This is a genomic window from Gemmatimonadota bacterium (genome assembly GCA_016719105.1).
In the GTDB taxonomy this organism is placed as follows: domain Bacteria; phylum Gemmatimonadota; class Gemmatimonadetes; order Gemmatimonadales; family Gemmatimonadaceae; genus SCN-70-22.
Genome location: JADKAQ010000016.1, coordinates 115,344 through 173,014 on the forward strand (window position 1 = coordinate 115,344; position 57,671 = coordinate 173,014).

Annotated in this window: 48 protein-coding genes (2 of these 48 cut by a window edge); 30 read left to right on the plus strand and 18 right to left on the minus strand. The window is 69.9% G+C overall.

Annotated features, from left to right (window positions below; genetic code table 11):
• The 6 genes from IPN47_16600 to IPN47_16625 all read right to left on the minus strand — a co-directional run.
• Positions 1-982, minus strand: the 5' portion of a protein-coding gene (locus IPN47_16600) for an ABC transporter permease (GenBank protein ID MBK9409632.1). It extends 257 nt beyond the left edge of the window; only the first 982 of its 1,239 coding nucleotides appear in the window; the start codon lies at positions 980-982; its stop codon lies off the left edge, out of view.
• A 14-nt stretch (positions 983-996) separates the two neighbouring features.
• Complete coding sequence (locus IPN47_16605) at positions 997-1,734, minus strand: ABC transporter ATP-binding protein (protein MBK9409633.1); 738 nt, start codon at positions 1,732-1,734, stop codon at positions 997-999.
• Between the two features lie 83 nt (positions 1,735-1,817).
• Positions 1,818-3,095, minus strand: coding sequence for an efflux RND transporter periplasmic adaptor subunit (locus IPN47_16610; GenBank protein MBK9409634.1), 1,278 nt, complete (start codon positions 3,093-3,095; stop codon positions 1,818-1,820).
• Between the two features lie 15 nt (positions 3,096-3,110).
• On the minus strand, positions 3,111-4,583 hold the full coding sequence (locus tag IPN47_16615; GenBank protein MBK9409635.1) for a TolC family protein: 1,473 nt from the start codon (positions 4,581-4,583) through the stop codon (positions 3,111-3,113).
• Between the two features lie 155 nt (positions 4,584-4,738).
• The gene (locus IPN47_16620; protein MBK9409636.1) at positions 4,739-5,431 is read right to left on the minus strand and encodes a hypothetical protein; all 693 of its coding nucleotides are present in this window, start codon (positions 5,429-5,431) and stop codon (positions 4,739-4,741) included.
• A gap of 96 nt (positions 5,432-5,527) precedes the next feature.
• Entirely contained in the window at positions 5,528-6,274 is a 747-nt protein-coding gene (locus IPN47_16625) for a creatininase family protein (GenBank protein ID MBK9409637.1), read from the minus strand.
• Between IPN47_16625 and IPN47_16630 the strand changes: the two genes are divergently transcribed.
• Both IPN47_16630 and IPN47_16635 read left to right on the plus strand, forming a co-directional pair.
• A complete protein-coding gene (locus IPN47_16630; GenBank protein MBK9409638.1) occupies positions 6,273-10,313 on the plus strand; it encodes a PAS domain-containing protein in 4,041 nt (1,346 codons plus the stop codon). The two genes, IPN47_16625 and IPN47_16630, sit on opposite strands and share 2 nt — an antisense overlap.
• A gap of 12 nt (positions 10,314-10,325) precedes the next feature.
• A complete protein-coding gene (locus IPN47_16635) occupies positions 10,326-12,080 on the plus strand; it encodes a protein kinase (protein MBK9409639.1) in 1,755 nt (584 codons plus the stop codon).
• 85 nt (positions 12,081-12,165) lie between these two features.
• Here the strand turns inward: IPN47_16635 and IPN47_16640 are convergent, their stop codons facing one another.
• The gene (locus IPN47_16640) at positions 12,166-13,086 is read right to left on the minus strand and encodes an MBL fold metallo-hydrolase (protein MBK9409640.1); all 921 of its coding nucleotides are present in this window, start codon (positions 13,084-13,086) and stop codon (positions 12,166-12,168) included.
• Complete coding sequence (locus tag IPN47_16645) at positions 13,086-13,877, minus strand: TIGR00266 family protein (GenBank protein ID MBK9409641.1); 792 nt, start codon at positions 13,875-13,877, stop codon at positions 13,086-13,088. The genes IPN47_16640 and IPN47_16645 overlap by 1 nt, the downstream gene beginning before the upstream one ends.
• A gap of 207 nt (positions 13,878-14,084) precedes the next feature.
• Here IPN47_16645 and IPN47_16650 point away from each other — a divergent pair, with 207 nt between their 5' ends.
• A complete protein-coding gene (locus IPN47_16650; protein MBK9409642.1) occupies positions 14,085-14,663 on the plus strand; it encodes a hypothetical protein in 579 nt (192 codons plus the stop codon).
• On the opposite strand, the gene IPN47_16655 is transcribed toward IPN47_16650, so the two are convergent.
• Together IPN47_16655 and IPN47_16660 are read right to left on the minus strand one after the other, a co-directional pair.
• Positions 14,593-15,984 (minus strand): DNA polymerase IV, encoded by a 1,392-nt coding sequence (locus tag IPN47_16655; GenBank protein MBK9409643.1) that lies wholly within the window; start codon positions 15,982-15,984, stop codon positions 14,593-14,595. The genes IPN47_16650 and IPN47_16655 overlap by 71 nt on opposite strands.
• Positions 15,985-16,095: 111 nt before the next feature.
• Entirely contained in the window at positions 16,096-17,757 is a 1,662-nt protein-coding gene (locus tag IPN47_16660; protein ID MBK9409644.1) for a long-chain fatty acid--CoA ligase, read from the minus strand.
• 229 nt (positions 17,758-17,986) lie between these two features.
• Here IPN47_16660 and IPN47_16665 point away from each other — a divergent pair, with 229 nt between their 5' ends.
• Complete coding sequence (locus IPN47_16665; protein ID MBK9409645.1) at positions 17,987-18,913, plus strand: PD40 domain-containing protein; 927 nt, start codon at positions 17,987-17,989, stop codon at positions 18,911-18,913.
• Between the two features lie 77 nt (positions 18,914-18,990).
• Here the strand turns inward: IPN47_16665 and IPN47_16670 are convergent, their stop codons facing one another.
• Both IPN47_16670 and IPN47_16675 read right to left on the minus strand, forming a co-directional pair.
• Complete coding sequence (locus IPN47_16670) at positions 18,991-19,452, minus strand: GNAT family N-acetyltransferase (protein ID MBK9409646.1); 462 nt, start codon at positions 19,450-19,452, stop codon at positions 18,991-18,993.
• A 135-nt stretch (positions 19,453-19,587) separates the two neighbouring features.
• A complete protein-coding gene (locus IPN47_16675) occupies positions 19,588-20,583 on the minus strand; it encodes an NAD(P)H-quinone oxidoreductase (GenBank protein ID MBK9409647.1) in 996 nt (331 codons plus the stop codon).
• Positions 20,584-20,725: 142 nt separating this feature from the next.
• Here IPN47_16675 and IPN47_16680 point away from each other — a divergent pair, with 142 nt between their 5' ends.
• Positions 20,726-21,007: a hypothetical protein gene (locus IPN47_16680; protein ID MBK9409648.1), complete on the plus strand. Its 282-nt coding sequence runs from the start codon at positions 20,726-20,728 to the stop codon at positions 21,005-21,007.
• 16 nt (positions 21,008-21,023) lie between these two features.
• Here the strand turns inward: IPN47_16680 and IPN47_16685 are convergent, their stop codons facing one another.
• Positions 21,024-22,730 carry an STAS domain-containing protein gene (locus tag IPN47_16685; GenBank protein ID MBK9409649.1) on the minus strand — a complete coding sequence of 569 codons (1,707 nt, stop codon included), beginning with the start codon at positions 22,728-22,730 and terminating at the stop codon, positions 21,024-21,026.
• Between the two features lie 192 nt (positions 22,731-22,922).
• Between IPN47_16685 and IPN47_16690 the strand changes: the two genes are divergently transcribed.
• Entirely contained in the window at positions 22,923-23,465 is a 543-nt protein-coding gene (locus IPN47_16690; protein MBK9409650.1) for a DinB family protein, read from the plus strand.
• Positions 23,462-23,848 carry an ACT domain-containing protein gene (locus IPN47_16695; protein ID MBK9409651.1) on the plus strand — a complete coding sequence of 129 codons (387 nt, stop codon included), beginning with the start codon at positions 23,462-23,464 and terminating at the stop codon, positions 23,846-23,848. The genes IPN47_16690 and IPN47_16695 overlap by 4 nt, the downstream gene beginning before the upstream one ends.
• A gap of 69 nt (positions 23,849-23,917) precedes the next feature.
• Here IPN47_16695 and IPN47_16700 read toward each other — a convergent pair whose 3' ends face one another.
• Positions 23,918-26,599 carry a GAF domain-containing protein gene (locus tag IPN47_16700; GenBank protein MBK9409652.1) on the minus strand — a complete coding sequence of 894 codons (2,682 nt, stop codon included), beginning with the start codon at positions 26,597-26,599 and terminating at the stop codon, positions 23,918-23,920.
• A 227-nt stretch (positions 26,600-26,826) separates the two neighbouring features.
• On the minus strand, positions 26,827-27,201 hold the full coding sequence (locus IPN47_16705; GenBank protein MBK9409653.1) for a hypothetical protein: 375 nt from the start codon (positions 27,199-27,201) through the stop codon (positions 26,827-26,829).
• 232 nt (positions 27,202-27,433) lie between these two features.
• On the opposite strand from IPN47_16705, the gene IPN47_16710 reads away from it, so the two are divergent.
• Positions 27,434-29,302, plus strand: a complete 1,869-nt coding sequence (locus IPN47_16710; protein ID MBK9409654.1) for an ABC transporter ATP-binding protein — start codon at positions 27,434-27,436, stop codon at positions 29,300-29,302.
• 128 nt (positions 29,303-29,430) lie between these two features.
• Here IPN47_16710 and IPN47_16715 read toward each other — a convergent pair whose 3' ends face one another.
• Complete coding sequence (locus tag IPN47_16715; GenBank protein MBK9409655.1) at positions 29,431-29,823, minus strand: winged helix-turn-helix transcriptional regulator; 393 nt, start codon at positions 29,821-29,823, stop codon at positions 29,431-29,433.
• 447 nt (positions 29,824-30,270) lie between these two features.
• Between IPN47_16715 and IPN47_16720 the strand changes: the two genes are divergently transcribed.
• The 3 genes from IPN47_16720 to IPN47_16730 all read left to right on the plus strand — a co-directional run bounded on the left by IPN47_16720 (position 30,271) and on the right by IPN47_16730 (position 34,814).
• The gene (locus IPN47_16720) at positions 30,271-31,416 is read left to right on the plus strand and encodes a divalent metal cation transporter (protein MBK9409656.1); all 1,146 of its coding nucleotides are present in this window, start codon (positions 30,271-30,273) and stop codon (positions 31,414-31,416) included.
• Positions 31,417-31,521: 105 nt separating this feature from the next.
• Entirely contained in the window at positions 31,522-33,618 is a 2,097-nt protein-coding gene (locus tag IPN47_16725; GenBank protein MBK9409657.1) for a hypothetical protein, read from the plus strand.
• The gene (locus tag IPN47_16730) at positions 33,615-34,814 is read left to right on the plus strand and encodes an HD domain-containing protein (GenBank protein MBK9409658.1); all 1,200 of its coding nucleotides are present in this window, start codon (positions 33,615-33,617) and stop codon (positions 34,812-34,814) included. The genes IPN47_16725 and IPN47_16730 overlap by 4 nt, the downstream gene beginning before the upstream one ends.
• A 42-nt stretch (positions 34,815-34,856) precedes the next feature.
• Here the strand turns inward: IPN47_16730 and IPN47_16735 are convergent, their stop codons facing one another.
• Positions 34,857-35,621: a hypothetical protein gene (locus tag IPN47_16735; GenBank protein ID MBK9409659.1), complete on the minus strand. Its 765-nt coding sequence runs from the start codon at positions 35,619-35,621 to the stop codon at positions 34,857-34,859.
• A 152-nt stretch (positions 35,622-35,773) separates the two neighbouring features.
• On the opposite strand from IPN47_16735, the gene IPN47_16740 reads away from it, so the two are divergent.
• The 19 genes from IPN47_16740 to IPN47_16830 all read left to right on the plus strand — a co-directional run bounded on the left by IPN47_16740 (position 35,774) and on the right by IPN47_16830 (position 57,179).
• On the plus strand, positions 35,774-37,387 hold the full coding sequence (locus IPN47_16740) for a YifB family Mg chelatase-like AAA ATPase (GenBank protein MBK9409660.1): 1,614 nt from the start codon (positions 35,774-35,776) through the stop codon (positions 37,385-37,387).
• A 9-nt stretch (positions 37,388-37,396) separates the two neighbouring features.
• Complete coding sequence (larE, locus tag IPN47_16745) at positions 37,397-38,350, plus strand: ATP-dependent sacrificial sulfur transferase LarE (GenBank protein MBK9409661.1); 954 nt, start codon at positions 37,397-37,399, stop codon at positions 38,348-38,350.
• Positions 38,347-38,640 (plus strand): hypothetical protein, encoded by a 294-nt coding sequence (locus tag IPN47_16750; GenBank protein ID MBK9409662.1) that lies wholly within the window; start codon positions 38,347-38,349, stop codon positions 38,638-38,640. The genes larE and IPN47_16750 overlap by 4 nt, the downstream gene beginning before the upstream one ends.
• Positions 38,609-39,172 (plus strand): RNA 2',3'-cyclic phosphodiesterase, encoded by a 564-nt coding sequence (thpR, locus tag IPN47_16755; GenBank protein ID MBK9409663.1) that lies wholly within the window; start codon positions 38,609-38,611, stop codon positions 39,170-39,172. Before IPN47_16750 ends, thpR begins: the two co-directional genes overlap by 32 nt.
• The gene (locus IPN47_16760) at positions 39,172-39,816 is read left to right on the plus strand and encodes a hypothetical protein (protein ID MBK9409664.1); all 645 of its coding nucleotides are present in this window, start codon (positions 39,172-39,174) and stop codon (positions 39,814-39,816) included. The genes thpR and IPN47_16760 overlap by 1 nt, the downstream gene beginning before the upstream one ends.
• A complete protein-coding gene (locus IPN47_16765) occupies positions 39,813-41,177 on the plus strand; it encodes a sigma-54-dependent Fis family transcriptional regulator (GenBank protein ID MBK9409665.1) in 1,365 nt (454 codons plus the stop codon). The genes IPN47_16760 and IPN47_16765 overlap by 4 nt, the downstream gene beginning before the upstream one ends.
• A 46-nt stretch (positions 41,178-41,223) precedes the next feature.
• Positions 41,224-41,661, plus strand: a complete 438-nt coding sequence (locus IPN47_16770; GenBank protein MBK9409666.1) for a hypothetical protein — start codon at positions 41,224-41,226, stop codon at positions 41,659-41,661.
• A 148-nt stretch (positions 41,662-41,809) separates the two neighbouring features.
• Positions 41,810-43,303, plus strand: a complete 1,494-nt coding sequence (locus tag IPN47_16775) for an aldehyde dehydrogenase family protein (GenBank protein MBK9409667.1) — start codon at positions 41,810-41,812, stop codon at positions 43,301-43,303.
• A 121-nt stretch (positions 43,304-43,424) separates the two neighbouring features.
• On the plus strand, positions 43,425-43,829 hold the full coding sequence (locus IPN47_16780; GenBank protein MBK9409668.1) for a hypothetical protein: 405 nt from the start codon (positions 43,425-43,427) through the stop codon (positions 43,827-43,829).
• The gene (lepB, locus tag IPN47_16785) at positions 43,829-44,605 is read left to right on the plus strand and encodes a signal peptidase I (GenBank protein MBK9409669.1); all 777 of its coding nucleotides are present in this window, start codon (positions 43,829-43,831) and stop codon (positions 44,603-44,605) included. Before IPN47_16780 ends, lepB begins: the two co-directional genes overlap by 1 nt.
• A 158-nt stretch (positions 44,606-44,763) precedes the next feature.
• Positions 44,764-45,627, plus strand: coding sequence for an RNA polymerase sigma factor RpoD/SigA (locus tag IPN47_16790; GenBank protein ID MBK9409670.1), 864 nt, complete (start codon positions 44,764-44,766; stop codon positions 45,625-45,627).
• A complete protein-coding gene (locus IPN47_16795; GenBank protein ID MBK9409671.1) occupies positions 45,620-46,093 on the plus strand; it encodes a DUF983 domain-containing protein in 474 nt (157 codons plus the stop codon). The genes IPN47_16790 and IPN47_16795 overlap by 8 nt, the downstream gene beginning before the upstream one ends.
• A gap of 88 nt (positions 46,094-46,181) precedes the next feature.
• Positions 46,182-46,682 carry a YajQ family cyclic di-GMP-binding protein gene (locus IPN47_16800; protein ID MBK9409672.1) on the plus strand — a complete coding sequence of 167 codons (501 nt, stop codon included), beginning with the start codon at positions 46,182-46,184 and terminating at the stop codon, positions 46,680-46,682.
• Positions 46,683-46,776: 94 nt separating this feature from the next.
• Positions 46,777-48,507: a peptide ABC transporter substrate-binding protein gene (locus tag IPN47_16805; GenBank protein MBK9409673.1), complete on the plus strand. Its 1,731-nt coding sequence runs from the start codon at positions 46,777-46,779 to the stop codon at positions 48,505-48,507.
• Between the two features lie 63 nt (positions 48,508-48,570).
• The gene (rimO, locus tag IPN47_16810; protein MBK9409674.1) at positions 48,571-50,967 is read left to right on the plus strand and encodes a 30S ribosomal protein S12 methylthiotransferase RimO; all 2,397 of its coding nucleotides are present in this window, start codon (positions 48,571-48,573) and stop codon (positions 50,965-50,967) included.
• A 126-nt stretch (positions 50,968-51,093) separates the two neighbouring features.
• Entirely contained in the window at positions 51,094-52,359 is a 1,266-nt protein-coding gene (locus IPN47_16815; GenBank protein ID MBK9409675.1) for a SpoIID/LytB domain-containing protein, read from the plus strand.
• Between the two features lie 100 nt (positions 52,360-52,459).
• Positions 52,460-53,464 (plus strand): Gfo/Idh/MocA family oxidoreductase, encoded by a 1,005-nt coding sequence (locus IPN47_16820; protein MBK9409676.1) that lies wholly within the window; start codon positions 52,460-52,462, stop codon positions 53,462-53,464.
• A complete protein-coding gene (locus IPN47_16825; GenBank protein MBK9409677.1) occupies positions 53,461-54,780 on the plus strand; it encodes a DUF4105 domain-containing protein in 1,320 nt (439 codons plus the stop codon). The genes IPN47_16820 and IPN47_16825 overlap by 4 nt, the downstream gene beginning before the upstream one ends.
• Complete coding sequence (locus tag IPN47_16830; protein ID MBK9409678.1) at positions 54,777-57,179, plus strand: carbohydrate binding family 9 domain-containing protein; 2,403 nt, start codon at positions 54,777-54,779, stop codon at positions 57,177-57,179. The genes IPN47_16825 and IPN47_16830 overlap by 4 nt, the downstream gene beginning before the upstream one ends.
• Before the next feature lie 68 nt (positions 57,180-57,247).
• On the opposite strand, the gene IPN47_16835 is transcribed toward IPN47_16830, so the two are convergent.
• Positions 57,248-57,671, minus strand: the 3' end of a protein-coding gene (locus IPN47_16835) for an MBL fold metallo-hydrolase (protein MBK9409679.1). Its footprint extends 446 nt past the window's final position; 424 of the gene's 870 nt are visible here — the last part of the coding sequence; its start codon lies beyond the right edge, outside the window — the gene reads right to left on this strand; the stop codon is at positions 57,248-57,250.

A 57,671-nucleotide genomic window follows, 5' to 3' on the forward strand; every position in this document is an offset into this window, starting at 1 on the left:
CCCCCAGCGCCTTGCGAATGCCGATCTCGCGCGTGCGCTCGGCCACTGCCACCAGCATGATGTTCATGATCACCAGGGCGCCGACAATGAGCCCGATCGCGGGAAGCGCGGTACCGAAGGCGATCAGCTTCCCCTTGAGCTCGTTGAAGAACGACATCGCCGAGGCCGATGACTCGAGGGCGAAGTTGTCCTTCTGGCTCGGCGACAGGTGGCGGATGCCGCGCATCACCGTGCGCACTTCCTCCATCGCCGCGTTCAGCAGCACCGGGTTGGGTGACTGCACCACCAGCGCGCGCACGTCGCCGCGCGGGTTGGTGATGCGGGCCAGCGGCGAGGTGTGCGGTCCGATGGCGAGGCGGTCGAGCGAGAAGCCGAAGACCGATCCCTGGGGCTCGATCACGCCGATGACGAGATACGGCGACCCCCCGATGCGCAGCTCGCGTCCCAGCGGGTCGAGCCCCGGGAAGAAGTGCGTCGCGGCCTCCGACCCGATCACCACCACCTTGCTCCCCAGCGTGACCTCCTGCGCCGTGAAGGGGCGGCCGCTCGTGAGCTTGTACTTCTTGAGCGTGAAGTACGACTCCTCCGCGCTCACCAGCTGCACCTGCTTGGGGCGGGCGAGCGGAGAACTGGCGTAGGCGAACGTCATGTTCTCGATCGACGACACCAGCCCGGGGGGAAGCGCCGTGCGGACCTGCTCGACCTCTGCCTTGTAGAGGCGCGGGCGCCGCTGGATTTCGCGCCAGTCGGCGTCGGAGCGCGGACCGAAGCCCTGATCGCCCCGCCGCAGCGTGAACGTGTTCACGCCGAGCAGGGCACCGGCGAAGTCATCCTCGACGTACCGGCTCATCCCCTCGACGATGCTGACGACGGCGATGAGGAACATCACGCCGATCATCACACCGAGGAGGGTGAAGAAACTCTTGAGCTTTTGGACGCGGATCGTCGCGAAGGCGAGCTTGACTGCTTCGAAGAACGGCACGAAGGGCTGATGCCTTACGAGATACCCATCGACTGCTTGAAGGCCGAGCGACGGTCGTCGCTGGCGATCACGCCGTCACGCAGCACCACGACGCGGCGCGCGTGCGCGGCGATGTCGGGTTCGTGCGTCACCATGATGACGGTCTGCCCGGTGTCGGCCAGGTTCTCGAAGACGCGCATGATCTCCTCCGAGGTCTTGGAGTCGAGGTTACCGGTCGGTTCGTCGGCGAGCAGGATCGAGGGGTTGTTGACCAGGGCGCGCGCGATGGCGACGCGCTGGCGCTGGCCCCCCGACAGCTCGTTGGGACGGTGGTTCATGCGGGTCTCGAGTTGCACCTGCTCGAGCGCGCGCTTGGCGCGGCGCTTCCGCTCGTCGGACGACACGCCGGCGTACACCAGCGGCAACTCGACGTTGTGCAGCGCCGTGGCGCGCGGCAGCAGGTTGAACGTCTGGAAGACGAAGCCGATCTCCTTGTTGCGCACACGCGCCAGCTCATCGTCGCTCATCTTCGAGACCAACATCCCGTTGAGCCAGTACTCGCCGGCGGTGGGGGTGTCGAGGCAGCCGATAAGGTTCATCAGCGTCGACTTCCCCGACCCCGAGGGCCCCATGATGGCGACGTACTCGTTCCGGCGAATGGCCAGGTCGACGCCGCGGAGGGCGCGGACGACCTCGCCCCCCATGTCGTACTCGCGCTTGAGCCCGCGCGTCACGATGACCCAGTCCTTTCCGGGGGCCTGGCCGGGGTCCATGACCACGGCCTTTCGTTCGGCGGTCGAGCTGAGCGGATGCTCGCCCGTCGTGCTCAGCGTTGCGTCGCCAGCCTGGTTGTCGCTCACGTCTTCGCTCCCGCGTCGGGCTTCTTTTCCGGCTTCGGTTCCTTCACCAGCGCTCCATCCTTCAACTCGCGAATGGCCTGGTAAGTGCCACCGACGATCTTCTCCCCGTCCTTCACCCCGGAGATGACCTCGAAATACTTGTCGCCGGCGATCCCCACCTTAACGGGGCGGAAGGTCACTTTGTTGTCCGCGCCGACAATGAAGACCCCCTCGACGTCCTTCTTGCCAACTTCCTTCTTCTTGGGCTGCCCGGGGGCCCCCGCCGTGTCGGCGGCGTTGAGCTCCTCGTTCTCGCGCACCGTGAGCGCGATGATCGGGATCGTCAGCACCGAGGTGCGGGTGTCGGTCACGATCTTGGCCGTCGCCGAAAAGTCGGGGCGCGTCTCGGCCGGCGGGTTCATGAGCTGGATCTTCACTTCGTAGTCGATCGCCTGCTCGGTGCTCCCGGTGCTCGCGGTCGCCTTCACCGAGGAGTTCGAGATCTCGACCACCTTGCCAACGAACGTCGTATCGGGGAAGGCGTCGATCTGGATGACCGCGGAGTCGCCGAGGGAGATGCGGGCCACGTCGGTCTCGTCGACCTTGACCTTGGTCTCGAAGACCGACAGGTCGGCGATGGTCAGGAGCGTGGCGGCGTCCTTGTTGAACGTCCCCGGGACCGCGGTCTCGCCCTGCTCGACGGCGAGGCGCGTGATCTTCCCCGACATCGGGGCGAGGATGGTCGTACGCGCCAGGTTGCTGCGCGCTTCCCGGAGCGAGGCGGCCGACTGATCGGCATTCTGGTTGGCCGACTCGAAGAGGGCGGTGTTGACCTCCACCGCGGTCTTGAGCTGCTCCAGTGACTCCGCGGAGATGAGGGCAGCGTTGGTCTTCTGGATCTCCAGCGAGCGCTCGTAGGTGCGCTGCGCCTGGAGGAGGTTGGCCTTGGCCTGGGCCGCCGACGCCTTCGCCGACGCCACGGCGGCCTCGGAGCGCTGCACCGCCGCCTGATACTGCGCCGGATCGATCTCGAGGAGGAACTGCCCCTTCTTCACGATCTCCCCTTCCTTCACCGCCAGGCGCACGATCCGCCCGCTGATGTCGGCCGCGACATCGACCTTCGTGACCGGTTGCACCTGACCGCTGGCCGTGACCGAGGCGACGAGGTCGCGCTTCTGCACGCTCTCCATGCGCACCTCGGTGGCCTTGTCACCGCCCTTGGCCTTGGCCGCCAGCGCCGCCCCGACTGCAGCGACCACCACGATCCCAAGTCCCCACTTCAGTCCTTTACTCATTGCACTCGTCCTCGGTTATCGAAGCGGGCGACCCACCGCCGATTCCAGCGCGGCGAAGGCCTTGTGATAGTCATAGATCGCGTTGATGCGGTCGGTCTCGGCGCGCTCGAAGTCGCTACGCGACTGCGTGACGTCGACGAACGTGTTGGCTCCCACGCGGAAGCGCTCCTGCGACAGCGCCAGCGCCTCGCGTGCCGCCACCGTGTTCTGCTCCTGCAGCCGCACCGTCTGGTACGCGGTCACCAGGTTGCGGTACGCCGACGTGACGTCGGCCGTGAGCTTGAGCTCCTGCTCCCGCACCCGGTAGCGGGCATCATTGCGGCTGGCGGCCGCCTCCTGGATCCGCTGCTCGCGGGTGAAGCCGTCGAAGATGGGGAGCGAGATCTGCGCCGACAGCTGGATCGGCGAGCGCGTCATCTTGAAGGGGAACTGGGCGTTGGCGTCGCGCAACGCCGACGCCTGCGCATCGGTGAAGACGATCGCGCCGCACTGCTGCAGGATGCTGGGGAGCCCGGCGCCGCGGCGGAGCGAGTCCTGCGAGATGCACGAGCGCTGCTGCGACAGCGCGCTGGCGCGGGCGTCGGAGATGCTGCCATCGATGTTGCGCAGCTGCTGCGAGAAGCCGCTGACCCCCGAGCTGAGCGACAGCGACGGGAAGTACGCCGACCGTGCACTCGAGACCTGCACGTCGCTCGCCCGTTCGCGCGAGCGCAGCGCCGCCAGCGCCGGGTTCCCCGAGCGCGCCTGCCCGAGCAACGCGTCGAGCTGCACCTTCGGCTCCTCAATGGCGAACTGGGACGAGAGCGACACGCCGGCCGGCTGCTCCACCCCGATCTGCTGGAAGAGGCGGAGCTTCTCCACCTCCACGTTGTTGCGCTCGCGAAGGACGGCGACCTGCTGCTGCCCCACCTGCACCTCGGCGCGGCGCACGTCGAGTGTCGTCGCGGCCCCCACCTGCTGGCGCGCACGGGCCAGTTCGAGCTGGGCCTGCGTCGAGCGCAGCAGGGTGTCCTGCAACGTCGCACGCGAGAGCGCCTGCAGCACGTTGAGGTACTGCGTGATCACGTTGGCGCGCAGCGTGGCCTCGGCGCTCGTCACGTCCGATTCGGCCGCGGCGAGGTTGGCCTGCTGCTGCTTGCGCGCCATCCAGGTCGCCGCGCTGATCGCGAGATCGACCCCGAGGTCGGCGCTCGACGACAGCACGTCGGAGGTCGAACCGAAGGCCTGGCCGGCGAAGAACTGCTGACGACCTTCGCGATAGCTCGACCCGAAGGAGGTGCGCACCGTGGGAAGGAGCTGCCCCTTGGAGGCGCGGAGCGCGGCGGCCGCACGCTGACGGCTCGAGCCGGTCTGGAGGTACTGCGGGTTGTTGCGGACCGCGAGCCGGATGGCCTCGTCGAGCGTGAGCACTGGCCCGCTCGCCTGGGCCGACACGTGCGCGAAAGGCGCAGCGCCGACGACGAGCAGGGTGCAAATCAAGCGTCGCATGGAATGACGGGTGCGAAGGGAGGGTGGAGTCTGCAGGCTGTACGGCGCAGGAAAATGACGGGTTTCAGTTGATCCCAACAAACCGGAAACGCTCCGCGGCGACGCGGAGCGTTGAGTCGGTCGGGGATCCACAGGGACGAACCGCGGCCGTCGCGTTATGGTGCCGGCGGATCGTCGCGCTGCGCGACGAGGTTGCGCGCCGGGATCGCGACCTTGAGGACGCGCCCCTTGGCGTCGACCCACACGTCGCGCGTCGCGCCGCTCGGTTCGGTCAGCACGATGTGTCGCGCCTCGAGGTCCTTGGTCCCGACCGTGACGCGATCGGCGCCCGCGCTCGAAACGGTCAACACCAGCTGCGCGTTGCGACGCGGAACGACGATGGCCATGCGCGCGTCGTTGGACCGGCGGGCCAGGAAGTAGTACTGGTGAAAGACGTCATCATCGAGGATGAGGGCGCCGTCGGTCACGATGTACTCCTTGGCCGATTCGCCGCGCGCGTTGTTGATGCGCGCACTGACACGCCCGCGCGTGATCTTCCCGCTCCACCGCTCGGAGCCGGTCGTCGTCCCGCGACTCTCGATCTGGTAGTCGGAGGGGGCCCCCATCGAGTCGGAGTGCAGCGCGGGCGTGAGGCGGCGATCGCCGAAGACGACGGTCGCGCGCGCCACGTACTCCAGGGCGCCGCTGGCACCCGGCGTCCCTTCGATGCGAAAGTCCTCACGCCCCGTGCGCTGGTTGGCCACGGTGATGGTGAAGCTCCCCTGATCGATGATCTGCGCGCTCTGCGCCGGCAACGCCGTCGCCGAGACGATGAGAAGGGCAGAAAGCCCGAGAAGTCGAGTGGTCATGGCAGAAAGGTAGTACCCTGACAGGCAAGACCCGTTCACCTGGTCGTCCGGTCACGCGGTTCGCCGCGCCCACGGCCCCGCGGCCCGCCCCGTCGCTCAGTCGTCGGCCGGCGCCGGCGCCAGAAAGATGCGGTCGCGGATTCGCGAGTAGATCCGAGCGTAAATCGCCTTCCCCTTTTCGGCGCTCGCCAACGACGGGCGACCGATCGAGCCGGCGCTCGCGGCGGGAACACGCAGCGAGGGGCGCCGGTATCGCCTGAGCGCCTCGGGGGTGATCATATAGTCCTGCGCCTTCTCCATCACCACGAGGGCCGGCGCGAGATGGAGCAGGAGCGAAGTGTCCACCTCGTCGCCATGCAGCGGCCCCAACCCACTCACCGTCAGGTCGGAGAGATCGATCGCCAGGATGTCGACCACCCTCACGCGCGCCCCCTTGGTGATGACTGTCGAGAGCGCTTCCTGATGCCCCTCGTGCCCGTGGGCCGTCAGGAAGACGAACTCGCGAATGCCCCCCGCCTCCCAGGCGTCGGTGAGGTCGTTGAGGGCGCGCAGGAGCGTCTTTCGGCGGAGCGTCGCGTTCCCCGGGATCGTACGCTCGTGATCCGTGTTGACCCCGTACTCCACGGTCGGGGCACGCAGCACGCGCAGTTCGGCCGACAGGTCGTCGGCGAGGCGCTCCACGATGATCGTGTCCACCCCCATCGGGAGGTGCGGCCCATGCTGCTCGCACGTGCCCACGGGGATCAGGAGTCGCGGGTCGCGGGCGATCGCCTCGGCGACCTCGCCCGGGCGGAGTTCCTTGAGGCGCAGCGGCGCGTGTTGACCGGTCGAAGCAGGGGGCATGGCGTTGTCGTCGGGTGAGCGCACCACCCTGGGGTGGCTGGCGTCGGCCGCTGGGGCGATCGTCCTCGGCGCCTGGTGGCTACGCACCTGGGGCGAACCATACCTCATCGGGACAACGGCAGCCATCGCCGTCGCCCTGACGCTCGCCCTCTTCGGGACCCGCCGACTGCCCAAGCTCGCGTCGGTCGTCGCGCTGGCATGGCTGGCCGCCGAAGGGTGGATCGCCATGGGGGTCTTCGCGCGACTCGATCGCGACTGGGCGTCGTACGAGCGCGATCGTGGGGCGCGCGCCGAACAGGCCTTCGTGGCGACGATCGCCGAGGACCTGGCGACGCTGCAGGGGGCGGCCGCCCGCGCGCTCGACGTGCCGGCCGGCGTCGACGCGCGCTTCCGTGCCCTCGAGGATGCGCTCCCGTCGGCGGTACTCGGCGAGGTCTCGGCCGTCGTCTTCGAGGGGGAGCGCCCGACCACGTGGATGGGGACGGTGCGTCTCGATGTGGATTCGCTGGTGGCCCCGGCGGGGGTCGCCTGGTCGGAGTTCTACGTGGTGGCCTTTGCCACGGCGACGCGCGAGGGGCGACGCGCGGTGATGATGCGCGTGCTGGCGGCGTCGCCGCCGGCCGATCGGCTGTCGCACAGTCTGAGCGCGACGGTCGCGGCGCGCGAGGAGATCGGGGGGCTCGAGCTCGTTCGCGGCGCGCGCCCCGGCTTCCGCCAGGCGGCGCCGTCGGTGGCCCCCGAGCTGTGGGTGCAGGCGCGCACGATGGGGGCGGGGCCGGCACGACTGCGCGTCGAGGAACGGGCGCGCTTGCGCGGAGTCCTTGCCCTGATGGTCGCACTGTTGGCCGTGCTGGCCGTCGCCTGGCGACGACCGGCTCCGGCGTGGCGTCGCTTCGCAACGTTAGGGGTGGCGCTCGTCCTGGTCTGGCGCCTTCCGCTCTCGTCGCTGTCGAACCAGCTCCCCCCGTTCGATCCGTCGTACTTCTTTGCGGCCAGCGGCGGTGCCTTCACTGCCAGCGTCGGCGCCCTCGCCCTGACGGGCGCGCTGGCGGTGCTGGCGGTCTTCGCCGTGCGTCGGTTGCGGGGGGGACGGTGGGTACGGTGGGTGGCGCCGCTGGTGGTCCTGCTGATCGCGTCGCTGGGGCCGTTCCTCATGCGCGACCTGGCGCGCGGCATCACGCCGCCGTCGCGCGGGATCCCCGCATCGCTCTGGCTGGCGTGGGAGGTGGCGCTCTTCCTGGCTGCCACGGCGTTGCTGCTGGCGATGGTGCAAGCGGGGCGGTTGACCCTGGGCGCCACACGTGGCCTGTCGGCGATGGTGGCACCCAGCATCGCCGCCGTCGCCGCCGTCATGGCGCCGCTGCTCTGGAGCGCCCCCGGGCGTTGGCCCGGCTGGTATCCGACCCTCTGGATCGCGGCGTTGGCGGCATTGGCGCTGGCGCGGCGCACCCGCGGCTCCGTATTGCACGCGTCGTTCGTCGCCGCGTGTGGCGCGGCGACGCTGGTCTGGGGAGCGGTGTCGCGCGAGCGCGTCGCGCTGGCCGAGCGGGACGTGCAGGGGCTCACCGTCCCCGATGCGGAGACGCAGCGCCTTCTCGAGCGATTTGCCGACACCCTGCACGGGAGCGCGCCACCGCGCACGCGGGTCGACCTGCTGCGGCTGTACATCGCCTCCGACCTGGCGGCGTCGGGCAACCCGATGGAGCTGGCGACGTGGGGGGCCGGTGCCACCTCTCCAGACGCCGAGTTGGTGGTCGCCGACTTCGAGCGCCGTCCCGAAGGCGAGCGTGAGGTGGTCGCCGAGGTGGCGACGTCGGGGCGAGCGGTGGTGCGCGAGATGGCGTCGGTGCAGGGGGTGCAGCTCGTCCTGGCGGCACCCGTGGACTCCGGGCGGGTGGTGACCGTGGTCGTCTCGCCGCGCACGCGCCTCATCGCCGACGACCCGTTCGCCGCCCTGCTGGGGCTCGAGGTGCCGACGATCGTCGAGCCGCCGTACCGCCTGGCGGTCGCCTCGTTAGGGCGCGACGCGTCGCTCGACGAATCGCGGCGGTGGGTGCGCCTGGGCGACGAGTTGCACGGCGACTGGCGCATCGGCGGGACGCGCGGCTTCGTGCGCGCGCACGTCGAGGTCGAGCTGCGCTCGATCGACGCGCTCGTGCAGCGCGGGGCGTTGCTCGTCCTGCTCGACCTGGGGATCGTCGTGCTGCTCTGGACGCTGGCCGCGGCCGCCGACGGCGCGCTGTGGCGCTGGGTCCGCGTGCGGGTGCGGCGCTGGCGCTCCTCGTACCGCACACGCCTGACGGCGGTGGTCTTCGCCGCCTTCATCCTCCCGGCGGGCGCCTTCGCCATCTGGACCTACCGCCGGCTGCAAGACGAAGATCAACTCTCGCGCGAGCTGCTGGTGCGCGAGACGCTGCGTGCGGTGGCCGCCACCAGCGACCTCGGTCGTCTCTCCCAGGAGGGCGATCGCCTCGACACGCCGCTCTTCCTGTACAATGGCGGACGGCTCACGCGCTCCAGCGACGAGCTGTACGACGCCCTGGTGCCGCTGGGGCGGTACCTCGACCCGGTCGCCGCGCAGGGGGTCGCGTTAGGCGAGGAGGTCGCCGCCAATCGCCGCATCACCGTGGGCGGCGTGACCACCCTCGTCGGCTATCGCGTGCTGATGGACACGCGCAGCGAGCGCATCATCCTCGCGGCGCCCGCCAGGCGCAGCGAGCAGACGCTGGAGCGGCAGCGCAGCGATCTCGGCGTCCTGGTCGCCTTCGCCACCGCGCTGGGCGCCCTGGCGGCGCTCTGGCTGAGCGGGCTGGTGGCGCGCGGCTTCGCTGCCCCCATCGGGGCGCTGCGCGATGCGGCGATCGACGTCGCCGGCGGGCGTGCGACGCTCCCCTCGCTCGGCTCGCTCCCGCCGTACGAGTTCCGCCCCGTGTATTCCGCGTTCCGCCAGATGGTCACCGACCTCGGCGCCTCGCGCACCGCGCTCGAGGAGGCACAGCGTCGCACCGAGGCGGTCCTGCGCAACGTGGCCAGCGGCGTCATCGCCTGCGACCCCGACGGGACGATCACGCTCGCCAACGCGCAGGCCGAGCGCATCCTCGGGCGCGCGATCCCACCGGGGGAGACGCTGCAGGCGCTGGGCGTCCCGGCCCTGCATGTGCAGCTGACGGCGTTCGCTGGAGGTGAGGGCGCCCGCGGTGCCGACGCCGCCTTCGCGCTGGAGCATCGCGGGCGCGACCTGCGCGTGCGCCTGACGCGGCTCTCGCGCGGCGGGGGTGGGGTCGTCCTCACGCTCGATGACGTCACCGACCTCGCACGGGCGCAGCGCGTCTTTGCCTGGGGGGAGATGGCGCGCCAGGTGGCGCACGAGATCAAGAACCCGCTCACGCCCATTCGCCTGGGGGTGCAGCACCTGCGGCGCGCCCGGGCCGACCGGCGTGAGGACTTCGACGCCATCCTCGAGCGGAACGTCACGCGCATCCTCGCGGAGATCGATCGCCTGGACGAGATCGCGCGATCCTTTTCCAAGTTTGGCACCGTCCCCGGCGAGCGGGATCCCGGGACGCCGACCGATGTCGCCGCCGTACTGCGCGACGTCGCCGCGCTCGAGCGCATGGGGGACTCGGGGGTGGAGTGGGTCGTGGAGCACGGCGACGAGGCGGCATGGGCTCTCTCGCACGCCGAGGAGCTGCGCGAGGTCCTGCTCAACCTGCTGGAGAACGCGCGCCACGCGAACGCGCGGCGCGTGGTGGCGCGCATCATCCGCACCCCGGAGCACGTGACCATCGAGGTGGAGGATGACGGCGATGGCATCGCCGCCGACGTGCTCCCGCGCGTCTTCGAACCGCACTTCTCCACGCGGACGAGTGGAAGCGGGCTGGGGTTGGCGATTTCCAAGCGCCTCGTCGACGCCTGGGGCGGCTCCATCCAGATCGGTCCGGCGACTCCGCGCGGCACGGACGCCCAGCCGACCGACCCGACCGCGCCGTCAGATGGAACAAAGGTGCGGGTGACGCTGGTACCGGCGACGTCGCCGTAACAGCTTTCGGGCATGTCATCGACCCCCTACGACGGCGTCCGTGCCGCGCGTCCGGCGGACTCCCCCGACGCGCCCAACCGTGTGTCGTATGAGCTGCCGACGCACCTGCGCAGCTGGGAGCTCCCGCCGGAATGGGCGTGGGGGAGCGAAGGGGTCTTCATGGAGTACCGCCACTACCAGGAGATTCGCGACGCCCTCGGGCGCTCGCTCTCGCTGGTGAGTGCGCCGGACCCGGCGCACGTGGGCTGGCTCGCACGCGAGGCGCGCTACCTGGCGCACCGCAATCACCCCGCGATTCCGACGACGTATCACTACTGGGCGCCGCATTCGCAGAGCAAGCGTGGCCCGGGCTACCTGCGCCGCTGGATCTCGTCGGAAACCATCGGCGGGCGCGTGCGCCGCACCGGCCCCGAGGAGATCCCCGCGGTCATGCGAATGATCCGCGCCGTCGGATCGACGCTCGCCTACCTGCACGACTCGGGGCAGACGCACGGCGGGATGTCGCCGGAGGTCGTGTGGGCGTCGCCGTCGGGGCGCTTCTGGGTCCTGGGATGGCAATGGGCGATGCTGCGACAGGAGGTGCCGGACGGCCTGCTCCCCGATCGTCGCTGGACACCGATGCCCCCAGAGTGGGAGGGCGCGGGGTGGCAGCCGTCGCTCGCCTCGGATCAATGGCAGCTGGCGGCGACCTGCTTTCTCGCCTTGACCGGGGAGATGCCCCCGTCGAGCGAAGCGCCCCCCATTCGCCTCATGCGTCCGGAGTGCCCGCAGGCGCTGGCCCACATCCTCGACCAGGCGCTCGTCCCCGATCCCACGTTGCGGCATCGGTCGGTGTCGTCGATGCTGCGCGCCCTGGAACGCGTGAGCGGGACGCGCTCGATGTTCGTCAGCGCGCCGGCCATCCCCTCGGCGCTCAGCGAAGAGGGGCGCCTTCGTTGGGCGGTGGGCGACGACTACGAGATCCTCGGCTTCCTCGGGAAGGGGACCTTCGGCAGCGTGTGGCGCGCCCGCGACCTCTCGCTCGAGCGCGAGGTCGCCTTGAAGATGTTGCACCCGGCGGTGGCCGAGGACGAGCGGGCGGTGGCGCGCTTCCGTCGTGAGGCGCGGCTGGCGGCGATGCTCGCGCACCCGGCCATCATCCCCATCTACGATTGGGATGCGCGCGGCGAGGTCACCTGGTACACGATGGAGCTGGCCGAGGGGGGCTCGGTGGCCGAACTCGTGGCTCGCGCCGGCCCGCGCCCCTTCGAGGAGGTCGCACCGCAGGTGGAGGCGATCCTCGACGCGCTCAACGCGGCGCACACCAACGGAATCGTGCACCGCGACCTCAAGCCCGAGAACGTCCTGATCGATCGCTACCGTCGCTGGCGCATCACCGACTTCGGGATCGCCAAGGGCGAAGACGAGCAGGCGGGTGCCACCGGGACCCCGGCCTTCGCCGCCCCCGAGCAGTTGCTGGGAGAGGCCCAGGGTCCCGCCGTCGACTGTTTCGGCGTGGCCGCGATCATCTACTACGTGCTCGCCGGCATGCCGCCGTTCGACGCTCGCGACACGCAGGCGCTGCTCGCCCAGCAGTTGGGGGCCCGCTACGACGAGAGCGTGCTGCCGCCGCCACTCCAGCCCTTCATCAAGCGGGGACTCTCTCCCGACCCGACGCAGCGCTTCAGCGACGCCGGGGCGATGAAGGAGGCGTGGCGCGAAGTCGTGGAGGAGATGGAGCGCGAGGCGCGCCGTGGCGACACCTGGTGGGGACGCGTGCTCGGCTAGCGCGCGACCGATCGTCGCGGTCGACGCAACGCACGACGCCCCGCTCGCGAGCGGGGCGTCGTCGTTTCCTGGCCCTGCACGCAGCCTAACGCGCGCCGGCGCGTCCCTTGAGGTCGTTGTACACGATGTCGAGAAAGACGTCGGGGGTCATGAAGCCCTTGCCCCACTTGGCGTCGAACTCGGCCGTCGGTTTGGCCGCCGCCACCTCGGTGAGCGACTTCCCTTGCGACACGAGGGTGCGGATCCGGTCGCGAATCGTCCCGATCACGCGCCGGAACTCCTGCAGGTCGGCCTTGCTGGCCACCGGACCGTGGCCGGGGATGATCTTCGTCTGGTCGTTGGCGATGGCGAGCACGCGATCGGCGGCGGCGATGATCCCGTCGATGGTACCGCCGCTCCCCGAGTCGATGAACGGGTAGCTCCCGTTGGGAAAGGCATCGCCCATGTGGATCACGTTCGCCTTCACGAAGTGGATGTACGCGTCGCCGTCCGTGTGCGCCGGCGCCAGGTGCACCACGCGCAACGAATCGCCGTTGAGGTGCAGCGAGATGTCCTCGGCGAAGGTGACGACCGGGAGCGCCGCGTAGGGCGACGGCGGCGTCGTGCGGTTGAAGCGCTGCGAGAACTGCGCGGTGCTCATGCGCTTGCGCACGTTGTCGTGCGCCACGATCACCGCTCCCGTCTTGCCGAACGCTTCGTTGCCGCCCGTGTGGTCACCGTGCAGGTGCGTGTTGATCACGAAGCGCACCGGCTTGTCGGTGAGGCGCGCAATCGCCGCCTTGATCTTGTCGCTCAGCGGCGCGTACTGGTCGTCGATGAGCACCGCGCCGTCGTCGCCGATCAGCAGCCCCATGTTGCCGCCGCTCCCGAACAGCGCGTACACGCGCGGGGCGAGCTGCTGAACGGTGACCTGCACCGAATCGAAGTTCTGTTGCGCCATCGCCGGACGTGCCACCACGATCGTCGCGGTGGCCGCCAGGAGCGCGAGGAGGGATGGGCGACGCATCAGCGGTCTCCGTCGAGCATCCCGCCCAGCACGCCGAGCACCGACCCTTCCTCGCGGCGTCCACCGCCGGCGCGTGGGGCAGCGGCGATGATGCGGTCGGCCAGGCGAGAGAAGGGGAGCGTCTGCAGCACCACCTTGCCCGGTCCCGTCAGCTGCATGAAGAACAACCCCTCGCCCCCGAAGAGCGCGGTCTTGATCCCCGGGACCATCTGGATGTCGTACGACACCGTCGGCTGCATGGCCACAAGGCACCCCGTATCGACGCGCAACCGCTCGCCCGCCGCCAGGGTGAGCTCCATCAGTGTCCCCGACGCGTGCAGGAAGACGAGCCCGTCCCCCATCAGCTTCTGCAGGATGAATCCCTCGCCGCCGAAGAAGCCGGCGCCGATGCGACGCGTGAACGCGACCGTGACATCGACCCCGCGCGCCCCGCACAGGAACGAGTCCTTCTGCGCGATGATCGTCCCGCCCCAGCTCGCCAGGTCGATCGCCTGGATCTTTCCCGGATACGGGGCGGCGAACGCCACGTCACGGCGGATCGTCGCCTCGTTCATGAACCAGGTCACGAAGAACGAGTCACCCGACAGCACTCGCTTGCCGGCAGACATGAGTTTGTCGAAGAGCCCGCCGCCACGCCCGGTCTGGTCGAGCGAGGTCGCCATGCGGATCCCGTCCTGCATGTACATCATCGCCCCCGCCTCGGCCACGACAGCCTCGCCGGGATCGAGCGTGATCACCACGCCCTGCAGGTCATCCCCAATCAACCGATAGTCGATCTCGTCTGCTCTCATGGCCTGGCCTCGCACTGGGATCGAGGCGCGCCGGGCGGCGCGCGGATGAGGTGCAAGTCGGCGCGCCACCGCGCCGCACCGACCTGGCACCGAACTCCGGGGAAATGAACGGAGGACGGGTCGGAACGGTAGGGGAGCCCGGGCACCGACGCACATCGACGTCGCGCGCGAAGTGCGGACGCCGTCGGCCGGCGCTACCTTGCCACGATGACTACACGCCTCGTGTCCCCCCGTCGTGGCCGGCGCGCCATGCGCACCGTGTACCTGTTGACCTTCGCGACGCTCATGGCCGCGTGCTCGGCGGAGACCAAGGAGAAGACGAGCACGTCGGCGGGGAACGCGGCGGCCGAGACCTCACCGTCGGCGGCGGCACCCGCCGGAGGGGCGGCGACGCCGGGCGCCACCTCGCCATGTCTGATGGAGGGGGCGTGGACCCCGTGTGCCATCGAGGATCGGCTCGTGCACGCGGGGGTGGTCCTCGATCGTCAGGCGGAGCCGGTGAGGCATCCGTTCTTCACCGTCCCCGGGACGGTGTATCACATCGGGAACCCCGAGCACGAACTGCAGGTCTTTCTCTATCCCACGGCGGCTGACCGCGAACGCGACACCGCCGCGCTGGACAGTGCGACCGCCTCGCCCAAGGGGACGCGCGTGATCTGGCGCACGCCGCCCACGCTGGTGACCTCGAATAACATGGCGGCGGTGATCCTCAGCCTCAACGACCGGACCGTCGAGCGCCTGGCGTTGGCGCTGGCGGCCGGGCTCCCCCAGCCGGAGAAGCGTTAGGCGCGGGCGGCTCGCGCGAGGGCGGTGCGCTGCGCTGACCGGACTGGTGCCCGGTCGGCTGCCCCGTCAGCTGCCCCGGAACGATCGCCCCGGCACCGAACTTCGCCCGCAGGGCATCGACCGCCGTGGCGAGCGCGCGATCGCGTGCGGTCTCCAGTGCCTCGGGGGCTGGCGCCTCGCCAAAGAGCGAAAGCTGCGCGACCTCATCCGCTCCGTCGCTCAGCCCCGACAGCCCGACGCCCAGCAGGCGGGCCGGCGTACGGCGCGCCGTGCGCAGCTTGCGCAGCAGTTCGTGCGCCACGCCGAGGATCACGCGGTCGGCCACGACCGGCGCATCGAGGGTGCGACTCGCACTTCGCAGGCGAAAATCGGCGTCCTTGAGCTTCACCGTGATGGTGCGCGCCGTGAGCGCCTTGCCGCGCAGGTCCGACGCCACACGTGTCACCAGGCGCACCAGTTCGACGTCGAGCTGCGCGTCGTCGTTCACGTCGTCGTGAAACGTGTCCTCGTGGCTGACACTCTTGGGCTGTTCGCGCGCCACCACCTCATCGCTCCCGATCCCCTGCACGCGGTCCAGGAGCCATCGGCCGGCGCGCTCCCCGAGCATGCGCTCCAGCGCCGGACGTCCGGCTGCCAGCACGTCGGGAACGGTATGGAGCCGCATGGCGGACAACCGATCGCGCAGCCGTGGCCCCACCCCGGGGATGTCGCCCAGCGGCACCTGGCGCACGAACGCTCCCTCGTCGCCGGGCGCCACGACAAAGACGCCGGTGCCGGCACTCCCCGGCTTGGGCTTCCCGAACTCGACGGCCAGCTTGGCGATGAGCTTGTTGGTGCCCCCGCCTAACGAAACGGCAAGCCCGGTCTCGCGGCGTACGGCGTCGCGAATCTCGTGCGCGACGTCGGCCAACGGGGCGCGGTGGTACAAGGTCTCGGTTCCCGACAGGTCCAGGTACCACTCGTCGATGCTCGCCCCCTGCACGATGGGGGCGAAGCGGTGCAGCACGGCCGAGATCTCGCGGCTCTTGCGCCCGCAGGCCCCGCGAGGAACCGGGACGCACATCGCCTGCGGACAGAGCCGCAGCGCGCGGGCAATCGGCATCGCCGACCGCACGCCGAACTGGCGCGCCTCGTAGGAGGCCGAGCACACGACGCCGCGCGACCCCGGCGCGCCGCCGACGATCAGGAGCGCGGCCCGACCGGCCCCCTCGGGGTCGACCATACGCGCCACCGCCACGAAGAACGCGTCCGCATCGACCAGCAGGATGCGGCGCGGCAACGGGAGGGACGGGGACGAGTCGGGGCGTGGGAGTGGCGGCATGGCTCGAGGGCGCGCCGGGAAGATACGACGACGCGCCGCCTCCCGGCTGGGGGAAGCGGCGCGTGAAACGCGGCCGGGGGGAGGGACCCCACCACGGCCGCCTCGCCAGCGTTAGGCGCTCGTCCCCGCCGAGTGCTCGGCACGCTCGAGGGCGTCGGCCTTCACGTAGTGCATCCGGTACTGGTCGCGCAGGAGCACCTTCTGCACCTTGCCCGTCCCGGTCTTGGGGAGCGTCTCCACGAAGACGATCTCGTCCGGGACCCACCACGACGCGAAACGCTCGGCGAGCCAGGCCTTGAGCGCCTGCTGCTCCACCTGCATCCCCGGCTTGCGCACGACGACGGCAAACGGACGCTCCGACCACTTGGGGTGCGGCAGGCCGATGACCGCGGCCTCGAATACCTCGGCGTGCCCCATCAGCGCCCCCTCGAGCGCCACCGAGCTCACCCACTCGCCCCCGGACTTGATCACGTCCTTCGACCGGTCGGTGATCGTCACGCAGCCGTCAGGCGCAATCGTGACGATGTCGCCGGTGCAGAACCAGCCATCGTCGGTGAACTGCGTGACCGGGTCCTCGGGGCGATAGTAGGCACTCGCGATCCACGGCCCGCGCACCTCGAGTTCGCCCATCGCCTTGCCATCCCAGGGGATGAGCCCATCCTCGCTTCGGGCGCGGATCTCCACCCCGGGGACCGGATAGCCCGCCTTGGCCAGCTGGTGGAACTGCTCGTGCTCGGCGATCCCCTCGTGCTTGCTCATGAGCTTGGAGATCGTCCCGATCGGCGACATCTCCGTCATCCCCCACCCCTGCTGCACGTGAATGCCGTGGCGCTGCTTGAAGCCGCGGATCATCGACTCCGGCGGGGCGGCGCCGCCCACCAGTGTCATGCGCATGGCGGAGAGATCCCACTTGCCCGGCGCCTGATCGAGGGCCTGCAGGATGCCTAACCAGATCGTGGGGACGCCGGCCGACATCGTCACCCGTTCGCCCGCCATGAGGTCGAGGAGCGACAGGGGATCGAGGTGCGGTCCCGGGTGCACCTGCGATGCCCCCATCAGGGCGCAGGTGTACGGGAAGCCCCAGGCGTTCACATGGAACATCGGCACCACCGGGAGCATCACGTCGCGTTCCACGATCCCCGCGCCGTCCGACGAGATCGACATCAGCGTGTGCAGGACCAGCGAGCGGTGCGAGTACAACACCCCCTTCGGCTTCCCCGTGGTCCCCGACGTGTAGCACATGGCCGCGGCCGAGCGCTCGTCCAGATCGTCGAAGGGGAAGGGCTCGTCCGACGTGTTGGCCAGGAGCGCTTCGTAGTCGAGCGCCCCGGCGGGAGTCTCGCCGCCGTCGGACATCACGATGACGTGCTTCACGGAGACGTGCGGCGCCACCTTCTCCCACAGCGGCCAGAGCACGTGGTCCACGAGGACGACCTGATCCTCCGCATGACCGATGATGTACGACAGGTCGGTCGGATGCAGGCGCAGGTTGAGCGTATGAAGGACGAACCCCGCCGAGGGGATGGCGAAGTAGGCCTCGAGATGTCGCTGGTTGTTCCACGCCAGGGTGGCCACGCGAGCGCCGGGCTCGAGCCCGAGCTCCTTGAGTGCGTGGGCGAGTCGCCCGGCACGCGCGATGACTTCCCCGTACGTCGCGCGCGAGATGGTCCGGTCGGGACGGCGCGAAATCACCTGCTTCTCGGGGTACAGATCGCGCGCTCGCCGAATGATCATCGGGATCGAGAGCGGTACTTCCTGCATCAGGCCTTGCATGGGAAAGACTCCAGGCGGGCGACGATGTTGACTGTCGGGAGGAAATCCTGACCGGTGGGCGCGAAGAAACTGCTACGCATGCGCGAACGGCACAACCCGGCCGTTGAGGAACGAACGAGACGCCGGCACCGACGCAAGCCCTCGGGCCTGCCGAAGACGGACCAACACGGCGTGCTGGCCGCGCCGCGGCGGGGGCGCTAACCTCCGGCTTCCCCGCACCCTTTTCGTCATGTCGCGTTTGCCATCCGCGCTCGCCGCTGGCCGTGTTCCGCTCGTTGCCGCCGCTGCCGCCGTTGTCGCCGTCTCGATGGCGCCCACGCCCGCGCGCGCGCAGGGCAATACCGACGTCTTCCTCGCGTCGTTAGTGCTGCGCCCCGGCGCCGTGCAGGTCACCGCGCTCCGCAACGTGACGGCCCGCGAGGGCTACGACAACCAACCCGCCTTCTCGCGCGACGGCCGCACCCTCTACTTCACGTCGACCCGCGAGGACGCGCAGGCCGATATCTACGCGTACGCACTCGCCGATGGCACGATGTCGCGCGTCACCCGCACCGCGCCGGAGAGCGAGTACTCGGCGACGGAAGTCCCGGACGGTGGCGCACTGTCCGTGATCAGGGTCGAGCGCGACTCCACGCAGCGCCTCTGGCGTGTGCCGCTCGGCACGGGGACAGAAGCGGTGATCCTCCCGTCGCTCAAACCGGTCGGCTACCACGCCTGGGCCGATCCGTTTCGCCTCGCGCTCTTCGTGCTCGGAGCCCCGCCCGTCCTTGTCCTCGCGGATGTGCGCACCGGGCGCGCCGACACCCTCATGGTCAACATCGGGCGTTCGCTGCACCGCATCCCGGGCGGATCGCACGTCTCCGTCGTGAGCAAGGCGTACGAGGAGAACTGGTACATCATGGATCTCGATGTCGACACGAGGGCGATGCGTCCCGTGGCCAAGCTCCCCAACGGAACCGAGGACTATGCCTGGCTCCCTGACGGGCGCCTGATTGCCGGGAGCGGCAGCAAGCTCTTCGTCGCCGACCCGTCCCGCGCGGCCGAGTGGGTCGAGGTGGCCGATCTCGGGTCGGGCGGGGTCACGGGCATCACGCGTCTCGCGGTCTCGCCCGCGGGAGACCGAGTCGCGATCGTCGCCATTCCGGCGACGCGGTAGTCGCGAGCACCGGTAGCCGAACGGGCCGCGCACTCGCCGTGCGCGGCCCGTCGCTCACCTCAAGTCACCGCCGGAGGTCAGCTCCAGGACGCCAGCTTCCGGAAGCACGACTTGGGGACCACCTGCACGCCGCGACGGGCCAGGGCTTCGTATCGCGCGAGCTTCTCCGGGTAGCGGGCGATCGCGCAACGTTCGTAGCCGAGCGACGAGAAGAAGCCGTCGGCGAGCGTCACGGCAAAGAGCTCGTCGATGTCGCGCCGCCTCGCGCTCGCCTCGACCCCGCGCACCACCATGCTGCCCAGCCCCTGTCCCTGTGCCTCGGGCGAGACGACGACCGAACTGACTTCCGCCAGCGACGGTGAGTACTCGAGCAGCGCGGCGCAGGCGAGCACGCGACCGTTGCGGTCGGTGACCACGACGTAGTCGTCGATGGCGGCGGCGATTTCGTCGGCGCTCCGGGGGAGAACCAGTCCGGCCTCGGCGTGATGGGCCACGAGCTCGTGAATCTCCGTGGCATCGGCATCGAGCGCGCCACGCACTACGTGCGTCGCGCTCAGGTGCGGGCGCGGCGAACGGATTGGGGGCGCGGTACGGCGGCGGGGCGCCATCTTATGCATGATCAATGCATAAATACCCATCACCTTGCGCGCAAGGCCCCGCGCGCGAACCGCGACTTACCGGGGCGGGAGTTCGATGACCAGCTTGCCGGCCGTGTCGTTCGATTCGAGGCGAGCATGCGCCTCGGCGATGCGGGCGATCGGGTAGACCTCATCGATCGTCGGAATGAGCGACCCGTTCGCCACGCGCGGGACGATCTCCGACGCGAAGACCTCGGCGACGGCGATCCGTTCGGCGAGTGATCGGGAACGCATCACCGTCCCCTGGATCGTGAGGCGCTTGAACAGCGCCTGCCGCACGTCGAATCGCGCATCGCTCCCGCCGACCGCGCCGATGAGGAGGAGGCGCGCCCGATACGCCGCGGCGTCGACGCTGGCCCCCACGTAGCTCCCCCCGACGAGGTCGACCACGACGTCGGCGCCGTGATTCTCGCTCCACGCCTTCACGGCGGCGACGAGGGGGGCGGGCCCGTCGGGAAGGGCGATCCCGTCCTCCATGCCTAACGATCGGGCGACGGTGAGCTTGTCGGCGCGTCGCGAGGTGCCGAAGGCGCGCCCCCCCCAGGCGCGCGCCACCTGCACGGCGGCGAGTCCCACGCCGCTCGCCACGGCATGCACGAGCACGCGATCGCCCGCCCGCATCGCCCCCTGCGTGATCATTGCATCGTATGCGGTGAGGAAGGCCTCGGGGATCGCGGCCGCCTCGTGCCAGGTGAGCGTGTCGGGAATCCGGGCGATGGTCGCCTCGTGCACCACCACGTACTCCGCATGCGCGCCGCCTCCCACCAGCCCGAACACACGATCGCCGGCGTGCCAGCGTCGGGCATCGCTCCCCGTCGCGGCCACCTGACCGGCGAATTCGAGTCCTGGAATGTCAGCGGGCCACCCCGGCGGGGCGGGGTAGCGGCCCAGGCGCTGCGCGAGATCTGCCCGATTGAGCGACGAGGCGTGCACGCGCACGAGCACCTCGTCGGGCCCCGGAGCCGGGGTGGGGACGTCGCGAATCTCGAGGACGTCTGGGGGGCCGAAGCGCGAAATGACGGCTGCGAGCATGAACGCTCCGCGGTACGATGGTGGGAGGACGGGGCCGCGCGAGCCCAAGCTAGCACGGTCCGTTCCCGCGTGGCGAAACTATGCGCCCTGCGCCGCGTACGATGCATCACACCAGCTTCACCGCCTCACGAGGAACTTCGCCATGTTCGGATTGCTAGCACTCGCCGCGAGCGTCGCGGTCGCCATGATCGGGTACACCCAGGCCCGTGCCTTCGTGCGCGAGCGCCTCCGCTACGTCGACCTCGCGCAATCCTCCTTTGCCCCGGTCATCGCCGGGCTCGGTGCGGCGATGCTGGCCAGTCCCATCGTCGCGCTGCTCCCCTTCATTGGTGGCGGGACCGCCCTCGGCTTCGGGATCAGCGTCGGCATGGGGGTCCTCAACGGCCAGCGCGACGTGCGCCGCGCCCTCCCGCCGGGAATCTGACCCGTGCGCGCGCCGCCTAACGGCTGCCGGTGATCGGCGTGCCGCTGGGCGGCGTCGGCGTTCGGGCCGCCAGGTGGCTGCGCGCCCGGTCCAGCGCGTCTTCGAGCGTCGTGTAGATCGACTCGGGGCCGAGTTCCTCCATCAGCGCAGACCGCTCGAGGGTCGCAAGCGGTTGCGTGTGAATCTCGGCGATCAACACGAGGCTTCGATCGACCTTGCTCCGGTGCACCACGTCGCGTAACGCCCGCAGCCCCGTGGCATCGAGCAGCGACACGTTGCGCATCCGGATGATCTGGACCTTCGGCTTGTTGGCCACCTGGTTCAGCGTGTCCTTGAAGGTCTCAGCCGCGCCAAAGAAGAACGCGCCGTTGATCTCGTACACGTCGACCCCCGCCGGGATGTCGTAGGCGCCGACCGCTCGGTCGTCGCGCTCACCCTCTCCCCCGGCCTCACGCCGCAGTTCGCGCGTCACCGCGCTCACGTTGGTGACCTCCGACATGCGGTGCATGAAGAGGAACGACGCGAGGACCATCCCGACCTCGATCGCGACCGTGAGGTCGACGACCACCGTGAGGAAGAACGACACGAGGAGGACGGCGACGTCGGCGCGAGGACCGCGCAACTCATCGAGGAAGGTCCGCCACTCGCTCATGTGGTAGGCGACGACCACGAGGATGGCGGCGAGCGTCGCCATCGGGATGAGCGCGGCGAGCTTGCCGAAGAAGAGCGTGATGAGGAGCAGGACGAGCGCGTGCACGATCCCCGCCACCGGCGTGCGTCCGCCATTCTTGACGTTGGTCGCGGTGCGGGCGATGGCCCCGGTCGCGGGGATCCCACCGAAGATGGGGGAGGCGATGTTGGCCACCCCTTGTGCGATCAACTCCACGTTGGAGCGATGGCGCGAGCCGATCATCCCGTCGGCGACCACCGCCGAGAGGAGTGACTCGATGGCGCCGAGCAAGGCAATGGTGAAAGCCGGCGAGACGAGGCTCTGGATGAGGGCGAACGAGACGTGGGGGACAACCGGACGCGGGAGCGATGCCGAGAGCTCCCCGAACCGGCTCCCCACGGTGTCCACCGGCAGGTGCAAGAAGTAGACGGCACCCGTGGTCACGAGGAGTGCCACGAACGGCGACGGGATCGTGCGATTGACCCGTGGCCACCAGAGCACGATGGCCAAGGCGGCGACCGCCACGCCGATCGAGGCCGGGTTGACGGTCTGCAGGTGCTCCGCGTACGCCGCGAGCTTCTCCACGAAGTCGGCGGGGACGGTGCCCATCTTCAGCCCCAGGAAGTCCTTCACCTGGCCCGTGAAGATGATGACGGCGATGCCGCTGGTGAAGCCGGTGATGAGGGGCTGCGGAATGAACTTGATGATGGCCCCGAGTCGCGCGAGCCCCATCGCGACGAGCATCACGCCCGCCATGATCGTCGCCACCGTCAGGCCGTCGATCCCGTACTTCTGGACGATGCCGTACACGATGACCACGAAGGCCCCGGTCGGGCCACCGATCTGGACGCGCGAGCCGCCAAGCGCCGAGATGAGGAAGCCGGCGACGATGGCGGTGTAGAGGCCGCGTTCCGGGGTCACGCCGCTGGCGATGGCAAAGGCGATCGCCAGCGGAAGTGCGACGATCCCGACGATCGTGCCGGCCGTCAGGTCGGCCACGAACTGCCGACGATCGTACTCCTTGAGCGTGGTGACGAGTTTTGGAACGAACACGGGCGGGGCGAGGGTGCTGAGGCGCGGAGGAGCGACGCGGACCGCGTTGGTCCACCTCGCATGATGTATCGGCCGTCTCGGAATGTCACCCCGATGGAGCGAGATTGCCCTCGACGCTAAGTTTTCTTGATTGCCCGCGCCGTGCTTCGGCCAGCGACGGGCGCGTGTCTCGTGCCTCTCACGCGAACCGCCATGCATCCGCGCCTTTCCGAACTCCTCGACTACGCCGACACCACGCGAAGCGACCTGCTGGCCGCCGTGTCGACCTTTCCCACCGCGCAGTGGAACGCGCCGGCGGCCGATGGCGGGTGGAGCCTGGCCCAGCAGCTGACGCACTTGTACCTGGTGGAGCATTCGTCGGTCCGCGCGATGTTTCGCGCGCTCAAGGACGCGAAGAAGGTCGGGCTCGGGCCAGAGACCGAGACGTCGTCCGTCCGTGGCGCACTCGACGCCACCGACCTCGTGATGGGGACGCAGAAGCTCGCGGCGCCGGACTTCGTCCAGCCGGCGACGTCGTTCCCGGACCTCGCGACGGCCCTGGCCAAGCTCGCCGAGTCGCGCGAGGGATTGCGCGCCTGGGCGGCGGAGGGCGATGGCTGCGCGCTCGCAACCGTCACCTTCCCGCACCCGCGCCTCGGGACGCTCAACCTGTACGAGTGGGTGCTGATGATCGCGGGGCACGAACGCCGACACCTGGCGCAGATCGAACGGTTGCGCCTGACGGTGACCGGGTGATCGTCACGCTCGACCGGCTGGCGGCGGAGTACGCCGTCGCCCGCCTCGCGCCCGGGTCGGGGTGGCCGCACTGGGCCACCTGGTCGCGCGAGTTTGTCTCCGTGAGCCGGACGCTCGCGGAGACGTCGGTCATCTGCGAGGCGCAGTACGTCCCGGCGACGGTGCCGGCCGAGCGTGGCTTCGCGGCGTATGTCGTCCGCGGCCCGCTCCCGTTCTCGCTGGTCGGGGTGATGGCGGCGATCACCGCGCCGCTCGCGGCGGCCGCGGTACCGCTCCTCGCCGTGTCGACGTACGACACCGACGTCATCCTCGTGCGCATCGCCCACGCGACCTCGGCCGAGCAGGCCTGGGACGCGAGCGGGATCGAGATCGGTACACGCTGAGACCCGCGGGCGCGCCGCCGTGCCCGACGGCCGCGGTCGACAGCCGAAGCCGACGGTCGCAGTCGGTCGTTAGGCGAACGGGACCCGGTCCGGGCCGCGGGGGAGGGTGAGGGTGAAGGTGGAGCCCTCGCCGACTTCGCTCTCGACCGTCAGTTCGCCTCCCATGCCGCGCGCGAGTTCGCGCGAGATCGCCAGGCCGAGCCCCACCCCCTCCTTGGACGAGCGCAGGGTGCGATTGGCCTGCACGAACGGCTCGAAGATCCGCTCGAACTGCTCGGCGGGGATGCCGATCCCCGTATCGCGCACGCGTAGGTGCACCAAGCGCGATTCCGCGGCGCACGACACGTCGATCTGGCCGCCGGCCGCGGTGAACTTGGCGGCGTTGCCCAGCAGGTTGAGCAGGATCTGCTGCAGCTTTTCGCTGTCGGCGCGCACCGTGACCGTGGCGTCGCACGGGGAGATCTGGTACACCAGTCGTCGCTCGCGCAGCTGCGGCTCGATGAGCGATTCGACGGCGCGAATCGACGCGGCCACCGGGACGTTGGTCAGGTCGTACATCACGCGGCCGGCGTCGAGGCGGGCGAAGTTCAGCACCGAGTTGATGAGCCCCAGCAGGTGGCGCTGGTTCTGCCGGATCTTTTGCAGGTCGACGACCTGCGCCTCGGTGACGGCGCCGCGCAGCCCGAGTTCGATGAGCTCGGCGTAGCCGGCGATGGCATTGAGCGGGGTGCGCAACTCGTGCGACATCATCGCCAGGAAGTCGCTCTTGGCGCGACTCGCCCGTTCGGCTTCGGTCCGTGCCGCTTCGGCCTCACCACGGGCGCGATGCTCGGCGGCGAGTAGGTGGGCATTGTCGAGCGCCATCGCAGCGCGTCGTGCGAGCTCTTCGGCCAGCGCCAGGTCGCCCTGGTCGAATCGCCGCCGCATGCCGCGTGTCCCCATTCCCATGGCCCCGAGGACGCGACCGCGGGTCGAGATCGGGACCATGAGGAGCGAGGTGGTCCCGGTGGCCCGCGCCAGTTCGATGACCGACTGCTCGCCGGAGAGCATGCTGGCGATGCTGGCGTCGTTGACGCTGGGGACGAGGATCGAACGCGCGTCGCGCAGGGCATGCCAGACCGGGTGGGTGGGCGTGCCGTCGACCGGGTGCTGCCGGTCGAAGGCCTGCAGCGCCTCGAACATCGACTGATCGGTCGATTCCATCGCCACCACGCCGATGCTCCCGCCATCCCGCACGACGAAGATCACGCAGACGTCGGCCAGCTCCGGCACGACGCGTTGCGCGAGCAGGGCGAACGTGCGCTGGATGTCGAGGGATCCGGCGAAGGCGGCCGACGCCTCGGCGAGGACGCGGGAGGCGATCTCGGCACGCTTGCGCGCGGTGATGTCGATGAAGGCCCCGACACTCCCGCGGACGCGATGGTCGTCATCGACGATCGGGGCGGCGCTGGCGAGCAGGGTGACGCGCGTGTGGTCCTCGAAGACCAGTTCGTGCTCGCTGTACGGGATGGACTCGCCGGAGCTCGCCGCCAGCTGCAGCGGAAGCTGGTCCGCTCGCAGCTCCGCGCCGTCGCGGAAGGCACGGAACGGGAGGGCATCGCCGTCGGGCCCCGACTTGGAGGCGTTGACCCCGGTGGGAATGCGCAGGAGGGTGGCCATGGCGGGGTTCACGGTGATGTCGGTCCCCTGCGGATCGTTGGCCAGTCCGATGCCGACTGGGATCACCTTGAGGAGCGTCTCCATCTCATCGACACGGCGCTTGAGCGCCGTGGTGAGCCGGGACACCTCTTCCTCGGCACGGCGGCGCACGGTGGTGTCGACCGCGTGCACCCCCACGCCATCGCCGAGCGGGAAGGCATTGCCTTCGTAGTAGGACTCGGCGTAGGTGCCACGCGCCGTGAAGGGGACGGTGGCGCGCGTTTGCCGCGCCTCGAGCATCGCCAGATGCAACGCCCCGCCGACGAGGCGGGGAAAGGCGTCCCAGATCACGCGCCCGACCATGTCATCAGGGTCGAAGCCATTGTCCCGCACGAACTCGCGCATGGCGCGATTCAGGTGCCGGTAGCGCCACTCGGCATCGCACACGAAGTACTGGTCGCTCATGCGATCGAGCGAGTCCGTGTGCCGTTCGATCGCGGCCTCGGCGGCGTGCCGCGCCGCTCGTTCGCGGGCGAAGAGCTGGGCGCGCTCCAGGGCGAGCGCCGACTGGTGGGCCAGCGCGTCGAGGAACTCACGCTCGTCAGGCGCAAAGTCGCGCGCGTCCGGGAACGTGATGACCAGGACACCGACGAACCGCTCGGCGGTCGCCAGCGGCAACGCGACGCGCGCGCCCGCGGGCGCGGAGAACTGCGCGATGGCCGGTGCGATCGCCTCGAGGGCGGGCTGCGAGGTGACGTAGAGCGGAATGCGATCGTGCACGAGGCGCGTGACGGCGGGAAACGCCGAGACGCGTACCTGCGAGAACCGCGACACGAGGGTATCGGGATACCCGATCCAGGCCACCACCGCGAGGGTGTCGCCATCTGCCGACAGCTCGGTCACCGCGGCCGCTGACGCCCCGATCGCCTCGAGCGAGTTGCGCAGGATGGCACTCAGCACCTGCTCGCGCTCGAGCGAGGAGGCGAGCGTGGCCGCGATCCGCTGCAGTGTGATCGCAAAGCGCGCCGCGCGTGCAAGCTCGGCCACGCTGTGCGGCCGATTCTCGAGCGCGGCAAAAGGACGATCGTCTGACGGCGGAAGCGACTCGAACACGGCGGGGGCGTCGAAGGGCAGTGTGGCGTCCCTCCAAGCTGTCACCGACAAGCGGCGCCAACAACTCGGGGAACTCCTAGCACACCCATCGATAAAACCATCCGCTGGCTCGTGCGTTCCCGGCGCCCGGCCACGCCGGACACGTCGGCCACCGTTCGGCGTGACCGCTTGGACCGGTGTGCGGCGCGGGCGGCCGGCGAGTGCGTTGCGCGGCGCGCCCGGGGTCGTTAGGCGGCGTCCGGCGTGGTGCCGTCGGCGCTCGCCTCAGGGCCGTCGCGGCGACCGAGCATCCACGTCAGCACCCAGTACGCCAGCACCAGCGGAATCGCGAGCTTGAGCGCCACCACGCCGATCGAGACGATCCACATCGTCACCGTGACGAGGAACCCGCCGACGAGGACGACCAGCAGGACGGGGAGCCCGATGACCGCCAGGACCAGCAGCAGCGGAAGCGCGAGCACGGCGAGCATGATGAGGAACGGCAAGCCAAGCGCCTTGAGGATGAAGGCGAGCGGGAGGAGCCACCCCAGGCTCCCGAAGGCCTTGAGGACGAGCTTGAGGATGGCCCACTTGGCGAGCAACGACTTGAGCACGACCCACATGAGACTCTCTCGGCGCTGAATGGTCTGGCTCCCCCTACGCGCCGTCGTCCGCCCGGTTTCGCGCCGTACGCCGGCGCGGCTGGGCGGGTGGTCGGTGAGCGGCGGATGTGGGGCCTCGGGTCCCGCGCCGCTAAGAATGCGAAGAGATCCCCCGTCGGGGGAGGGTCCCCCGATCGGCCGACCACGCGACGACCGACGGCTGGCTACCTTATGCCGTCTCCCGCATCCGACAATGGCTGAACCGAAGCTCCCCTCCACGCCCCCGAAGAAGCCGAAGGTGAACACGGCGCGCGCCTGGTCCGAGACCCGCGCGCTCATGTGGACGCACCGGCGCTCGCTGGCGATCGGCTTCCTGCTCATGCTCGTGAATCGACTCTCCGGGCTGGTCCTGCCGGCGAGTTCGAAGTACCTGATCGACAACGTCCTCTCGCAGGGGCGCGTCGACCTGCTGCTCCCGCTCGCGTTGGCCAGTGGCGGGGCAACGATCATCCAGGCGATCACGTCGTTCGCCCTCTCGCAGGTCGTGAGCATCGCGGCCCAGCGCGCCATCACCGACATGCGCATTGACGTGCAGCGGCACATCCTGCGCCTTCCGGTCTCCTTCTTCGATTCGACCAAGACCGGCGTCCTGATCTCGCGCATCATGACCGACGCCGAGGGGATCCGGAACCTCGTCGGGACCGGGATCGTGCAGCTGGTGGGGGGGCTGCTCACCGCGCTCATCGCGCTGGGCGTGCTGTTCTACACGAGCTGGAAGCTCACCTCGCTGACGCTGGTGGTGCTGGCGGCGTTCGGGGTGATGATGGCGATCGCCTTCAAGCGCCTGCGCCCGATCTTCCGGGAGCGGAGCGTGATCAACGCCGAGGTCACCGGGCGCCTCACGGAGACGGTCGGCGGCGTCCGCATCGTGAAGGTCTACACGGCGGAGGATCGCGAGGAGCGCGTCTTTGCCGGGGGGGCGGAGCGCCTCTTTGCCAACGTGCGCTCGACCATCACCGGGACGAGCGCGGTGGGGGCGGCGACGACGGCGATCGTCGGCGTGATCGGCGTGCTGCTCACGATCATGGGGGGACAGGCCATCATCGCCGGCGAGATGTCGTTAGGCGACTTCGTGCGCTACATCTTCTTCATCGGCCTGGTGGCGGCGCCGCTGGTGTCGATCGCGTCGATCGGGACGCAGATCTCCGAGGCGTTCGCCGGCCTCGATCGCATCCGCGAGATCCGCGACATGGCGACCGAGGACGCGCTCGATGCGTCCAAGGCCTCCGTCCCCACGCTCGACGGGGCCATCGAGTTCCGCCACGTCGACTTCGAGTACACCGAGGGGGTCCCCGTCCTCAAGGACATCTCGTTCCAGGCGCCGGCGGGGTCGACGACCGCACTCGTGGGATCGAGCGGGGCCGGGAAGAGCACGCTGATCGGGCTGGTGATGGCCTTCAATCGCGCCAAGTCGGGGCAGGTCATCGTCGATGGGCACGACCTCGAGTCGCTCAAGCTGCACGAGTATCGCAGCCACCTGGGCGTCGTTATGCAGGACAACTTCCTCTTCGACGGTTCGATCCGCGACAACATCGCCTACGCCCGTCCCGATGCCACGGACGAAGAGGTCCGGCAGGTGGCGCGCATCGCGCACGTCGACGAGTTCGTCGAGACGTGGGAGAAGCGCTACGACACGGTCGTCGGGGAGCGCGGCGTGAAGCTGTCCGGCGGCCAGCGCCAGCGGGTGGCGATTGCGCGGGCGATCCTGGCCGATCCGCGCATCCTCATCCTGGACGAGGCGACCTCGTCGCTCGACAGCGAGAGCGAGGCGCTCATCCGCGACGGGCTGCAGCGGCTGCGCACGGGGCGCACGACCTTCGTGATCGCCCACCGCCTGTCGACGATCGAGAGTGCCGACCAGATCCTGGTGATCGAGGACGGGCGCATCATCGAGCGCGGAACGCACGCCGAGCTGATGGCGCTGCGCGGACGGTACAAGGAGCTGCACGATCGCCAGTACGGGATCGAGACCGACCGGTTCATCAATCCCGGCGAGGACTTCACGCCGGAGCCCGACGCGGCGGATGCGATCGCCCCCTCGCGCGGGCGGGGCGCCCCGTGATGCGGGCTCGTTAGGAACGCTCGATCACGGACATGGGGTGCCGCCGGCGCGGGGTGTCCCGTTAGGCCGGCGGCGCCGATCCCACCCACGCGCCGCGCGGCCCCGATGCCGCTCGGCGCGCGCGGCCGTCAGTCTTCGGGATGGCTCCCGTTGCCGTTCTCGTGCTCGCCGTGCGTCCCCGTGCCATTGCCGTTTGACGAGTGTGGCACGCCGAGGACCATCTGCACGAGGGCGCTCAGCGTGCGATGCGACTCCATCGGATGCCGCAACGAGACGTCGGCGTTCACTTCGTAGTGATTGCGCCGCCCGTCACGTGACTTGGTGAGCGCACCCGACTCTTCGAGCTCGGCGATGATCTTCTGGACCGCGCGCTCGGTGATCCCGACCTGCGAGGCGATCTCGCGCAGCCGTACGTCGTGGTCGCGGGCGATCGCCAACAGGACGTGGGCGTGGTTCGTGAGGAAGGTCCACTGCGTGGAACCAGTGGCGGCGGCACGCGTTTCGGGTGTGGTCGACGTCATTGGGCTACGGCTGGGTGCGGCGCGGACGGTCTGGTCGGTAAGGCGTACGGCGCTTCGGGTATTCGAGGCCGCGCCTATATAGCAGAAACCGGTCGACGTCGCCATCGGAACGAGAGTCTAATCCAAGTAGTCCTAATGGCTTACGGCTCCCGCCCGTCTGGGTGGGATGAATCCCGGCGCCCGTCCCAGCGCGCCGCGACGTCCCCCGCGCGCCCCGGCGCGCGACGGCTCGAGTCGGCACAATTCGGCGCCCGAAGACCGGGAGATTTGCGGGAGGCGTGGTAGCCGCGGCTGCCCCTGCGGTAAGTTCCCGCCGCCCGTTTCCCCGCCGACTTGCCAGACTCCTCGAAATCCGCCTCGCCCGACCGTCCCGCTGTGCCCGCGCCTGCCGCGCCCGCCGCGCCATCGGGAAGTCGAAAGAGCGCCCTGATCGGCGCCGCCTTCCTCATGGCGACGTCGGCCATCGGCCCGGGCTTCCTGACGCAGACGGCGGTCTTCACCGAGCGGCTCGGGGCGAGCTTCGGCTTCGTCATCCTGATGAGCATCCTGCTCGACCTCGGGGCACAGCTCACCACCTGGCGGGTCATCGCCGCGGCCAACCGGCGGGCGCAGGACGTGGCCAACCTCGTCCTGCCGGGGCTGGGGACCTTCCTCGTCGCCCTCGTGGCGATCGGAGGGCTGGCCTTCAACATCGGGAACGTCGCGGGAGCGGGACTCGGCCTCAACGTCCTGCTGGGGGTCCCGGTGACGACCGGGGCCGTGGTGAGCGCCGCGATCGCCATCGCCCTCTTCCTGGTGAAGGAGGCCGGTCGGGCGATGGATCGGTTTGCGCAGTTCCTCGGCTTCGTGATGGTCGGCCTCACGGTGTACGTGGCCATTGCGTCCACCCCGCCGATCGGCGAGGCGGTGGTGCGCACCATTGTCCCCGAGCGCGTCGACGTGTTCGCGATCGTGACGCTCGTGGGGGGGACGGTGGGCGGCTACATCACCTTCGCTGGCGCGCATCGCCTGCTCGATGCCGGGATCGGCGGCGCGGCCTCGATCCCGGCCGTCACGCGCTCGGCGGGACGGGCCATCGGCATCGCGTCGTTGATGCGCGTCCTGCTCTTCCTCGCCGCGTTAGGCGTGGTGTCGAAGGGGGGAGTCCTCGACGCGGCCAATCCCCCCGCCTCCGTCTTCAAGCTGGCCACCGGCGCCGTGGGCTATCGCCTGTTCGGGATCGTGATGTGGGCGGCGGCGATCACGTCGGTGGTGGGGGCGGCCTACACCTCGGTCTCGTTCCTCCGCTCGGTGAGCGGCTGGGTCGACCGCTCACCGGCCCGGGTCATCATCGCGTTCATCGTGGTGTCGACGGGGGGCTTCCTGCTGGTGGGGCGACCGGTCAAGACGCTGATACTCGTCGGGTCGCTGAACGGGTTGATCCTTCCGGTCGCCGTCGCGTCGATGTTGATGGCTGCGCGACGCCGCGACATCGTCGGCGACTACCGGCACCCGCCGCTCCTCTTCGGTGCGGGGTGGCTGGTGGCGGTCTCCATGGCTGCGATGGGGGCGTACACGCTCGTGCGGGATATCCCGGCACTTCTGACGCGGTAGGCGGGGGCGGAGATCGCGGCTGCCTGACGGCCGGGAGTTCGTAACGACGAGGCGGCGCAATCGTCTTTTGGAGGTCGCCGGATCCCTCGCCGCCGACCTCCCGCCATGCACTCTCCCACCGCCACGAGCCCGACCGGTCACACCGAGTCGATCCCGCACGAACTCCGTGAGTTCGCGCAGGACTTTGCCGTGGCCGTCCACAAGCGAGGGATCTACCCGGCGGCGCACCCCATGCAGCTCGGGGCGGTCGAGACGGTGGTCGCGCGGCTGCAGCACATCTTCGCCATGCGCCATGAACTGGCGATCGGCGTCGCCCGGACGCACCTCCTCCTCGATGGACACCCGACCGACGAGGAGCACCCGCTGCTGCGCGACCTCGCCGGCCGTATGCACGACCACCAGCTGGGTGGCGTACGCCTCATGGTCGGGATCTCGCGCGACGAACTCGACGGCTTTGTTGCGGCCCTTTCGGACTCTCCGCTGAGGGGCGGGGAACCGATTGGCAGCCGAGCCCGGGACCTCGAGCGCCAGTGGCCGCACATCCACATCTCGCCGGTGGCGTTTCACCAGCTCGCCCTCCTCTCCGATGACGCGGAGGACGGCGATGTCGGGGCTGTCGTGGCGAGTCGCGCGAGCGAGGTGTGGACCGCCCTCGCCCAGACGGCGTTGGCCGGGGGCGAAGGCGAGGGCCAAGGCTCGGGAGACGGTGAGGGGTCGGCGGTGCATCAGCCGGCGCAGCTTGCGGCGTCGATCGAGCGGCGTCTCGCCGATCCACGCTCCCGTGATCACGTGCTGACGGCGCTGCTGCGGGCCGTGGACGAACTCGAGTCGCCGGAGGTCGCGGGCGACGGCGGACTGCGCCAACGGATGACAAGCCTGGTGGAGCTCCTCAGCGAGGAGGCGATCCAGCAGCTGCTGGAGATGAACGGCGATCGCACGCGACGCGACGCCTTCCTGCACAAGGCGAGCGACGTGCTCGGAGCGCAGGCGGTGGTCGACCTGGTGCGGGTGGCGGCCGCCCAGGACGGCGCGCCAGTGTCGTCGGCGATGCTGCGGCTGCTGCAGAAGCTGGCGCGCGGCGCCTCGCGCGGGCGCAACTCCGCGCGATCGATGGACGCCGCCCTGCGCCGGGTGACGCGCCGATTGCTGCGCGACTGGACGCTGGATGATCCCAATCCCGAGGCATACTCGCTGGTGCTGGGTGACCTGGCGCAGCACGCGGGGGGGGCGGCGCGCGACCAGCACCGCGACAGCTGCGAACCCGAGCGCATCGTGGAGATGAGTCTCGACGCCGGGGTGGTGACGACGAGCACCGAGTCGGCGCTGGGGCGCCTGGTGATGCGCGAGGGGGGCGCCGCCACGCTCGAGCGGCTCATGAAGCTCCCGGAGTCGCCGGAGCGGGACCTGCTCGAAGGGCGCCTGGTGAACGACGCGATGCTGCGTGAGCAGCTGGCGGCCGAGCGTCCCGACCAGCACGTGCTCGGGCACGCGGTCGATCGGTTGCGGGCGCGAGCCATCGACCCGATCCTGCAGGCGCTGGTGCGTCGCGACGAACAGGATGCCGAGTGGGCGGTCGCGCTCATGATGCGCCTGGGGTTCGACGCCCTCGTCCCGCTCGGGCAGGCGGTCCCGACGCTCCCGCCGCGCGCGCTGCGACACGTGCTGGCGGTCTTCGACCGCCTCGACGCCTGGCCGCCGGGGGTGGAGCCGGCGGTGCTCGCGCGGCACCCCGATGCGGCCGTGCGTCGCGAGGCGATTCGATTCCTCCTCAAGCACGACGCCACGCGCGACGCGGGGACGATGCTCGGGCTGCGCGACGCCGACCTGCGCACCTTCGGGCTGGCAATGAGCGCGGTCATGCGCGCCTGTACCATCGAGGCCGCCCGCCTGCTCATGCATCGCTACGACGACCCGGACATCGGCGCCGAGCTGCGCTCGCGCATGGCCCGCGCGATCGCCAGCGTGCGCACGCCGGAGACGCTCGACTGGCTCGTGGCGCAGGTCCTGACCACGCGCTGGATCGTGGGATCGGTGCGGCTGCGCAAGTCGTCGTTGGAGGTGCGCGCGATCATCGCGGCGATCGCGCAGTTCCATCGTGGCGAACCGGCCGCCGAGCAGGTGTTGCGGCTGGCGGAGCGCAGTCGCGACGACGACCTACGCCGCGCGGCAAGCGCGCGGCTCGAACGCCTGGGAGGGCGATGACCGACGCGACGCTGTACCTCACCTCGCTGGCGCAGGCGCTGGCCAAGATGTCCCTGTATGCCGAGGGGCATCCGTCGCGCGCGCGCGCGGCCGACGCGTCGTTCGCGCGGCTGCGGACCCTGCAGCAGGTCGACGCGACGCCGACCTTCTCCTTCCTGGGGCGCGAGGTGATCTACTACGAGCGCACGTTGCGCGACCTGGCCGACTGGGACTGGGCACAGCGCTTCTCCAGCGCCGGGGTGCAGCGCATCGAGTTCGAGGCGGCCGTCGACCGGGAGAGCTACCACGCCTTCCTCGAGGAGCTGCTCACGCGTGTGGCGCTCGCCCAGGGGATGCGCGACAAGCCGCTCGCCATCGCCGCGTCGCCGCGCGCGACGCCGATCCGCTTCGGGGCCGTGGGGGTGCGCGGTGACGCGGAGAGCGACGATGAGGCAATCGACGCCGAACTGGAGGAAAGCGAGCGCCTCGACCTCTCCGAGGAGGCCGACGTCGTGACCTGGATGCACGACGAGGTCCTGGTGGCCCACCAGTTGCCCCTGGCGGAGGCCGAAGCGGTGGTCCACTCGCTCGCCCACGCGATGCAGGGCTCCTCGCGGGCGCTCATCCCGCTGCTCACGCTGAAGGAGTTCGACCAGTACACCACCACGCACGCGCTCAACGTCTCGGTGCTGGCGATGGGGCTCGCCGAGCGACTGGGGTTGTCGGCGCGCGAGGTGAAGGGTTACGGCGTCGCGGGGCTGCTCCACGACCTCGGCAAGGTGAAGATCCCGCCCGAGGTGCTCAATAAGCCGGGGGTCCTCACGCCAGAGGAGTTCGACCTCATGCGGTCGCACACGGTGGAGGGGGCCAGACTCATCCTCGAGGCGGACCGGCACCTGGACCTCAGCGCGGTCGTCGCCTTCGAGCACCACATCATGATCGACGGTGGCGGTTACCCCACGCGTTGCACCCGGCGGGACTGCCACCACGCCAGCCGCCTCGTGCACGTCTGCGACGTCTTCGATGCCCTGCGCACGCACCGCCCCTACCGCGTGGCGTGGGACACCGCGTCGATCCTCGCCTACATCGAGAAGCGCATCGGGAGCGAGTTCGACCCCGTGATCGCCGATGCTTTCCTCTCGATGATTCGCGGGTCGGAGATGCGGCTGGCACACGCGCGTTCCATCGACGAGGACGTGCTGGTCGGCGCGTTGTGACGCGCGCCGGTCGCCGGGAGGTGCGCGTCCCGGCGATCGGTGCTAGAGCCCCAGGTGCCCCAGATGATACGGGAGCATCTGGCGCCACGCCGGCCAGTCGTGGCGCACGTCGTGCCCCCACAGGTCGAGCCAGTGCGGAATCCCCTTGGCGTGCAGCGACTCCGAGAGTCGGCGCGAGGCATCGGGGGCCTCGTACGCCCCCTGGCCCGTGACGATGACGATGCGCGACTGCTGTTGGAGCAGGTGGAGCGCTCCTCCCTCGATGCCGGGGAGGTACCAGAGCGGGTTGTTGAAGAAGACGTTGTCGTCGGTGTACCCCTTGAGGTAGTTCGGCGACAGGTCGTAGAAGCCCGACATCGCGATCATCCCGCCAAAGAGATCGGGGCGCCGAAGGAAGGCGTTGGCCGCGTGAAACGCGCCGAACGACGCTCCGGTCGTGAGCGCACGCGCCCCGCCGTCGCGACAGACCGTGCGCATGTACGGCACCACCTCTTCCTCGATGTAGGACGAGTACAGCGCCTGGCGTCGCGCCCGCTCCGGGACCGGGGTGTCCCGGTCCATCCACGCGTAGGAATTGATGCTGTCGATCGAGAACAGGCGGATGCGTCCCGCCATCAGTGACTGCTCGACCGCCTTCACCAGAAAGAAGCGCTCGTTCTCGAGGAAGTCGGCGGCGGCGGTGGGGAAGAGCAGGATCGGGGCGCCGGCGTAGCCGTACGATACGATCGGCATGTGGAGTCCGAGGCGCGGGGAGCGCCACCCATCGATGACACGCGGGAGCGATGGGTCGATGTACTGGATCGACATGGCGGGATCGGAACGGAGAAGATGGGGAGTGGCGCCCCCGGTGCAGCGGCGGCGATCGAAAGGTACGAGCGCCGCCGCGCGCGGCAACGGATTGGACCGGTTCGCGTGAAAACGGTACCGCGCTCTGGCCCGAGCGCCGCGACCTTCCCGTCATGCTCGCAGCCATTCGTTCTGCCGCCGTCCTGGGGGTCGAGGCCTACGACGTCACCGTGGAGGTCGACGCCACCAAGGGGCTCCCCCAGTGGACCATCGTGGGGCTCGCCGCCGGCGCGGTGAAGGAGGCGAAGGAACGCGTGGCGTCGGCGCTCGCCAATGCCGGGTTCCTGCTCCCGCCACGGCGTTACACCATCAACCTCGCCCCGGCCGACCAACGGAAGGACGGCACCGCCTTCGACCTCCCCATCGCCCTCGGCGTCCTCGTCGCCACGGGACAGCTCGACGCGGCCGCGGTCGACGGCGTGGCCGCGTTAGGCGAGCTGGGACTCGACGGCTCGGTGCGCGGCGTGCGCGGGATCCTCCCCGTCGCGTTGCATCTGGCGACGAGTGGCGCGCGGACGCGCGACGACCGGCTCACGCTCGTCGTCCCGCCGCACAACGCCGACGAGGCGCGGGTCGTCTCGCGGCTGCACAGCGTCGCCCCCGCCACACTCGGCGCGCTCGTGGCCGCGCTGCGCGCGCGAGGCACGGGGCGGTGGGACGGCATCGCGCCGCTGCCGCGCCGCGGCGAAACAGGGGGCGACGGCGCGGACGCGGACACGCCGACGCCGGGCCTCGTCGGCGCCGACGAGCGTCTCGACCTGCGCGACGTGGTCGGGCAGGAGTCGGCCAAGCGTGCCCTCGAGATCGCCGCCGCCGGCGGGCACGCCCTGCTGCTCGTCGGCCCACCGGGGGGCGGCAAGACGATGCTGGCGCGGCGACTCGCGGGAATCCTCCCGCCGCTCAGCGAGGACGAAGCGCTCGAGGTGATGGCGATTCAGTCGGTCGCCGGCGTCCTCTCGGCGCGCGGACGCATCGTGGGGGAGCGTCCCTTCCGAGCGCCGCACCATACCCTCTCGGTGGCGGCGCTCATCGGCGGCGGGTCGCTCCCCCGTCCCGGCGAGGTGAGTCTCGCGCATCACGGCGTCCTCTTCCTCGACGAGTTGCAGGAAATCCCCCGGGCGGTCCTCGACGCCCTTCGGCAACCCATGGAGGACGGGCGCGTGGTCATCTCGCGCGCGCAGCAGTCGCTGGCCTTCCCGGCTCGATTTGCCCTCGTCGGCGCCATGAATCCGTGCCCTTGTGGTCACGCCGGGCAGGGCACGCGCCCCTGCACCTGTACGCCGACCGACGTGTCGCGCCACCGCGCACGCGTCTCGGGGCCGCTCGCCGATCGCCTGGACATGACGATCCATGTCCCCGCCGTCTCCATCGCGGCACTCGGCGAAAGGACCGAGGGAGAGGCCTCGGCGCTCGTGCGCGCACGTGTCGTGGCCGCGCGTGTAAGGCAGCACGAGCGCTACCGACGACTTCGTCGCGTCACCTGCAATGCGCACGTCGCGGGGCGGTGGCTCGACGCGCACACCCCGATCTCCACGGATGCGCGATCGCTGCTCACCACCTCTGCCGACCGCCTCGCGCTTTCGGCGCGGGGCTACCATCGCGTGCTCAAAGTCGCGCGCACCGTCGCCGACCTCGATGGGAGCGATGGCATCGAGCAGATGCACGTTGCCGAAGCGCTCTTCGTTCGAACTCCCGACAGCCTGTCAGCGCGCGCGGAGGTCGCGTAGCTTTGCCGCATGTCGTCCTCTTCACGCGCGCCAGCGCCCATCGCCGACGTCGTTCCGCGCGCGGCGGTCGGCGCCGAAGCGGAGTCGGCCACCGACCTCGACGCTGGCGTCGACGCGGATGCGGCTGTGGGCGCCGAGGCCGAAGCGCGCGAGGCGGCCCTGGCCGGCTGGCTCCTGCAACAGGGGTCGGTCCTCGTCGGCTTCAGTGGCGGGGTCGATTCCGCGTATCTCGCGACGCTCGCGCTCGAGGTACTCGGCGCCACGCGGATGCTCGCGGTCATCGGACGCTCGGCCTCGTACCCGGCGTCGCAGTGGGCGACCGCGCGTGCGGTCGCCGATCGCTTCGGTATTCCGGTCCTCGAGGTCGACACCGACGAGCTGAACGATCCGCGCTACGCGGCCAATCCCGTCAATCGCTGCTACTACTGCAAGACCGAGTTGTGGGACCGACTCGCCCCGATCGCCGAGGAACGGGGGCTCGCGGTGGTGATCGACGGAACCAACGCCGACGATCTCGGTGACTATCGCCCGGGTGCGGCGGCAGCGCGCGAGCACGGCGTTCGCTCGCCGATGGCCGACGTGGGGCTCACCAAGCGCGACATCCGCGCCCTGTCGGCGCGCCGCGGGATCCCCACGTGGTCGCAGCCATCGTCGCCCTGCCTCTCGTCTCGCCTGCCGTACGGCACGGCGGTCACCCCAGCGCGTCTGGCGCAGGTCGAGCGCGCGGAGGCGGCGCTGCGCGCGCTTGGTGTGTCCGGCGACCTGCGCGTGCGACATCATGGAGAACTCGCGCGCGTCGAACTGGGGGCCGACGAACTCGCCGTCTGGCTGGAGCCGGCGTCGGCGGCGCGCGTGGCGAGCGCGGTGCGCGGCGCGGGCTTCGCGCGCGTGGCGATCGACCTGCGCGGCTTTCGCTCGGGATCGCTCAACGTCCTCAGTGGCGTGACCGCCGACGCATCATGAGCGCGGACGCACGCGGCGCGACCGGAACAAGCGCGCCGGAATCGGCGGAGCGATCGGCCGCGCTGCAACGGCTGCAGCGCGCGCTCGATGCCGGGCCGTTCGCCGCTACCGCGGAGGAACGCGGCGCGCTCGCCCTCGTGATCCCGCGAGCGGCGGGGGCCGGCGTCGACCGCGTCACGCGGGAGTGGTTGGTACAGGTCGCGATCGCCGCAGGATTCTCGCACGTCGCGCTGGAAATCGTCCCCCGGTCCGAGGCCCATGCGGCTCTTTCTGGCGGTCACTCTGCCTGAGGAACTGCAGGACGCGATCGAACGCGCGACGGCGCCGGCGCGCGCCGCCGCCCCCCGCGTGCGCTGGGTGCGCGCCGCGCAGTTGCATCTGACGATGAAGTTCATCGGCGAGCGCCCGGCGTCCGACGTCGGGCCGATCGCCGAGGTGGTGCGCGAGGTCGTGGCGGGTCTCCCCGCGCTGCGGGTCACGCTGCGTGGGGCCGGGGCCTTTCCAAACTTCCGGCGCCCTCGTGTCGTATGGCTTGGCATGCACCCGCCGGCACCGCTCGCCACCCTCGCCCGTCACCTCGACGACGCCCTCACGCCGCTCGGCGTGGACGCCGAGTCGCGCCCGTTTCGCGCGCACGTCACGCTGGGGCGGGTTGGGGAGGCGCTCGCCGTCGACACGGCGCACACCCTCGAGCGCGCACTGCACGACGTCACCGCCAGCTGGTCGCTCGCCGTGCGCGGCGTGGCGCTGGTGCAGAGCACCCTCGGGCCGGGCGGCCCGAGCTATCGCGAACTGGACACCTTCCCCTTGGGAGCTCGCTGATGTTCGGCTGCCTTCGTTCGCTTGGCTGCCTCACGCTCATCGCGATCCTCGGCGTCGGCGGTTACGCCACGCGCGATCGCTGGCTCCCCGCCATCACGGGGACACGTCCCGCGGTGCTCGGTGACTTCGATCGGGTGACCGACGACCGGCGCGCTCGCGCCAAACGCGTCGTCGAGTCGATGGCAAAGAAGTCGGGGCCGGTCTTCGCGAATCTCACCGCGGCGGAGGCTTCGTCGCTGGTGTTGGTCGATGCGCGGCGCCGCCTCCCGGCGTTCAGCCGCGACGTCGAGGCCGCGGTCTCTGGCGACCGCCTTCTCCTGCGCACGACGCTCGACCCGGCGGAGTTGCGCGGGATTGACGCGTTGGGGCCGCTGGCGTCGCTGCTCGAGTCGCGCCAGCGGGTGACGCTGGCGGGGACGCTCGATGTGGCCGGGCCGGGACGTGGGCTGTTCATCGTGCAGGAGGTGCGCATCAACGACCTTGCCGTACCGACCCCCGCGATCGCCGCGCTGATCCGCCAGGTCGATCGCCGCGACCGCCCCGAGGGGGAGCCGGCGCGTGCGATCGCCTTCCCGCTCCCGCCGTCGGTGGGCGACGTGCGGGTGGGGAAGGGGCGCGTGACCCTCTACAAGACCGTCTCATGAGCCGTCGTATCCTCATCGTCGACGATGAACAGGGCGTGCGCGCCGCGTTAGGCCAGCTCCTCGAGTACGAGGGCTACGACGTGAAGGCCGTCTCCAACGCCGCCGACGGCATCGCGGAGTACGAGAAGTGGCGCCCGCAGCTCACCTTCCTCGACGTGAAGATGGCGGGGATGGACGGGCTCGAGGCGCTGCGCCGCATTCGCCAGTTGGACCCGGCGGCCACCATCGTCATGATCAGCGGGCACGCGACGATCCAGACGGCGGTCGAAGCGACGCAGCTCGGCGCCTACGACATCCTGGAGAAGCCGCTCGACACCGACCGCATCCTCGTCCTCCTGCGCAACACGCTGCAGCACCTTTCGCTGCAGGAGGAAAACGCGCAGCTGCGGGCGTCGATCGAATCGCGCTACGAGATCGTGGGCAAGTCGTTCGCCATCCGCACGCTGATGGGGCAGATCGAGAAGGTGGCGCCGACGCCGGCGCGTGTCCTCATCACCGGCGACAACGGGACGGGGAAGGAACTCGTCGCGCGCGCGATCCATCGCCTCTCACCCAGGCTGCAGAAGCCCTTCATCGAGGTGAACTGCGCGGCGATTCCCTCGGAGCTGATCGAGAGCGAACTGTTCGGCCACATGAAGGGGTCGTTCACCGGCGCGATCCAGGATCGCGCCGGCAAGTTCGAGCAGGCCGACAAGGGGACGCTCTTTCTCGACGAGATCGGCGACATGAGTCCGTCGGCGCAGGCCAAGGTGCTGCGCGTGTTGCAGGACGGCGAAGTGACGCGCATCGGCGGCGCCAAGCGCGTGCAGGTCGACGTGCGGGTCCTCGCGGCGACCAACAAGGACTTGCCGGAGGAGATCGCGGCGGGGCGCTTTCGCGAGGACCTGTTCTATCGCCTCAACGTCGTCCCGCTGCACGTCCCGCCGCTGCACGAGCGTCGTGAGGACATCCCGCTGCTCGCGCAGCACTTCGTCGACCAGCTTTCCCGACGGGAAGGGGCGCCGGCCCGTACCCTCGACGCGGGGGCGATCGACGCGCTCGCGCAGATGGAGTGGCCGGGGAACGTGCGCGAACTGCGCAACGCGATCGAGCGCCTCCTGATCCTCTCGTCAGGGATGCGCGTCACCGCCGCCGACGTCTCCCGCCTCACCGGGGCCCGACCGGCGGATGGCGCGAGCCTTGGCTCGCTGCTGGACATCGAGACCTTCGAGACGTTCAAGGACGCGGCGGAACGCGCCTACCTCCTGCACAAGCTTCGCGCCTTCGAGTGGAACGTCTCCGAAACCGCCCGCGCCCTCGACATGCCCCGCTCCAACCTCTACAAGAAGATCGAGCGGTACGCACTGGAACGGGAAAAGTGAGCCACTCGTCTTCCCGTCTTCTCGTCTTCCCGTCCTCCGCCCTGCGATGACTAACTGGGACGAACAACTCAAGAAGATCGACAAGCAGCTCGAGTCGATTTCCGACGAGGCGCTCCTGCCAACCAAGGCGGCGCCCACGCCGCAGGCCAAGGCCGAGGTGGTCGCCAAGCAGGCGTCGACGTCGACCCTCGGGGTCGCGTTGCGCCTGCTGCTCGCCGTGGCGCTGGGGGCGGGGATGCTGTTCTGGCCGTACAGCGCCCGCTGCGGCGTCGGGCTGTTCGGCTACCTCGCGGCGACCGGCGTCGTGGCGATCTCGGGGATCTGGACCGCCGTCTGGACCTGGCGCCACCGCAGCGCCAAGGGACACGTCCTCTCGCTCCTCCTCATCCTCTGGGGGATGATCCTGGCGGGGATGGAGGTGCTGCCGCGCGTGGGGTATGCCAAGCCGACCCCCGAACACCCCACCGTCTGGATGTGCAGCTAGCGCCGGCAACGCGGCGCCAGATCCCTCTCGAAGCGCCGCCCGCACCGGGCGGCGCACTTCGCTTGTGTCGCCTTCCGGCTAGCTTTCCCGGCGATTCTCCCCTCCCGTCCTCCCCATCGCCGTCCCCCGACGACTCGTACCGCGCGCCATGACTCCCGTCTTCAAGAACTTCATCGCCGGCCAATGGGTCGCTCCGACCACCGGCGCATACTTCGAGAACGTCAACCCCGCGGACCGCACGGATGTGATCGGCCGCTTCCCGCTGTCGGGCGTCGAAGACGTCGAGCGTGCGGTGGAGTCGGCGCAGCGCGGCTTCGAGCTCTGGCGCAAGACGCCGGCACCGCTGCGCGGCGACGTGCTGCGCCGTGTCGGCGACCTGATGGCGGCGCGGAAGGACGAGATCGCCGACCTCATGACCCGCGAGATGGGCAAGCCGCTCGCCGAAACGCGCGGCGACGTGCAGGAGGGGATCGACACCGCCTACTACGCGGCGGTCGAGGGACGCCGTCTCTTCGGCCACACGGTCCCCAGTGAGTTGCGCAACAAGTGGGCGATGAGTTTCCGTCGCCCCATCGGCGTGGCCGGGATCGTGACGCCGTTCAACTTCCCGATGGCCATCCCCACCTGGAAGATGTTCCCGGCCCTGGTGTGCGGAAACGCCTGCGTCTTCAAGCCGGCCGAGGACGTCCCGCACACGGGGGCGGTGCTGGTGGAGATCATGCTGCAGGCGGGGCTCCCTCCCGAGGTAATCCAGCTGGTGCACGGGGTCGGGGAGACGGTGGGGCCCGCGATCGTCGAGCATCCCGACGTCCCGCTCGTCTCGTTCACCGGGTCGACGGAGACCGGGGCCAAGGTGGGCGAAACGTGCGGTCGCATGCACAAGCGCCTCTCCCTGGAGATGGGGGGGAAGAACGCCCAGATCGTCCTCAACGACGCCGACCTCGACCTCGCCCTGGAAGGGGTGCTGTGGGGGGCGTTCGGGACGACGGGGCAGCGCTGCACCGCCACCTCCCGCCTCATCGTGCAGAGCGGCGTGCATGACCGATTGGTGGACATGCTCGTCGAACGGGTACGGGGACTCCGGCTTGGCGACGGACGGCAGGCCGGGACCGACGTCGGTCCGCTCATTCACGAGGAGTCGCTGAAGAAGGTCGAACGCTACGTACAGATCGGCATCGAGGAGGGGGCGCAGCTCGCGATCGGCGGAAAGCGCGCGACGGGGGCGGCGCTCGCCAAGGGGAACTTCTTCGAGCCAACGATCTTCACGCAGGTTCGCCCAGGCTCGCGCCTGGAGCAGGAAGAGATCTTCGGCCCGGTCCTCTCGGTCATCAAGGTCGAGACGGCCGACGAGGCCTTTGCCGTCAACAACGACGTGAAGTACGGACTCTCGTCGTCGCTGTACACGCGGAACGTGGAGCTGGCGTTCCGGGCGATGTCGGAGCTGGACAACGGGATCACCTACGTGAACGCCCCGACGATCGGCGCCGAGGCGCATCTCCCCTTCGGTGGGGTGAAGCAGACGGGGAACGGACACCGCGAAGGGGGGTGGGAGGTGTACGAGTTCTATTCCGAGACGAAGGTCTGCTACATCGACTATTCCGGCGCGCTGCAGAAGGCCCAGATCGACACGTACAGCGATTAGGCCTGGCCACCGGGCGGCCGGGGAGCGTCTCCCCGCCGTTCCGGTCCGGGCGAAGCGCGCGGCCCGCCCGGCCGCGTGGTTGCGGCCCCTGTGGGTCGCGGGTTAATTGCCCCAAACTCCGATGGTGCTGACCTCCTCCGAACGAGACGACCTGGTAGCGCGCGTCGAGCGAACGCTCGGACGGGCGCACGAACGCGCGCGACCACGCGCGTCGGTGAGTCGTGCGGCGATCCGCGCGGCGGTCGATCGGACGTTAGGCACCGTGCCGAGTGTGACCGATGGCGCGGCGCCGGTGGTGGCGGGGGAGGGGACGGCGGTGCTGGCGGCGATCTCGATGCCCGACCTCGCCTCGCGCACCCGCGGGGCGCTGGTGGCGTCGGGCGTCGGCATCAGTGAGTTGGGGAGTGCCACCGAGGGTCGCTACACCGTCGTAGCCGTGCGGCTGCCGCTCGCGGCCGCGGAGCAGGTGCGGGGCGCCGCCGAGTCGATCGGCGCACGATTCAGTTGGCGAGGAGAGGGGCGATGATGCACGGCACCGCTGCGCCGGACTCGCGCGCAACGATCACCGAGACGGAACGGGCCGCGGCGCTGGAGCGCGTGAACACGACGCGTCCGCGCATCCTGCACTTCCTGTGGGAATGGGCCAAGTCGTTCCAACTCGCCGTCCTGCTCTTTCTCGTCATTCGCGCCTTTGTCGTCGAGGCGTTCAAGATCCCGAGCGGCAGCATGGAGGGGACGCTGCTGGTCGGCGACTTCCTCCTGGTGAACAAGTTGGTGTACGGCGCCGAGGTCCCCTTCACCGGGAAGCGCCTGCCGGCGGTCCGCACACCGGCGCGGGGAGACGTGCTGGTCTTCCAGTGGCCGTCCGATCCCTCCAAGAACTTCGTCAAGCGCCTGGTGGGAGTTCCCGGCGACACCCTCTCGATGACCGAGGGGATCCTGTTCCGGAACGGGGTGCGCCTTCAGGAATCGTACGTGCGGCACACGGATCCGGGCGCCGACCCGGCCGGTGACGAGTTTCGGTGGCAACGCGACTACCTTGTGCGTACGGCCGAGGCCTCGACCGGCTATCACCCATCTCGCAATAATTGGGGGCCGCTGGTCGTCCCCGCGCAGCATCTCTTCGTACTCGGCGACAATCGCGACAACTCCCTCGACTCGCGCTACTGGGGCTTCGTCCCCGATTCGCTCGTTCGCGGGACGCCCATGGTGGTGTACTACAGCTACGTCCCCGATTCGTCGGCGCAGCTGGATTTCCTGACCCGGGTTCGGTGGCATCGACTCGGCGACCGCGTGCGCTAGAAGCCATCGCACCAAGGGTCGTCGGCGTGCCGGCGCACCGCGCCGGCGAGGAGCCGTCGACCATTGGTGAGATGGCCTGTAGTTTCCCTCCGTCAGTCGTCAGCACTTCTCCGGGCGACGCCCTGGCGTTCCCGGACCGCCGTTCACCAGGAGCCCACGTGGCTGCAGGACGCATCGCTTCCAAGAAGTCGTCGTACGACGAAGGCTCGCTCGACCAGTACCTGCGCGACATCAGTGCGTATCCGCTCATCACGCGGGAGGAAGAAGTCCTCCTCGCGCAGCGCATTCGTGTGGGTGACCAGGAAGCGCTCGACAAGCTGGTGCGCTCGAACCTGCGCTTCGTCGTCTCGGTCGCGAAGAAGTACCAGAACCAGGGCGTCTCGCTGTCCGACCTGATCAACGAGGGGAACCTCGGCCTCATTCGCGCGGCCCACAAGTTCGACGAGACCAAGGGGATCAAGTTCATCTCCTACGCGGTCTGGTGGATCCGCCAGGCGATCCTGCAGGCGCTGGCCGAACAATCGCGCATCGTGCGCGTCCCGCTCAACCGCGCCGGCACGCTGCACCGCATCGGCAAGCGCGCCAACGCGCTGCTGCAGGAACTCGGGCGCGAGGCGACGCACGCCGAGATCGCCGACGGGATGGACATCACCGAAGAGGAAGTCGCCAAGACGATGTCGATCTCGCAGGCGCACCTCTCGCTCGATGCGCCGCTGACGCCCGGGGAGGACAACAAGCTCCTCGACTACCTCCCGGACAACCTGAACCCGACGCCCGACGAACAGACGTTCGAAAAGGCGCTGACGGAGTCGATCGAGGAGGCGCTGTCGTCGCTCAAGGAGCGCGAGGCCAAGATCCTGCGGCTCTACTTCGGGCTCGACGGCGAGGAGCCGATGACGCTCGAGCAGATCGGGTCGTTGTTAGGCATCACGCGCGAACGCGTGCGGCAGATCAAGGAGAAGGCGCTGTCGCGGTTGCGGCACGTGTCGCGCGCGCGGGCCCTCGAGTCGTACCTTGGGTAACGGGACGGGAGACGGGCGGGGGGAGCTCGGTGGACCGTCGGCACCAGGGCCGCGCGCGCTGCGCGACGACAACGAGCACCTCGATCTCTCCCTCCCCGGCCTCGGCCGGATTCTCGTCCTCGTCGGCAGGGCACTCACGCTGCACTGCCCGCACTGTGGAAAAGGGCCGGTGCTGGTGAACTGGTTTCGGCTGCGCCCCGCCTGCGGTCACTGCACGCGAGCGCTCGAGCGCGGGGAGCCCGACTACTTCCTTGGCGGGATGATGTTCAACCTGATCCTCGCCGAGCTCCTCTTTGCCGGGATCTTCGTCGCCGTCCTGGTGTTCATGTGGCCGACCGTCCCGTGGGACGGGATCTCCATTGGCGCCCCGGTCGGGATGGCGCTCGCCCCGATCCTTCTCTATCCGATCTCCAAGCTCGTCTGGCTCGCCTTCGATCTTTCGTTCCGTCCCGAACAGGACAGCTGACCTCGGGTCAGACGCGCGAGCCGCCGCGAGTCGCACCCCTCATTCCCGACGCTGGCACCACCCGTAACGCACGCAACGCACGACTCCCATGGCCCAACAGAGTTCCTTCGACGTCACGACGGGCGTCGACCTGCAGGAAGTGGACAATGCGGTCAACCAGGCCGACAAGGAGATCGCGACCCGCTACGACTTCAAGGGGTCGAAGGCGGCCATCGAGTTCGCACGCACCGAGGGCAAGCTCGTCCTCACCGCCGAGCACGACCTCCGGATGCGCGCCCTCGTCGACATCCTGCAGAGCAAGCTGATCAAGCGCGGTGTCCCGGTGAAGAACCTCGAGGTCGGGGAGACCAAGTCGGCCGGCGGCGACACCCTGCGCAAGGAAATCGGCCTCAAGATGTCGCTCGATGGCGAGACGGCCAAGAAGGTCTCGGCCACGATCAAGGAGGCCAAGCTCAAGAAGGTGCAGGCAGCGATCCAGGGGGACCAGGTGCGGGTGAGCTCCCCGTCCAAGGACGACCTGCAGCTGGCGATCGCCCTCCTTCGCTCCACCGACTTCGGGGTCGAACTGAAGTTCGGGAACTTCCGGTAGTCGAGAAGCCGTCGTCGCGTCTCGTTAGGGGAGGTTGCCCGGCCGCGACGTGGCGCGTCTGCAGCGTATCGCCTTCACCCCAGGATCCTGTTCCATGCCGACCTCGCGTCAGGGCACTCGCCGCCCGCTCGCCCTTGCTGTGGCCGCGCTCCTTCTCGCCGCCTGCGGCGGCGAGCGTCCCGCCGGCGACGAGGGACGTGGCACCGTGATCATCGCGACCGCGGCCGACGCCGATTTCCTCTTGCCGGCGCTCGTGACGCAGCTCGTGGGCAAGCAGGTCATCGACCAGCTCTTCGAGCCGCTGGCGGCGATGCCGGCCACCATGAACACCATTGGCGATGTCGGCTTCCAGCCGCGCCTCGCGAAGTCATGGGAGTGGGGCGCCGATTCGCTCTCGATCACCTTCCACCTCGACCCGCGCGCCCGCTGGCACGATGGCCAGCCCGTGCGAGCGCGCGACGTGCGCTTCTCGCTCGAGTTCACGAAGGACCCCGTGGTGGCCTCGCGGCAGGCCGGCGGGCTCGAGTCGATCGATTCCATCTCCGTCTCCGACTCGCTCACCGCGGTCGCCTGGTTCTCGCGACGCAGCGCTGAGCAGTTCTTTTCGCTGGTATACAACCTGACGGTCATGCCCGAGCACCTGCTGGCGAGCCTTCCGCGCGACAAGGTGCGCGAGGCAGAGTTCGCCCGCGCCCCAGTCGGGAATGGGCGATTCCGCTTCCGCCGCTGGGAGAAGGGGGCGGTGATCGAACTCGTGGCCGACACCGCCAGCTTCCGCGGTCGCCCGTCGATCGATCGCGTGATGTGGAGCATTTCCCCGGACCCGACGGCGCTCTGGGGACGCGTCGTGAACGAGGAAGCGGACTTCGTCGAGATGCTGCGGGGCGAGCCGCTGGCCAAGGTCGAGGCGTCGACGACCTCGCGTGCGCTCCCCTACGAGGGGCTCGATTACGGCTTCGTCCTGTTCAACGTCCGCGCGCAAGGGAATCGCCGCCAGTCGCATCCGGTGCTGGGCGATCTGGCCACGCGGCGCGCCCTCACGCTCGCGATCGATCGGCAGGCGGTGACGCGCAACGTCTTCGACACCCTCGCCTACACCGGGCTCGGCCCGGTGGTACGCGCGCAGTGGGCGGCCGACACGACCGTCGCCATCCCCGGCCAGAACGTCGCGGCCGCCAAGGCGATGCTCGATTCGTTAGGCTGGCGCGACGCCGACGGCAATGGGATTCGCGAGAAGGGAGGGCGCCCGCTGCGCTTCTCCCTGCTCGCGCCGTCGTCGAGCTCCGCGCGGCGCCAGGCGTCGGTCATCCTCCAGGCGCAATGGAAGGAAGTCGGCGCCGACGTGACCCTGGAAGACATGGAGTTCAACGCCTTCATCGAGAGCATACAGTCGGGGAAGTTCGACGCGATGATGCACGGACTGCATGCCGACCCGAGTCCGTCGGATGCGCGCGGGACCTTCGGCTCACCCGCCAACCCGGACAGCCCAGGGAGCAACTTCGGTGGGTATTCGAACCTCGCCGTCGATGCCGCCTTCGACTCCGCGATGACCGAGTTCGATCCGGTGCGCGCCAAGGCGTTGTACCAGCGCGCCTACGCGCAGATCCAGTCAGACGCCGCGGCCATCTTCCTGTACGAGCCCAAGCCCGTGGCGGGGATCAGCCGGCGCATCGAGGGGGTCACAATGCCCGCCTCGGGCTGGTGGACGACGATCGCCGACTGGAAGATCTCCCCCGACAAGCGGATCGCCCGCGACAAGATCCCGCTGGGCGCCCCGCTCCTCCCGGTCGCCGGTGGAGATACGGCCAAGTCCGGCGCACCATAGTTAGCTTTGTCGCGCGAGGAGGGCGCTCGGCCCTCCTCGCCCGACCGCTCGACCGCCGTCCCCATGTCCTCGCCCGTCCCCGGGGCCTTCGCCCCGCGTCGCATCGTCATCGGCGCCAACGCGCACGCCGAACTCGCCCAGGCGCTTCGCGCTTCGCGCCCTGACCTGGAGATCCGCGGCAACAAGTTCACGGAGCTCACCCCGGCGGACCTGGCCTGGGGTGAGGCGTACGTGGGCTTCAAGCGTCCGCCGCTCCCCTCGATGGGGAACATCCGCTGGGTGCACTGCACGGGCGCCGGCGTCGACGCCTGGCTGTATCCCACGGAGCTACCGCGAGAGATCCTCCTCACGCGCAGCAGTGAGTCGTTCGGCCCGATGATCGCGGAGTGGGCGCTGGCGCGCGCGCTGGCGTACTCGCAGCAGCTCGTCGACCTCGCGCAGTGCCAGCGGTTGCATCGCTGGGCGCCGCGCGACCTCACGCTGCTCCGCGGTACCAAGGCCGTGGTCGTCGGCACCGGCGACGTGGGGACGAGCGTCGGTCGCCTGTTCAACGCGCTGGGATGCAAGACCTACGGCGTCTCGCGGTCGGGCGAAGCGGATGCCTCGGTCTTTGCCGCGATGGCGCAGGTGTCGGCGCTCAAGGACATGGCGGCGATCGCCGACTGGCTCATCGTCACCCTGCCGCTGACGGCCGAGACGCGCGGCCTGGTGAGCCGGGACGTGATGTCGGCGTGCCGCGGCGCGGTGCTGATCAATGCCGGTCGTGGCGCGGTGATCGACGAGTCGGCGATTCCCGCGGCGCTCGACAACGGCTGGCTCAAGGGGGGCGGCGCTCGACGTGTTCGAGGTGGAGCCGCTCCCCCTGGAGTCGCCGCTCTGGCTCGACACGCGCGTGATGATCTCGCCGCACATCTCGGGGCTGACGACGGTGGATGGGGCGGCGGCCGGCTTCCTCGAATGCCTGGCGGCGTTCGAGAAGGGCGAACGGACCCGGTGGGAGGTGGATCGTGCGCGCCAGTACTGAGCTCCCGTCCCCGATCTCCTGCCTCCCGTAGCATGCGCTTCGCCGTCCTGACGTTAGGCTGCGACAAGAACACCGTCGATTCCGAACGCTACATCGCGGAATTGGTGGCGCACGGCGCCGAGCGATCCCAGTCGATGGACGACGCCGACGTGATCGTCGTGAACACGTGCGGCTTCATCGACGCCGCCAAGCGCGAGTCGCTGGAGGCGATCCTCGAGGCGGCGCGGCACAAGGAGGACGGGCGCTGCCAGCTCGTGGCGGCCGTCGGCTGCATGGTCACGCGGCACAAGGCCGAACTCGAGGAGTCGCTCCCCGAGGTCGACCTCTTCCTGTCGACCGCCGAGAGCGACCGCCTCATTCCCGAGCTCGAGTCGCGCGGGCTGCTGGACGATGCGCCGCTGCTGCAGCACCCGGGGGTGCGCCTGTACGCCGGCGAGCTGCCGCACGTGCGCTACCTCAAGATCAGCGAGGGGTGCGACCACGGCTGTGCCTTCTGTGCCATCCCGCTCATGCGCGGCAAGCACCGCTCCTTCGCGTTAGGCGACGTGGTGCGCGAGGCGCAGCTGCTCGAGGCGCAGGGGGCGCGCGAGGTGAATCTCGTGGCGCAGGACCTGGCGCACTACGGGCGCGACGTGCGCGATGGCACCGCGCTTCCCGAGCTCTTGCAGGCGCTGCTGCTCGAGACCACGATCCCGTGGTTTCGACTGCTCTACATCTACAGTGCCGGGTTGTCGCCGGCGATGCTCGACCTCATCGCTCGCGAACCGCGCATCGTGCGCTACCTCGACATCCCGATGCAGCACGCGTCGGACTCCGTGCTGGCGCGCATGCGCCGACCCGAGCGCAAGGCGAAGCAGCGCGAGAAGCTGCGCGCGCTGCGCGAGCAGATCCCGGGCGTGGCCATTCGCACCACCGTCATCGTGGGCTTTCCTGGCGAGACCGAGGAGGAGTTCCAGGAGCTGCTCGATTTCCTGGAGGAGGCGCAGCTCGAGCGCGTGGGGGCGTTCACCTACTCGCCGCAGGAGGGGACGAAGGCCCATGAGATGGTCGATGACGTCCCCGAGCAGGTGAAGCGGGCGCGCCTCGAGCGGGTGCAGGAGCTGCAACGCCTCATCACGGCCGAGCGCTACGAGTCGTGGATCGGTCGCACGGCGCGCGTCCTCATCGACAAGGCCGCCAACGCCGAAGGGGTCGCGCAGGGGCGGCTGGAGGCCCAGGGTGACGACATCGACGGTGTGACGTGGGTCACCATGGGCGCGTTCGCCCACGTCGCTGCCGGGACGATCGTCGAGGTCCGCCTCGAGGACGTCGTCGACGACTACGACTTCCGGGCCACCGCGATCCGCGTCCTCGATGCGCCCGTGGCGGCCCCGGCGCCGTCGGCGCGGCGCGTCCTCCCGGTGGCGCCGGGGAGCGTCGGGAGCTTCGGGCGCTGAGTGTGCGGGGGCGCCCTGCCCCCGCGGGGCGGCGGCAGGGACTCGCGGCGTGACTCCCCCGGTTCTGGGGGCGTCCTTGGGGGGAGTTCGTTAGGCGCTTCCCCCCACCCGAGATTCCCCATTCTGATGCGCGCGTGGCTTGCCCTGGCCTGCTGGATCGCGCTCCCGCTGGCGGCGGTAGCGGGGCAGGGGCGTGCCGCGTCTGCGCGCGGAGGCGAGGGCGCGTCGGAAGGCGGGGGCGAGGTGCGCGTCGTCGTCGGTGCGGTGGGGAGCGAGGCGTCTGCCGGTGCCCAAGGGGGGTGGCGGCTCACGGATGCCTGGGGACGCGTGCACGCGCAGGGCAGCGGCGCGCCCGACTGGGTGATCGAGCGGCGTAACCGGCGCGTGCGCGTCGCCTTTGGTGGCGGGACGCGCGTCACCGCCTGGAGTGACGAGCCGTTCGTCCTGGAGCCGGCGGCCAGCGGGGGGGCGGTGACGTGGAACGGCAGGCGCTATCGGGGAACGCTGGCCTTCGCCGCGGTCGACACGGCGATCCTCGTGATCAACCGTGTCGACCTCGAGGGGTACCTGCGTGGGGTGCTCCCGCTCGAGCTGGGCGTACGGTCACCTAACGAATCGCCCGCACTCGAGGCGCAGGCGATCGCCGCGCGGAGCTACACGGTGGTGCGCCTGCGCGAGGGGCGGGCCGCCGCGTACGACCTCACCAGCGGCGCCTTCGATCAGGTCTACGGCGGGCTGGACGTGGAGCACCCCATCGCCGACGCGGCCGTGGCGGCGACCGAGGGGCTTGTCCTGTCGTACAACGGGGCGGTGGTGCGCGCCCCCTATCACTCCACGTGCGGCGGCCACACGGTCGCCTCGACGGAGGCGTGGAGCGGGGTGCGCGACGAGCCGTACCTGCGCGGGGTCTCGGATGCGCGCGACGGCGGGGGCGCCTGGTGCGACATCTCCCCGCGCTTTCGCTGGGAGCGCACCTTCGACCGGCGCGCGCTGGACGATGCGGTCTCGCGGTACGTGCGGGCGCATGGGGCCGGGATGCTGGCGGCGGGGGGATCGGTGCGTGAGGCTCGCATCGAGGCGCGCACGCGTTCGGGGCGGGTCGCCTCGTTGGTGCTGGAGACCGACGGCGGGGCGATGCGACTCTCCGGCACGGAGATGCGCACGACGCTGCGCACGGCACGTGGCGAGATCCTGAACTCGACCTATTTTTCGCTGGAGCCGGTGATCGGGCGTGACGGCCGGCTCATGCAGCTGACGCTTCGGGGTTCGGGCAACGGCCACGGGGTCGGGATGTGCCAGTGGGGGGCGATCGGTCGTGCCCGCGCAGGACACGACGTGCGGTCGATCCTCGCGGCCTACTATCCCGGCACGGTGCTCGTGCGCCTCCCCTGAGGCGGGGCCCCCTCACCGCCGCAGGTGCGGAGGGACGGCTCCGCCGGGGCCGCCGTTGCTGTCACGATTCGCCGCACGCCTAACGCCGTTCCCAGGTCGCATGCATCCCCCCGTTCGAATCGCGGTCGTCGGCGCTGGCGCCATCGCGCAGCTCGCCCATCTCCCGGTCCTCTCCAAGTTGCGCGGCGCACAACTCGTCGCCCTGTGCGACAACGACCGGGCCAAGGCACGGGCGCTCGCCGATCGCTTCAGCATCCCCGACGTCTTCACCGACATCGACGACCTCCTCGACTACGACGAGCTGGACGCGGTGGTCGTGGCCTCGCCGTCGCACCTCCACGAGCCGCAGGTGTTGCAGCTGCTGGCGGCCGGCGTCGACGTGATGTGCGAGCGGCCGCTCTCGCTCGCCTCCAAGGGGATCGAGCGAATCCTCGCCGCCGCGGCCCGCGGCAATCGCAAGGTGTTCGTCGCCAACAACCACCGGTTCCGCAGCGACGTCCAGGCGCTGGCCCGCTTCCTGAGCGGCGGCGAGCTGGGCAAGCTCTCCGGGGTGCGCGCCGGCGCGTACCATCCACGCGGCAAGATCGAGGGGTGGCGCCTGCGACGGCAGGAAGCGGGGGGCGGCGCGCTCTTCGAGCAGGGCTTTCCCCTCGTCGACCTCGCGATGTGGCTCGCCGACTTCCCGGTCCCCGAGCGCGTCTGGTGCCACATCGACCGTGCCCGCGGCGCCAACGCGGTCGAGGAGTCGGCGGTGCTCGCGGTCGAGTGCGCCAACAACATCTCCTTCAGCATCGACGTCTCCTGGTCGTACGTGGGGACCGACGAACGCTGGTGGTTCGAGACACTGAGCTCGCGCGGCAGCGCGCGCCTGGCCCCGCTGCGCGTGGCGAAGGAGCTCAACGGCAAGCCGGTCGACGTCTCGCCCACCGGGGCGGCGGCGCGCGAGTCGGCGTTCATCCAGTCGTATCGCGCCGAGCTCACGCACTTCGTCTCGGTGCTGCGTGGCGAGGTGGAGTACGAGGCCCCGACCGACCAGGTGATCGTGCACCGCTTGCTCGAGGCGGCCTACAAGTCCGCGGAAGAAAGGAAGGAAGTGCGCCTGTGATGCGCGTGCTGGCGTGGCTCCTTGCCGCGCTCCTGGTGCTCCCCGCGGTGGCCGTCGGTCAGGGCGCGCCATCGCCGGTCCCCGCCGCGCCATCGGCCGGCGCGACGGACGTCCCCGGCAGTGAGCTCGACGTCTACGTGATGACGATGGGGCAGGGCTCCCTGCTCTGGGAACGCTTCGGGCACAATGCGTTAGGCATCCGCGATCGCCGTACCGGGACCGACATCGTCTACAACTGGGGGACCTTCTCCTTCGAGCAGCCGGGCTTCCTCCCCCGTTTCCTGCGTGGGGAGATGCTGTACTGGATGGCGCCGTACGACGCGGTCCAGACGCTGCTCGCCTACCAGCAGTACAACCGCTCGGTCGTCGTCCAGCGCCTCAACCTCACCGCCGCGCAGAAGGACAGCATCCGGCGCTTTGTCGAGTGGAACGCGCAGGACGCCAACAAGTTCTACCGGTACGACTACTACCGCGACAACTGCTCCACCCGCGTGCGAGACGTGCTCGATATGGTCCTTGGCGGGGCCATCCGACGCGCGACCGACTCGGTCGTGACGACGATGACGTATCGCGACCATTCGCTGCGCCTGATGGATGGGATGTTCTGGAGCCGCACCGGGATCGACCTCGCCCTCGGCGGCCCCACCGACCGCCCGATCACGGGCTGGGAGGCGATGTTCATCCCGATGGAGGTGCAGCGCCGCCTGCGCGACGTCCGCATCCCCGATTCCACGGGAACCCTCGTCCCGCTCGTCACGTCCGAAGAGGTGCTGTTCACCGCGTCACGAGAGGCGGAGCGCATGGACGTGCCGGCGCTCGCCTGGGGGGGGCTGCTCGTGGGGGCGGGCGTGGCGCTGCTGCTCTACTTCGTGGGGTACCGCACCCCCGGGCGCGTCGGCGCCACGGCGGTGTCGCTCGCCTGGAGTGGCTTGGCCGGCGTCTTTGGCCTGCTCCTCTTCCTGCTGTGGACCGTCACGCAGCACGTGGCCGCCTACGGGAACCAGAACCTCTTCTTCATCCACCCGTTGTGGCTGGCGGTGGCCGCCTTGCTCCCCTTCGCGCGTTCGGGGCGGCGCTGGCGCAGCACGCTGCTGGTGCTCGTGCGGGGGTGCGCCGGGCTGACGCTCGTGGGGGCGCTGCTCGCGCTCACGCCGTGGGGACAACCGTCCGGTGCCATCGCCGCCTTCGCGACCCCGGTGAACCTGGTCGCCTACCTGCTGGTGCTGCGGGTGGTGTATTTCGCGCAGCAGGCGGCGAACCGCGAGGCGGAGCACACCGCGCGCCTGGCCTCCGCCGCCTCGACGCGGCGCAAGTGACTGAACGTCGACGCCACGCCCCGTTAGGCGCGGCGGGGGGCGCCCGCACGCTGATCCTCCTCGCGCCGACTCCGTTCCGCACTCTCCCCGTCTACATTCGCACCATGCGATCGCTCGCCCTTTCCCTGTTCGTCGCGGCCCTGCCGGTCGCGGCCAACGCCCAGTCGCCGCGCGAGTATCCCGGGCGCGGCGCCCCGACGGTCAGCACCCCGCGCACGTCGGACCTCATCACCCTCGATGCCGAGCTCTCCGAGCCCGCGTGGGAGGGGGCGGCGCGCCTCACCGGCTTCTCGCAGTACCAGCCGGTCGACCAGCGCCCCGCCGTCGAGCCGACGGAGATCCGCGTCCTCTACTCGGCGCAGGCGATCTACTTCGCGATCATCGCCACGGCCAGCGATCCCGGCTCGGTGCGCGCGACGCTCTCCAAGCGTGACAACATCAGCAACGACGATCGGGTCACGATCTATCTCGATACGTTCAACGATCGGCGCCGTGCGTTCTTCTTCGGCGCCAACCCGTTGGGGGTGCAGCTGGACGGCGTGCGTACCGAAGGGGCGGCGAGCGCCGGCAACATGTTTGGCGGGAGCGTCGACCTCAATCCTGATTTCCGGTTCGAGACCAAGGGGCGCCTGACGCCCACGGGCTACCTCATCGAGATGCGCATCCCCTTCAAGAGCCTGCGCTTCCCGAACGGGGCGCAGAAATGGGGGATCCAGGTGGTGCGCAACATCCCGGGGCGCGCGGCCGAGGACACGTGGACCGACGCGCAGCGCGGGGCGTCGTCGATGCTGGCGCAATCGGGGCTGCTCGCCGGCATCGAAGACGTGGAACGGGGCGTGGTGACCGACCTGCAGCCGTTCATTACCGAGGCGGTGTCGGGGCGGCGTGCAACTGACGGCTCCTTCGGACGCGACAACGGGACCTTCGACGCGGGGCTCAACGTTCGTTTCGGCTTTCCGTCGTTTGCCGCCGAGGGGACGGTCAATCCCGACTTTTCGCAGGTGGAGTCCGATGCCGGGCTGGTGACGGTCAACGAACGCTTCACCCTCTTCCTCCCCGAGCGGCGTCCGTTCTTCCTGGAGGGGATCGAGCTCTTCGCCACCCCCGGGCAGCTCGTGTACTCGCGCCAGATTGCCAACCCCGTCGCCGGGGGGAAGCTCACCGGCAAGCTGGGGCGCGCCGGGGTCGCACTCCTCTCCGCGCTGGATGAGGTTCCCGGGCAGGACGCGCTGTTCAACATCGCCCGCCTGCGCGCCGACTACGCGGCCAACTCCATCGTCGGCCTCACGCTCACCGACCGGCGGCGCGGCGACCAGAGCAACACGGTGGCGGCGATCGACAACCGGTTCGTCTTCAAGAAGCTGTACTACTTCGAGACGCAGTACGGGCAGTCGTTCACTACCACCGGGAGCGAGACGCGCAGCGCCCCCACCTGGCGCGCCTCACTCGACCGCACCGGGCGCATCTGGGGCTTCAACTACTCGGCGTACGGCTTCGGCGATCGCTTCCAGAGCGATGCCGGCTTCGTCCCGCGCGTCGGCTATCAGTACGCGCATGGCTACAATCGCTTTGCTATTCTGGGGAAGCCTGGCGCGCTGCTGCAGAACGTGACCGTGTTCTTCGGCCCCTCGCGCTACTGGAAGTACGGCTCGCTGTCGAAGGACGCACAGATCGAGGGGCAGGACCAGCTCAGCGGCTTCATCACGCTGCGCGGCGGGTGGTCCATCTCGCCGACGGTGAATCGTCGCTTCTTCCAGGTGGACCAGAGCGTGGCGCAGGGGCTGCGCGCGCCGACGATCGAAGGGCAGCTCGTCGCCTGGGATCCGTCGACGCGACTCGGCGACCTTTGGTCGTCGTCCCTCTCGGTCACCTCGCCGGTGTTCGGGCGAGTCAATGGCTCCGTCTCGCTCTCGAGCGGCGCCGTCCCGATCTTTGTCGAGGGGATCGAGGGGAACGAACTGCGGGCGACCGCATCGCTCCTCGTGCGCCCGTCAGCGGGGACGCGCATCGAGGCGACGGTCACGAACTCGCGCATCCAGCGCGCCGGTGACCAGTCGACGTATGCGCGGGTGACGATCCCGCGGCTCAAGGCCGAGTACCAGCCCACGCGCGCGCTGTTCTTCCGTGTGGTCTCCCAGTATCGCGCCGATCGCGTGGCGGCGTTGCGGCTGCGCGGCACCACGCTCCCGCTCTTCGACGCCAAGGGGAAGGCCGTGGGCGCCACCGACCTGCGCTCGCTCAGGACCGACTGGCTCATCCAGTACGAGCCCTCGCCGGGGACCACCGCTTTCATCGGCTACGGCGATGGCTGGCGGTCGCCGGGGATCCCGCTCGACACCGACCTGCGGCGGCAGAACGACGGGATCTTCCTCAAGCTGGCGTACCTGCTCCGTCGTTAGGCGGACAGGAGCGGCCGGACGGGAGGGGCGCGACGGTGCGGCATGCGCGCATCGTCGCGCGCGACGCCCTACAGCGTCAGCTCCATCCCCTCGGTGGCGGCGATGACGTTCACCGAGCCATTGCGCTCGCCGACCATCTTGTGGCAGAGCGCCAGCATCTCGTCGAGGGCCTCGTCGCTCCGGTCCGGCTCGTGGTGAAACAGCACCAGCGTCTCCACCTCGGCCGCGATCGCGAAGTCCACGGCGTCGCGGTACGAGGAGTGCCCCCAGCCGCGATGGTCCATGTACTCGGTCCCCGTGTACATCGCGTCATGGATGAGGATCGAGGCCCCGCGGGCGAAGTCCACCAGCGCCTCGCGAGACGAGGCGGCGTCGGCGTGGTCGCCGAACGGGTCGAGTTCGTTGTCCGGGATGAAGATCACCGAGCGCCCCGGCCGGGCCGACGGCGAGAGGCGGAAGCCTAACGCACTCCCCGGATGGCGCACGTTGATG

Bases quoted from the DNA above. Each gene is read 5' to 3' on its own strand.
- IPN47_16715 (MBK9409655.1), bottom strand. From the start codon at position 29,823: ATGACGTCGACCACACCCGAAACGCGTGCCGCCGCCACTGGTTCCACG.
- IPN47_16680 (MBK9409648.1), top strand. From the start codon at position 20,726: ATGTTCGGATTGCTAGCACTCGCCGCGAGCGTCGCGGTCGCCATGATC.
- IPN47_16815 (MBK9409675.1), top strand. From the start codon at position 51,094: ATGCGCGCGTGGCTTGCCCTGGCCTGCTGGATCGCGCTCCCGCTGGCG.
- thpR (MBK9409663.1), top strand. From the start codon at position 38,609: ATGCGGCTCTTTCTGGCGGTCACTCTGCCTGAGGAACTGCAGGACGCG.
- IPN47_16750 (MBK9409662.1), top strand. From the start codon at position 38,347: ATGAGCGCGGACGCACGCGGCGCGACCGGAACAAGCGCGCCGGAATCG.
- rimO (MBK9409674.1), top strand. From the start codon at position 48,571: ATGTCCTCGCCCGTCCCCGGGGCCTTCGCCCCGCGTCGCATCGTCATC.
- IPN47_16625 (MBK9409637.1), bottom strand. From the start codon at position 6,274: ATGCCCCCTGCTTCGACCGGTCAACACGCGCCGCTGCGCCTCAAGGAA.
- IPN47_16655 (MBK9409643.1), bottom strand. From the start codon at position 15,984: ATGCCGCCACTCCCACGCCCCGACTCGTCCCCGTCCCTCCCGTTGCCG.
- IPN47_16725 (MBK9409657.1), top strand. From the start codon at position 31,522: ATGCACTCTCCCACCGCCACGAGCCCGACCGGTCACACCGAGTCGATC.
- IPN47_16805 (MBK9409673.1), top strand. From the start codon at position 46,777: ATGCCGACCTCGCGTCAGGGCACTCGCCGCCCGCTCGCCCTTGCTGTG.
- IPN47_16690 (MBK9409650.1), top strand. From the start codon at position 22,923: ATGCATCCGCGCCTTTCCGAACTCCTCGACTACGCCGACACCACGCGA.
- IPN47_16740 (MBK9409660.1), top strand. From the start codon at position 35,774: ATGCTCGCAGCCATTCGTTCTGCCGCCGTCCTGGGGGTCGAGGCCTAC.
- IPN47_16775 (MBK9409667.1), top strand. From the start codon at position 41,810: ATGACTCCCGTCTTCAAGAACTTCATCGCCGGCCAATGGGTCGCTCCG.
- IPN47_16610 (MBK9409634.1), bottom strand. From the start codon at position 3,095: ATGAGTAAAGGACTGAAGTGGGGACTTGGGATCGTGGTGGTCGCTGCA.
- IPN47_16720 (MBK9409656.1), top strand. From the start codon at position 30,271: ATGGCGACGTCGGCCATCGGCCCGGGCTTCCTGACGCAGACGGCGGTC.
- lepB (MBK9409669.1), top strand. From the start codon at position 43,829: ATGCACGGCACCGCTGCGCCGGACTCGCGCGCAACGATCACCGAGACG.
- IPN47_16760 (MBK9409664.1), top strand. From the start codon at position 39,172: ATGTTCGGCTGCCTTCGTTCGCTTGGCTGCCTCACGCTCATCGCGATC.
- IPN47_16675 (MBK9409647.1), bottom strand. From the start codon at position 20,583: ATGCTCGCAGCCGTCATTTCGCGCTTCGGCCCCCCAGACGTCCTCGAG.
- larE (MBK9409661.1), top strand. From the start codon at position 37,397: ATGTCGTCCTCTTCACGCGCGCCAGCGCCCATCGCCGACGTCGTTCCG.
- IPN47_16660 (MBK9409644.1), bottom strand. From the start codon at position 17,757: ATGCAAGGCCTGATGCAGGAAGTACCGCTCTCGATCCCGATGATCATT.
- IPN47_16705 (MBK9409653.1), bottom strand. From the start codon at position 27,201: ATGTGGGTCGTGCTCAAGTCGTTGCTCGCCAAGTGGGCCATCCTCAAG.
- IPN47_16635 (MBK9409639.1), top strand. From the start codon at position 10,326: ATGTCATCGACCCCCTACGACGGCGTCCGTGCCGCGCGTCCGGCGGAC.
- IPN47_16630 (MBK9409638.1), top strand. From the start codon at position 6,273: ATGGCGTTGTCGTCGGGTGAGCGCACCACCCTGGGGTGGCTGGCGTCG.
- IPN47_16605 (MBK9409633.1), bottom strand. From the start codon at position 1,734: ATGGACCCCGGCCAGGCCCCCGGAAAGGACTGGGTCATCGTGACGCGC.
- IPN47_16640 (MBK9409640.1), bottom strand. From the start codon at position 13,086: ATGCGTCGCCCATCCCTCCTCGCGCTCCTGGCGGCCACCGCGACGATC.
- IPN47_16645 (MBK9409641.1), bottom strand. From the start codon at position 13,877: ATGAGAGCAGACGAGATCGACTATCGGTTGATTGGGGATGACCTGCAG.
- IPN47_16770 (MBK9409666.1), top strand. From the start codon at position 41,224: ATGACTAACTGGGACGAACAACTCAAGAAGATCGACAAGCAGCTCGAG.
- IPN47_16710 (MBK9409654.1), top strand. From the start codon at position 27,434: ATGGCTGAACCGAAGCTCCCCTCCACGCCCCCGAAGAAGCCGAAGGTG.
- IPN47_16800 (MBK9409672.1), top strand. From the start codon at position 46,182: ATGGCCCAACAGAGTTCCTTCGACGTCACGACGGGCGTCGACCTGCAG.
- IPN47_16650 (MBK9409642.1), top strand. From the start codon at position 14,085: ATGACTACACGCCTCGTGTCCCCCCGTCGTGGCCGGCGCGCCATGCGC.
- IPN47_16735 (MBK9409659.1), bottom strand. From the start codon at position 35,621: ATGTCGATCCAGTACATCGACCCATCGCTCCCGCGTGTCATCGATGGG.
- IPN47_16730 (MBK9409658.1), top strand. From the start codon at position 33,615: ATGACCGACGCGACGCTGTACCTCACCTCGCTGGCGCAGGCGCTGGCC.
- IPN47_16780 (MBK9409668.1), top strand. From the start codon at position 43,425: ATGGTGCTGACCTCCTCCGAACGAGACGACCTGGTAGCGCGCGTCGAG.
- IPN47_16765 (MBK9409665.1), top strand. From the start codon at position 39,813: ATGAGCCGTCGTATCCTCATCGTCGACGATGAACAGGGCGTGCGCGCC.
- IPN47_16620 (MBK9409636.1), bottom strand. From the start codon at position 5,431: ATGACCACTCGACTTCTCGGGCTTTCTGCCCTTCTCATCGTCTCGGCG.
- IPN47_16615 (MBK9409635.1), bottom strand. From the start codon at position 4,583: ATGCGACGCTTGATTTGCACCCTGCTCGTCGTCGGCGCTGCGCCTTTC.
- IPN47_16665 (MBK9409645.1), top strand. From the start codon at position 17,987: ATGTCGCGTTTGCCATCCGCGCTCGCCGCTGGCCGTGTTCCGCTCGTT.
- IPN47_16820 (MBK9409676.1), top strand. From the start codon at position 52,460: ATGCATCCCCCCGTTCGAATCGCGGTCGTCGGCGCTGGCGCCATCGCG.